Raw genomic sequence first — 57671 nt, 5'->3', positions numbered from 1 at the left:
TCGCGCGGGTCGATGCTGTTCAGCGACAGGGGCGGCACCGAGAGCGTCTGCTCGCCGGCGATCCCCAGGACATGCCGGCTCGTGGCGAGGATCCGCAGATGCGAGGCCGAGCGCAGCAACCTCTCGGCCAGCACCGCGCACTCGTCGTGGAGGTGCTCGCAGTTGTCCAGGACGACCAGCATGTGCTTGTCGCGCAGGTGCTCGACCAGCACGTCCGCCGAGGGGCGATGGGAGTGGTCCCGGATCTCCAACGCCTCCATGACCGTCGCGGCCAGCAGCTCCGGCTTCTCCACCTCGGCGAGTTCGACCACCCACACGCCGTCCGGGAACGCCCGCCGCACGACCGTCGCCAGCCGCGTGGCCAGCCGCGTCTTGCCGACCCCTCCGACGCCCGTCAGGGTCACCATCCGCGAATCCGACAGCATGCGCCTGAGCTCGGCCAGTTCGTTCCGCCGCCCCACGAAGCTCGTCGTGTCCGCGGGCAGCCGCGACAGCCGATGCTCGCTCGCCGCGCTCGATACCGCTGAACCCATCACCGCCCCGCACAGTGCGTCCGCACCGTGTCACACCCGATCGGCTCCCACCCTAATCATCCGATTCGCCGACATTCGGCAATGAATAGGTCAAAACACAGCGACCTCCTGGGACACCAGAACAAACAGCTCAAACAGGCATCATCCGTTCCCCGCCCTCCGGCGGCGAAGGCAAGGGCCGGGACGAGCGGGTGCGTACGGCCCCGCCTCCGTCGACACCGCGCGGTAGAACCGCCGAGAAGCCGCGTTCAGGCTGGTTTCCGTGAATGTCGTAGATCTGCCGACGGCGCCGGAGCCGGTCGGTAAGGTCCGATGATCATGAAGCTGCGAGGGCGCACGGTCGTGCTGTACGGGGAGTTCTGGGAGATCGAGAGGGAGGCCGCGATACGGCGGCTCCGGGCGCTCGGCGCCCGCGTGGCGCAGGACGCGAGCGAGGAGACCGACCTCATCTTCCTCGGTCCCGGTGAATCAGGGCCCATCCCCCGCACCGACGCGATGCTCCGCACGCCGTACTTCGACGAGGACGCCCTGATCGGCATGCTGGAGCGGGAGGAAGGCGGGGCCGCGCCGGTCGAGGCCCCGCCCCGGCCGTTCGTGTCGGCCGCCGAGCTGGCGGAGGCGCAGGGGTCCAACGATCTGTACGCGCTCCTGGACGGGGCCGACTGGTCGGCGTTCGCACCAGCGCGCGACGTCCCGCCGCTGCGTGCCCGGCTGGCCGAACTGGAACGCGCCGAGGGCGTGACCGACGCCCACCGGCTGGCCACCCGGCGGTTGATCGACGCCGGCGCGGCGCGGCTCCGGCACCCGTACGGCCACGACACGGAGATCGTCGCCCATGCGATGAGCCCGGACGGCCGCTACCTGGCCACCGGCAGCTGGGTCGGCGACGACTACGACGCGGGCGGCGTCCTGCAGATCTGGGAGGTCGCGGCCGGACGGTGCGTCAACACCGTGCGCCGCATCGACGGCGGCATCGGGTGGCCCGGCTACGCGCGCACGATCCAGTGGTCCGCCGACTCCTCCCGCGTCGCCCTGGCCCACTCCACGAACATGGTGGGCGTCTGGTCGTTCGACGGCGAGCGGCTCGCCACGATCAGCGTGTCGGACGGCAACTCGCGCCCCTCGCAGTTCGCCCTCTCCCCCGACGGGCGCAGCGTCTACTACCACTGCGGCACCAACGGCGACGGCGGACTCCAGGGGTGCGTCGTCCCGCTGGAGCACGGCCACCTGAGCTGGCTGCCCAACCATGTGGAGACCGACCACCCGTACCTGATGGCGCGCCGGCTGCCCGAGTCCGTGCGGGCCCGCTTCGCCGAGCTCGAAAGGTACGAGGACGACTGGAAGGTCGGGCAGTGGATCGAGGACCCGGAGTGGTCGCCCGACGGCACCCGGCTGTTCGGGGGCAACGCCATCGGCGTGGACGCCGCGACGCGCGAGGTCGTCTGGTACGCGCACGGCAAGTTCGCCCGGCTCAGCCCGGACGGCCGTACCGTCGCCGCCGTCACCCGCCGCGGCCTGTTCCTGCGCGACGCGGCCACCGGGCGGATCCGCTGCGGCCCCTTCGCGCTCGGCGGGCCCGTCTCGCTGCACTGGGCGCCCGGCCGCGCCGCCGACCGGCTGGCCGTCCTGACGCCGCCCACGGGCACCGCCGAGACGGGCGGCGTCCACATCCTCGACGGCGAGCGCCTGGTCTTCAGCGCCAGGGTCCCGCATGCGGGGTGGGGGGACCGCGAGGGCGACCGCAACGCCTGGGCCTGGGCCCCCGGCGGTGAACGGGCCGCCTTCCTGACCATCGAGGGAACCGCCGAGGTCTGGTCGTTCGCCGACCCCGCGGACCCCCGGCCGATCCGGAGCGTGCCCGCCGGGGGCGCCGACGCCGTGTACTGGGGCGCGGACGACACGCTCGTGCTGATCGACGACGTGGTCATGCAGTTCGTCAAGGTCGAGACGGGCGAGGTCGTCGGCGACTTCTACTCGCTGTACGTCCCGCCGGGCCCGCGTCCGGTGGAGGACGACCTCGCCGAGGAGTTCGAGGGGCGGATCTTCGCCCTCGGCGAGGACGACTGGGCGATGACCCTCCAGCCGGACGCCGTCATAGCTCCGGAGGGCCGCGAAGAGGAACTCGACGCCCTCCTCGCCTGGGGGATCGGGCGGCGCCATGCCTGGCCGGTGCGCTGGGGCGAGCTCCGCGTCCTGCCCGACGCCCTCGCCGCCGCCGACGTCCTGGACTCCGAGGACGGCGAGATCCTGCGCGAGTACCGGGAGGAACTGGAGGAGGCGGACGGCGGCGCGCCCGCCGAGTGGCCGCCGCCGAACACCGCGACCGTGGACGACCTGTTCGAGGCGGCACGTGATTCGCTCGCCGGGCTCGACCGCTACAGCTGGGGCTCCCACATCGCCGACCACCTGCGGGCCGCCGCGCGGCTCCGGGCCCGGCACGGCGAACCCGACGCCGCGATGGCTCTGGTCGGCGACATCCCCGAACCTGCGGACCGGCTCGCCGCGGCGTCCGACGTCGCCGTGGTCCTCGCCCGGGCCGGGGACGTCCCCTCCGCCCGCAACGCCTTCTCCCTCGCCCGGTCGCTGATGCCCTCGGTGGACCAGAAGATGTTCGACGCCGACAGGTCCGCCTCGTTCGGCGCGGCCTGCCAGGCGATGGGGGACACGGGCGCCGCCGAGCAGTGGTTCCGGCACGCCCGCGCGGCCATCACCATCGAGCCCAACCCGTGGCAGGACCACATCGCCGTCATGCACTCGATGCTGGAGTGCGGGCGCGACGACCTCGTCCGGGCCCTCCTGGACGACCTCTCCGGGCATCCGCACGGGAGCTTCTTCTGGGACGCGGAGTGGCTCGTCCACCTGCTGCGCGCCGGTCGCTTCGACCTGGCCCGCGAGTTCCAGGGCCTGCCCGGCTGGGACGTCCCGTACGAGGTCCTGACGGTCCTCGCGGAGCTGGGATTCGCCGATCTCCTGGAGACCTGGGGAGACCATAACTGGGCGGTCGGCGACGAACTCATCGAGCTGGCCCGCCGGGGCACGCCGCCGGTACGGCCGCCGGCGCCGACCGACCGGGACGTCAGGGAACTGGCCGAGCGCTACGCCCGCATCCAGGGGGTTCCGCACTCGCAGCGCCGGCGCCCGATCGAGGAGCTGATCAAGGCCGCCGCGGAGCGGGGGCACATCTCAGCCGTCCTCGACCTCCTGGAACGGCTGCCGGAGCGCGGTGACTTCAACGACCGCCCCTCGGCGGCGTTCGGTGCGATCTGGCTCCTCTTCACCGGCTTCGACCGGCCCCCGTTCTAGCCGCGGGCGTCGTCCGGCGCCCCTGCCCGCACCCGCTGGTGCGCAGGGGCGCGGAGCGGCGGTGTCAGCTCCCGGTGACGCGGATCGGAGCCCAGCGGAACGCGATCACCTTGACGGTCCCCCGGCCCTTCGGCGGGACGTAGGTGAGCAGCTCGATGCGCTCGACCGTGGTGACGGCCCGCTTCATGCTGGAGCGGCCGGTGAACGGGCGGAGCAGGTCGCCCCAGTCCCGGTGCTTCCAGGTGATCCCGGCGCCCTTGCCCGCATGGCGGAACGACTCGGTCAGCTCGATCGCCGACCAGACGAGCGCGCCGCCGGACGTGGTGCGCACGGCGTACACCGGCGTCTTGGCCCCCGAGTAGGCCGCCGTGCCCGCCCAGCGCTGGGCGCGGAAGGTCTTGCGGTCCTGGAGCAGGCTGGCGCGCTTCTGCTTCGCCCAGGCCGGCACCGTGAACGAGCGGAGGTACCCGCTCTGCGAGCCCCGGTTGACGGCGTCCGCCAGCGCGGGCGCCACCTGGTTCGGCGCGAGGACGAGCGAGGCGTCGGCCTCCGGGACGACGTCCGGGTAGTCGGCGACGTCCACGCCCGGCGCGATCGGGCCCTTCACCGGCTTGGCGGCGAGCGGCGCGTAGGCGGCGCGCCAGGGGCCGCCCTCCCGGTCCTGGACGAACACGATGTGGTCCCGCACCGGCGGGTTCGCGCCGCGGTCGGTCATGACCGCGAAGAACCACTTGGGGTGGCCGGTGAACTTGGGGCTCGCCCCGAGGACCTGCCCGTACCTGGCCGGCTTGAACCGCAGCTTGTTCGCCTTGAAGATCCGGTACTTCGCGGCCTCCAGTTGCAGGGACGAACCGGTGTAGACGGTGGCGGCGCCCTTGGCGTTCAGCAGCTTGTGGACGGCGTTGGACTGCGCGACATAGCGCGCCAGGACCGGTCGCACCTGCTGCTCCGTCAGCGCCGGGGCCGGCGGGGGCGGCGGGGCGCTCTTGCCGGTGGCGCCGGCCTCCTCCTTGGCCTTCCCGACGATCCCGCAGCCGCCGGCCGCCAGCGAGACGGCCAGGGCGAGCGCCACGGCGGGACGAGCATGCGGCAACAAGATGATCTCCAATCGGGCCGGGCCCTCCGGCCCGCTCACCTGGCTCAGCGCCAGAAAGATCAGCGCTGTCACATCTGTCGCAAATGTCGCGATCAGTCCGCAGGAGCTCCCCCCGGTCACGGGAACTCGGCCCCCAGGACAGGTTGGCGACATCGTGTTGGTATCTTGACGACATGATGTCGATAAAAGCGCGGGTGGGCTGATGTTCCTCGCACTTCGTGAGCTGCGGTTCGCCAAGGTCCGGTTCGGGCTGATGGGCGCCGTCGTCGGGCTGATCGCGGTTCTCATGGTGATGCTGTCCGGGTTGTCGGTGGGGCTGGTCCGGGACGGGGTGTCCGGGCTGCAGAACCTGCCCGTCACCTCCTTCGCGTTCGAACGCGGCGTCCAGCACGACTCCGCCTTCTCCCGGAGCGTGGTGGACATGTCCGCCGTGGACGCCTGGCGGAGCCGGCCGGGCGTCGCGGAGGCCGCCCCCTACGGGAACACGCTCGTCAACACCAAGAGCGACCGCGGCGTGGACATCGACCTCGCGCTGTTCGGCGTGGCGCCGGACTCGTTCCTCTCCCCCGAGGTGAGCGAGGGCGCGCGCCTGAGCGGCGCGGACGGCATCGTCGTCAGCGACACGGCCCTGGACGCCGGCCTGCGCATCGGCGACACGGTCACGGTCGCCCGCCTCGGGACGAAGCTGCGCGTCGTCGGCGCCACCCCGCGGCAGAACACCTTCGGACACGTCGACGTGGCCTACGTGCCCCTGCGCACCTGGCAGCTGATCAAAGCCGGTGCGGCCCCGGGCGACCCGGTGCCCGCGCACGCCACGCAGGAGATCACCGCCGTGGCGGTGCGCGCGGAGTCCGGGGCCTCGGTCGACCTGGCCGCGGGCGACGCCGCCGCCAGGACCGAGAGCCTCACTCTGGAGGAGTCCTACGGCGCCTCGCCCGGCTACACGGCCGAGACGTCCACGCTCCAGCTCATCCAGGTGTTCCTGTACGCCATCTCCGCACTCGTCGTCGGGGCGTTCTTCGCCGTCTGGGCCATCCAGCGCAAGCACGAGGTCGCCGTGCTGCGCGCCATGGGCGCGTCGAGAGGCTGGCTGCTCCGCGACGCGCTCACCCAGGCGTTCCTCCTCCTCATCGCCTCCGTCGCTATCGGCGCCGGGATCGGCGTCGGGCTCGGCTCGCTCATCACCGGCGGCGGGATGCCGTTCGCCCTCAGCGCCCCGAGCGTCACGGCCGCCGCCGCGGGCCTCGTCCTGCTCGGGCTCGTCGGCGCCGGGGCCGCCGTCGCCCGGATCGCGTCCATCGACCCGGCCACCGCCCTTGGAGGAAACCGATGACCGGCCAGACCACGCCGACCGCCGGGCCGCAGAAGGCCGGCGCGACCGACCGCCCCGGGCTCGTCATGGAGGGCGTCGGCCTGCGGCACGGCGACGGCGCCGAGACCGTCCAGGCCCTCGACGACGTCGACCTGGTGGTGCGCCCCGGAGAGCTGGCCGCGATCGTCGGCCCGTCCGGCGCCGGCAAGTCGAGCCTGCTCGCGGTCGCGGGCGGACTCGCCCGCCCGGACCAGGGCACGGTCACGCTGGCCGGGGTCGACCTCACGGCCGCCGGCGGACGGGCCAGGGCGAAGCTGCGGCGCGAGCACGTCGGGTTCGTCTTCCAGTCGGGCAACCTGATCCCCGCGCTCTCCGCCGTCGACCAGCTCCGGCTGCCGATGCGCTTCCGGCCGCGCCGCGCGCGCTCCGGCCGCGACCCCCTCGCGCTGCTGGAGGACGTGGGCATGGCCGACAAGGCCGACCGGCGTCCCCACAAGCTGTCCGGCGGGGAGCGGCAGCGGGTCGGGATCGCCCGCGCCCTGGTGACCGAGCCGAGCGTGCTGCTCGTGGACGAGCCCACCGCCGCGCTGGACCGGGCGCGCAGCCACGAGATCGTCCGGCTGCTCGCCCGCGAGGCGGGGCAGTACGGCGTGGCGGCCATCATGGTGACCCACGACCACGACGTCCTCGAACACTGTGACACGGTGTACGAGATGATCGACGGGCGCCTGACCGCACTCGCCTGACGCCCCGGCCGGGCCGCCCGGCGGGCGCGACGACGGGACAGGGGAAAGGGGGCCGCGTGCCGAAGATCCAGGCGCCGACCGTGGCGGAGCACCGCGCCGCGCAGCGCGCCGCCCTGCTCGACGCCGCCCGCGGCCTGCTGTCCGAGGAGGCCGAGCGGGCCCCCAGCCTGGCGGACGTCGCCCGCCGGGCCGGGCTCGCCCGCTCCAGCGTGTACGCCTACTTCAAGTCCCGCGACGATCTGCTCGACGCCCTCATCGTCGACACCTTCCCGCGCTGGTCCGCCTACGTCGAGGCGCAGATGGCCAAGGCCGGGACGCCCGGCGACCGGATCCTGGCCTACGTCTACGCCAACCTCCGCCTCGTCGCCCGGGGAGACCACGCGCTGGCCCGCGCCCTCGCGGCCACCGGCCGCACCGACACGCTGGCCAACTCCAGCCGGCTGCTGCACGACGAGCTCCAGACGCCGCTCCGCGCGGCCCTGGCGGAGCACGGCGCGTCCGACCCCGACCGGACGGCCGAACTCATCCAGTCGGTCGTCTACGCCCTGACACGGATGATCGAGGAGGGCCTCGCGGAGCGCGCGGCCCGCCGGCTCGCCCACGAACTGCTCACGCCGTACCTGCGCTCCGCGACGGAGTAAGCGGGACCGTCCCGCCACCGCGGCCGCCGCCTTCGCGCGGCACGCTCGCCGTCAGCCGCGGGCGCGCAGGGCGGGGGCCAGCCAGCGGTTCAGGACGGCGCGGAGCTCGGCCTCGTCCTTCCGCGGCTCGCTCGGGTGCTGGAGCAGCGAGGTCAGCAGGCGCATGACGATCTCGGCGAGCCCGTCGAGGTCGTCCTCGCCGATGCCGGCGGCGGCCCAGTCGACGGGGAAGCGCTGCAGCATCTTCGCGCCATAGGCGATCGCGTCCGCGGTGGTGGCCCCGCGCCCGAAGGCGGCGGAGTCCTCCAGCTGCAGCAGCAGGCTCAGCTGCGGCTCGCTCGGGATGGTCCGCACGCAGAAGATCATGCCCTCGACCACGGCCTCGGCCGGGTCGCCGATGCCCTCGAGGTGGGCGATCAGCCGGTCCACGAACGCCTCGGCGCCCTGGGCCGCGACCTCGCCGATGATGTCGCTGATGCGGCCGAAGTGGCGGTAGACGGTCTGGCGGGTGACACCGAGTTCGGCCGCGACGTCGGACAGGGTCGTCTTCACGACGCCGTGCCTGTCGATGCAGCGGACCGTCGCGTCGACGATGCGCTGCCGGGCCTCGGCCTCCGACGCGGGAGGCCGGCCGCCCCAGCCGTGGTGCCCCATGGCCTTAGGATCGCACAGGCTCCGCCGTCGTCCGGGGCGCCGTCGCGCGCACCGCGGCCGCGGTGAACACGGTGGCGGCGACGGCGCACAGCGCGGCGTACCAAAGGCTCCCGACCGGCGTGCCCTGCTCGGTGACGCCGTCGCTCGACGCCAGGTACGCGGGCAGCGCGACCAGCCAGAAGACGACGTGGACGCCGAGGTACAGCGCCGGATACGTCCGCGCGAACAGCGGCGACGCCGCCGGGGCGGCCTCGCCGGCGCGGCTCGCGCGCCAGGCGTCGGCGAGCAGGTAGAGCCCGGCGATCCAGACCGCGGCGAGCTCGACACCGAGGACGGCCCGCTGGGCCCCGAGGTGGTCCCGGAAGGCGCCGCTGGGCGCGCTCACGATGATCATCGCCAGCGGTGTCGCGGCACCGGCGACGACGGTGCGCCAGCTGATCTGCGGCCCGGTCAGCGCTGGGCCGTCCCCGCGACCGACCAGGCGGACCACGAGGTAGGCCATCGCGCCGAAGGACACCGAGGCGAACAGGAGCATGCTGTTCATCGGCACCGAGGCGAGCGCGGGCTGGTTGATCTTCTCGTTGGCGGCGTTCCACGCCCACCACCGCAGCTGCGGGCCGAGCTGGTCGAAGACCTCGTAGAAGACCTGGCACGCGAACGCGACGGCCAGCGACCCGGCCAGCGGTCCGCGCCGCGCGAAGACGCCCAGGACCCGGACCAGCTCGTAGGCGAGCTGCGAGATCGCGGGGTAGAAGGCCACGATGTAGAGCGGCAGCCGGTCGTACATGAACTGCACCGTGAACACGTTGTGGGAGAAGATGAACCCGACGTGCTCCTGCAGCCCGAACCAGCGCGGGAAGTACAGCGGCGGTTCGATCACGGCCAGGTAGACGACCGAGGCGAACCACAGCGAGATGTTGACCGGGTCGCCGTCGCGCCGCCACCGCCGCCACGCATGGACCAGGGCGAACACCGCGCCGCCGATGACGAGCAGCTCCAGCGCCGGCATGGTGCCGTCGGCGAGGCCGAACGGATCGCGGACGCTGATCACGGGATCGGCGCCGTGGCAGGAGAAGCCGAGTCGCTCGGCGACGCGCTCGGCCGCCGAGTCGCAGGTGTACCCCATCACTCGCTCCCTCGGGGGTCAGGCGCCGACGAGGTCGTCGCCGCGGGCGCCGCCGGACGGGGAGGCGCCGCGCGGGCCGGTGTATCCGGTGAAGTCGGTGCCGGGCGGGTCCCGCTGGTCGTCGAACCCGCCGGGCACGATGGTGCGGCCGAGCCGCTGCCGCAGCTTGTAGCGCACGACGCCGAACCAGAACCGCGGGTCCGCGGCCATCTGCCTCAGCGACCTGTCGAGGTTGAACACCTGGGCGAACGTCCGCTCGACGTAGGCGTCCTCGCGGCCGGCGGCGGTGATGGCGTTGAAGATCGGCCAGCTCAGGCGCGCGGTGATCCTGCGGCGCCAGGCAGGGGCGGTCTCGGTTCCCGTCGCGAAGTCGTAGGCCTGGTCACGGGCCATCGCCAGCATCCATGGCACCTGGAGGGACGCCTTCTGCCGGCGGAGGAACTCGCGGGTGAAGGCGAGGTCGACGGCGCCGCGGACGCGCAGCGTTTCGCCGAGGATGAGCGCGGAGCGGGCGGCGGAGCTCATCCCCTGGGCGTAGAAGGGGTTGAAGGCGCAGATCGAGTCGCCGATGCTCACGAGCCCGACCGGGGGCGCCTTGAGCAGGTCGAATCGGCGCCACTTGTTGCCGGTCGAACGGGTCAGGTGCACCTCGGAGGTCGGGGTGCAGGCGCGGGCGGCCCGGCCGAAGACCGGTGTCCGCACACGGTCCGCCGCGGCCTCGAACGCCTCGGCCTTGCGCGGCATCTCGATGCCCCACGACCCCATGCACACGATGGCGCGGTCCCCCTCGATCGGGAAGAAGTTGCTGAGGAAGTCGTGCTCGGCGGGGTGGTCGCCGCCGTCCTGGGTCGGGGTGATGACCAGGTGCTTCCACCACCACGACTCCGGGCGCCGGTCGGCGGGCGGCAGGTCGTACCACCGCGAGGTGTAGGTGACCTTGGCGTCGAGGGTCTGCTGCGGCGGCACGTCCCAGCCCGCCGCGCCCAGCCAGTCGACGACCGACGAGCCGCGGCCCAGCGCGTCCACGACCAGACCGGCGGCCAGGTAGCCGTCCTCGTCCTCGGCGGTGCCGTACTCGACTCCCTCGACGCGGCCGCTCGGGGTGCCGGCCCCGGCCGACCGCAGCCCGGTGACGGTGACGCCCTCGCGGATCTCGATGGACGGCACCTCGCGGACCTTGTCCCGCAGGACGCGCTCGATCAGCACCCGGGAGCTGTAGACCATCGTCATCGAACCCGACTTGCGCGGGGCCCAGCCGTCGTTCTCGCAGTAGGCGGCGTCCATCGACGGCATCAGGTGCATCCCGCCCGCGGCGATCAGCGCCTCCTCGAACCCGGGGAAGATCTCGCCGATCGCGCGCCGGCCGGAGTTGAGGAGGAAGTGCGGGTGCTTGCTCTGGGGGACGCCCCGGCGGTGCTCGGCGTCCGCCGGAAGCCGGTCCCGCTCCAGGACGACCACCCGGTCGAAGCTCCGCGCGAGCACTCCGGCGGCGCACAGCCCCGCCACGCTGCCGCCGAGCACCACGGCCGTCTCGTTCCGCATACCGCCACCGCCAGACAGTCATTCATACATATTGTGAGTGAATGTATGACGCCGGTCGGACGCGGTCAAGAGGCCTCCCGGGCGGCCGGACACGCCGGATCCACCCGCTCTCCGTCGCCCGGGACGTCCGGTGCGCCCCTCCTTGGGGTAGAGATGTCCTCATGAGCAAGGTCAAGCGCCTGCCCCGGAACGTGTACGAGCCGGAGCTGGCCCGCCTCCAGGCGGAGTTGGTGAAGCTGCAGGAGTGGGTGCGCAGCGAGGGCGCCCGCGTCGTCGTGGTCTTCGAGGGACGGGACGCGGCCGGCAAGGGCAGCACGATCAAGCGCGTCACCGAGTACCTCAACCCCCGCGTCGCCCGGATCGCCGCGCTGCCCGTACCGACCGACCGCGAGCGCACGCAGTGGTACTTCCAGCGCTACACCGAGCATCTGCCCGCCGCCGGGGAGATCGTCCTGTTCGACCGCTCCTGGTACAACCGGGCGGGCGTCGAGCGCGTCATGGGCTTCTGCTCCAAGCAGGAGTACACGCGCTTCCTCCACCAGTGCCCCATCTTCGAGCGCCTGCTGGTCGAGGACGGGATCCTGCTGCGCAAGTACTGGTTCTCGGTCAGCGACGACGAGCAGGAGCGCCGCTTCCGCAGCCGGATGGAGGACCCGATGCGGCGGTGGAAGCTGTCGCCGATGGACCTGGAGTCCATCACCCGCTGGGAGGACTACTCCCGCGCCAAGGACGAGATGTTCGTCCACACCGACATCCCCGAGGCGCCCTGGTACGTCGTGGAGAGCGACGACAAGCGGCGCGCCCGGATCAACATGATCGCCCACCTGCTGTCGACGATCCCCTACCACGCCGTCGAGCCGCCCCACCTGCCGCTCCCCGAGCGCCCGCCCCCGAAGGGCTACGAGCGCCCGCCGCGCGAGATGCAGACCTACGTCCCCGACCACTCCGCGTCCCTGCTCGAATAGCGCCGCCCCGCGTACGGTCAGACGCCGGATTCGCCCCGCCGCGCGCCGGGGCGCCGCCGCAGCGGCATGACCATGATCGCGATCGCGCAGAGCACCCCGGGACCGCAGTGCACCAGGAGCACTCCGGCCAGGCTCGGCCCGCCCCAGTCCTCCCGGTAGGTCGCGGGGTCGGTCATGTCGATCACGAACGGCTCGGCGACCGCGCGCGCGACGAAGAACAGGCCGACGACGAGCCCGAGAACCGTGGCGGTCTTTCGCACCTTGCGCTCCTTCCCTCGTCCGGACCACGACTTCACTCGCCGTCCATGCTCGCCCGCCGTCCGAGACCGCACATCACCCCGCGAAGCCATCTCTTGCATCACCCTGGAGTACTCAGAGGTCACTCTCAGCACCGGAGACGGCGTCCGCGCGCCGGACGATTCCCTGCCGCCGGGTGGAACCGGCGCAGTCGCCGGGCGGCCGGGGCGGTTAGCATCGCCGGATGCCGCTGACCGACGCCGGGCGCTTCGCCGTGTACGGCCCCTCGCACTGGGCGGCGCTCGGGCTGTTCGCGGTCGGCTGCGTCGGCCTGGTGCTCGTCGGCCGCTCCCAGCGCGCGGGGACGGAGCCGGGCGCGGCCTTCGGTGAGCAGGCGCGGGGATTCGGCAGGGCGTACGCGCTGGCGATCGCGTACGTGATGGTCGGAACCCAGGTCCACACCCTGCTCCCCGGGCAGTGGCGGATCGGCGGGTCGCTGCCCCTCCAGCTGTGCGACGTGGCCTGGCTGACGGCGGTCGGCGCGCTGTGGACGTTCGGCCGGCGCTGGTTCGCGTTGACCTACTACTGGGGGCTCACCCTCTCGGTGCAGGGCCTGCTCACGCCCGCACTCAACGGCGGCGACTACCCCGGCATCGACTATCTCGGCTTCTTCGGGATGCACCTGATGATCGTGTGGTCCGCGGTGTACCTGACCTGGGGGCTCGGCATGCGGCCGGACTGGAGCGACTACGGGTTCGCGGTCGCCGCCACCGTGGCATGGGCGGTAGCCACCTTCGTCTTCAACCTGAGCGCGGGGACGAACTACGGATACCTCAACGACAAGCCCGGCTCCGGTTCGGTCCTGGACCTGATGGGCCCCTGGCCCTGGTACGTGCTCGCCGAGACCCTGATCATCCTGCTCGGCTGGGCCCTCATCACCTGGCCCTGGACCCGCGCGAACCGCCCGCCCGAAGCAGCGCGTCAGCGCCCGTAGTCCAAAACGCGCCGCTACTCCTTCACGGGGCGGCGGCTTCGGCGCCGAGGGCGGGCGCCGCGCGCTGGACGCCAGCGTGAACGCACAGGAAAAGCCAGGTTTCTATTAGCCTCGAAATACACATTGAATATCTAGCGCTATTCACCTTCTGGAGGGCAGTTCTGGCCTCAACTACCCTCCCCTAACTGTGAACACCGCGAGGATGTCAAGGTGCCGCAGTGCGCGCTGGCACTCGCGGGCACGGTTCATTTCGACGGCGGTTATTTTTCTCGCGAACACGCTCCGGCGCAAGGCCGTGGAGGAATGTCAGCGCGAGCGGGGCCCGCCCGCGGCGGCCGGAACCGCTTCTTCACCGGACTCCATACAGCCCCGCGGAAATACCCCCGATTGGAGAACCGTCATGCGCAGACTGATGCATGCGGCACTGGTCGCGTGCGCGCTCGCGCTCGCGATGTGCGGCATGACGTCCGCGAACGCCGCCGAACCGCCCGGTGCGGGCGGGGTGCCGATCATCGGCGGCCACAACGCCACCGAGACGTACTCCTGGATGGTGTCGCTGAGCAACGGCTGCGGCGGCAGCCTGGTCGCGCCCCAGTGGATCGTCACCGCGAACCACTGCGGCCCGGCGTCGCAGGCCCGGATCGGCTCGACCTACAAGAACTCCGGCGGCGAGGTCCGCTACATCGACCGGCGCACCACCCGGCCCGGAACCGACCTCACGCTGATGCACCTGTCCACCCCCGCCCAGTCGGCTCCGGTCAGGATGGCGCAGGCCAACCCCGCCGCGGGAACCCCCGTGCGGCTGCTCGGCTTCGGCTGCATGAGCTGGCCGAGCTGCCGGACCGCCACCGTCCTCCAGGAGATCGACCTGACCGTCCTGCCCAGCAGCCGGTGCGCGGCCGGCGGCGGCACCGCGAACGACGTCTGCGTGTCGGGCGACCGGACGCACTCGGCGTGCCACGGCGACTCCGGCGGTCCCGCCGTCGTCGGCGGCCGCGGCGCCTGGACGCTCGTCGGCGAGACCCACGGCCCGGGCGACAACATGGGCGAGTGCGCGACCACCACTCTCTACACAGGCATCGCGCCGTACCTGTCATGGATCGACCAGCAGATCGGCGGCTGACCCCCGCTCCCCCCCACCTGTAGGAGTTCTCCATGGTGATTCGCAAGATCGTGACGGCGCTGGCCGTCACGCTCGGGCTGTCCTTCCTCGTGCCCGCGCTGGTCGTCGACTCCGCGTCGGCCGCGGCGCCGGTCGCGGTCCGCACGATCTACTACGACGCCGGCGCGGCGCAGGAGTTCAGGACGGCCGTCGACCAGGGCGCCGCCGCCTGGAACGCCGCCGTGCCGGCGATCCAGCTCAGGCCCGCGACCGGCGCGCAGGCCACCGTCAAGGTCTACGCCGACGACGGCTGGCCGCGCACCTACATGGGCGGCTTCGGCCGGGCCACCATCTACATGGGACGCCAGGCCGTCGACGACGGCTTCTATCCGCCGAGGATCGCCGCGCACGAGCTCGGGCACGCCCTCGGCCTGCCCGACAACCGCAACGGACGCTGCGACTACCTGATGTCCGGGCACAGCTCGCCGACGTCCTGCCAGAGCACCACCCCGCACCCGACCGAGGCGGCCCAGGTCACCCGCAACGCGGGCGGCTTCGCCTCCGCCGCGCTCAGCGGCCGCGAGACCCGGTTCGCGGACTGCTTCGTCTTCTGACCGCGCAGCACCACTGACCGCACCGCACCGCGGGCACGCCGGCTCCACCGTGCCCGCGGTGCCGCGCGTCCGGCTCCATGGCCCCGACGGTCCCCGAGGCCGGCGGGCCGCCGCGGAGTCGTCCCGCACGGGTGGCTCGCGGGCCTCACCGGGTAGGGGTGAAGCAAAAGGGGGGTTTGGTCCTGGCCGCATAGCGGGACGGGCCCCGGTCGTCGCGGCGGCGAAGCGATGCGAGGTGGGTGGCGATGTGCAGGTGGATGGTCTACTCCGGGGAGCCCGCCCTGGCGGAGGCCCTGCTCTTCCGGCCTGCCCACTCCCTGATCAACCAGAGCCTGCGCGCCCGGCTGGGAGAGGAGACCACGAACGGGGACGGCTTCGGCATGGGCTGGTTCGGGGAGCGGCGGGTCCCCGCCCTGTACAAGAGCATCAACCCGGCCTGGAGCGATCCGAACCTGCTCGAGATCAGCCGGGAGATCCGCACCCCGCTGCTGTTCGCGCACGTCAGGGCCTCGACGGGCGCCGCGGTGCAGCGCAGCAACTGCCACCCGTTCCGGCACGGGCGGTGGCTGTGGATGCACAACGGGTCCATCGCCGACTTCACCAGGATGAAGCGGGACATCATGCTCGCGGTCGACCCGTCGCTCTACGCCGAGATCGAGGGGACGACCGACTCGGAGGCCCTGTTCTACCTGTCGCTCACCTTCGGCCTGACGGAGGACCCGCCGGGCGCGGTCGCCCGCGCGATCGGTCTCGTCGAGGACCTCGGCCGGCGCTACGGCGTGCCCGATCCCCTGCAGATGACCGTGGCCACCACCCAGGGCGAGTCGATCTGGGTGTTCCGCTACTCCAGCCTGGGACGCACGAGGTCCCTCTTCTGCTCCACCGACATCGCCCAACTGCGCAGGCTCTACCCCGAGCTGGACGTCCTCCAGGAACTCGGGACGGAAGCGCGTTTCGTCGTGTCCGAGCCGATCCACCATCTTGAGGGCGCGTGGAAGGAGGTGCCGGAGAGCTCCTACGCGATCGTGCGTCCCGGCATGAGCGAACTCCACCCGCTCGCCCCGCTCACCGTGCACCAGGAGACCACCGCCTGACCTCTCGGGGGTGGCCCTCCGTCAGGCCGGGGCGATCAGCCGCCACGCGGACGGGTGCAGCGTCCAGGTGCGGCTCGTGTAGGGACCGGAGACCTCGCCGTCGCTGTTGACGCGGAACTCCTGCCCGCTGATCGTCACTTCGCAGGCCTTGGTGTGCAGGACGTCGTCCCGGTGGCGGTGGCTGCCGTCGCGCAGGCGCAGGGCGTACGCGACGCGCGCGAAGGGGCCGGTGGCGGCGGAGACGACCAGCTCCAGTCTCCCGTCCCCCGGGTGCGCGTCCGCCGCCAGCTGGGCGGAGCCGCCCGCGATGCCGGAGGCGTTGGTGATCGCGGCCATGAGGAACTTGCCCTCGGCGACGTGTTCGCCGTCGGCCTCGACCCGCAGCCGCCACCCGGAGTGGCGCACGCCCGCCAGGACCGCGCCCAGCGGGAACGCCGCGGCCTTGAGCGTGCTCTTGAACCGGGTCGCGCTCTCCGCTGCCGCGGCGCCGATGCCCACGTGCACGGCGTTGAGCGTCGCGCGGCCGTCCTCGTCGACGATCATGTCCAGCTCGCGACGCCCGCCGTCCAGCAGCAGGCGGGCGGCCTCCTCGGGGTCGAGCGGGATGCCGAGGTTGCGGGCGAGGTCGTTCCCGGTGCCCATCGGCAGCAGGCCGACCGTCCGGTCCAGCTCGCCGCGCCGGTGCAGGGTGCCGACCAGGCGGTTGATGGATCCGTCGCCGCCGGCGGCCACGACGACCGCCTTCCGATCCTTGTCCAGGGCCTCGTCGAGGTCTCCGGGCGCGACGCACGGGCAGACGGTCACCTCCCGCCCCGCGTCCCGGAGCAGCGCGGCGACCCGGTCGAGGGTCTCGGCGTCATGCGTACCGGCCTGGGCGTTGGTGAAGAGAAGCATGGTCCTCAGATCGGCCGTGCGGAGCCTCCGGGGGCGTTGCTCGGTGACGGAGGCCTGGGGGTTCCCACACCGGGTCTGCCTTCCCTTCTGCGCTCCGATGATGCGGACCGCAGGTGTCGGACGCATCACGGCGTCCCATGCGGGTGGACGGCGTCAGGGCTCTCGACCTGCCGAAGACCCCTCGGCGCGGAGCGGACCGAACTCCCAGGTGCGCGAAGCCGCGGGAACGTGGGCACGGGCGCACGCCGCCTCTCGCCCGCCGCGTCAGCGGGTCACGCGGATCTTGGACTGTCCGTGCGGGAGCTCCTCCCAGTCGTCCATGAAGCGGGCGGTGAAGCCGTGCCTCTCGGCCAGCGCGGTCAGGGTCTCGGTGCGGTAGTAGAAGTCCTCGCGGAGGACGTGGTGCTCGGCCCCCTCCGTGCGGTCGAAGGTGAAGTCGAAGAACCCGCCGGGGGCCAGGACGCGTCCCACGTGCGCGAGGCACTCGTCGATGACCTCCAGGGGCGAGTGGCTGAAGACGCTGTGCGCGTGGACGACCGTGAAGTGCTCCGTGGGGAGGAACTCCAGTTTCAGGTCGCCGACGAGGGTGAGATGGGGCATCTTCTCGCGGAGGCCGTGGCGGACGAGCGTCTGCTGCGCGGCGAGCAGGATGTCCGGTGAGATGTCGATGCCGTAGTAGTTGCCGGGGTCGAGGTAGTCGATGAACCGCCAGCCCGCGCGCAGGTTGCCGCAGCCGATCTCCAGGATGCGGTCGTCCGGCTTGAGGCCGTGCCTGAGCAGGTAGTCGAACTGCATCTGGCCGAGGGCGAGCCAGCGCTCGTGGGTGCGGCTGCCGACGGCGGCCTCCGGGTTCCTGGCCGCGTCCGACTTCATGACGGCCCGGTAGTAGGCCACATGGCCGCGGCTGGAGACGCGGAATTTCAGGTCCCGCGCCATCCGGGACAGATATGTACCGATCTTGTCTGGATTCTGGGCGGCGTAGCGCAGCCGGTAGGTCAGGCTCGCGCGGTTCCTGCTGGTCGGCGGCAGCGCTTTCGTCATCGGGCTCGTCCCCCAAGGAGCACCTCGGCAATTGCCGGGTGCCCTACCCGGCCGCCGCGCCGCGTAACGGAACGAACACGATCAACCGGGAACCCGCGGAAGGCCGAAGTACTCAAAAAGCGAAGGATCCATAAAACTCGCTATATGCGCGATTCCTGAATCGGTGGGGGAGAGCACCATGACGGAATGCGCGTTCAGGGCGCCGTCCTCACCGCGCAGGTACGCGGCGAAGGCGGGCTGGCCGTTCGCGCGGACCGGCACGAGCAGGCCCCGGCCGCAACCGGAGGGGAGGCGCGCCGCCAGCAGCCGCCCGATCGCCTCCCGGCCGGTGAACCACTGCGGGACGGGCGGCATCTCCCAGGCCGCCTGCTCGGTGAGCAGCCGGGTGAGCGCGGGGATGTCCACGGTCTCGAAGGCCCTGGCGAACCGGTCGAGCAGCTCGCGCTGCTCCGGTTCGTCCGGTTCGGTGATCTCCTCACCGGCCGGGGCGAGCCGTTCCAGCCGGGACCGGGCGCGCAGCAGCGTGCTGTTGACCCCCGCGCCGGTCATCCCGAGCATTCCGGCGACGTCGGCGGCGGGCCACGCCAGCACGTCCCGCAGGATCAGCACGGCGCGCTGCCTGGGCGGCAGGTACTGCAGCGCGGCGATCAGCGCCAGCCGCAGGCCGGCCCGCGCGGCCACGACCGCGGCCGGGTCCTCCGGCGCGGCGCCGGAGAGCCTGTCGGGCAGGGGCTCCAGCCAGGTCACCTCGGGGACGCGCGACCCGCGCGGCGGCACGTCGGCGGACGGCCCGGCGAGTCCGGACGGCAGCACCCGCCGGCTGCTGTGCTCCAGGGCGTTCAGGCAGGCGTTCGTCGCGATCCGGTACAGCCACGTGCGCAGCGACGCCCGCCCGTCGAAGGACGCGTACGACCGCCACGCCCGCAGATACACCTCCTGGACCAGGTCTTCGGCGTCGTGCACGGAGCCGAGCATGCGGTAGCAGTAGGCCAGCAACTCCCGCCGGAACGGGTCCGTCAAGCGCCCGAACTCCTCGGGCCCGGCATCTCTCTCTTCGGTCTTCATAGGACGCACCTCCCCATGTACTGACCGGAGGCCGGGGCTGGAATCGTCGGCCTCCGCCCGCTGAATCCCGCCCGCTCGGCCGGTTTGTACAGGCGATGAAGAACGTCGCCTGTACAACCTTGGAGGGAACGCGCATGGCGCGCAGAACAAGCGGCCGGCTGCTCGGCCTGACCGCGACGGCGTCGCTGATGGTGGCGCTGGACGCGACGGTGGTGACGACCGCGCTGGCCAGGATCCGGCTGGACCTGTCCGCCACCATGGAACAGCTCGAATGGACCGTGAACGCCTACGGCCTCAGTTTCGCCGTCCTGCTGATGACCGGCGCCGCGCTGGGCGACCGCTTCGGGCGCAGGCGGATGTTCGTGGGCGGGCTCGGCCTGTTCACGGCGGCGTCGGCGGCCTGCGCGGCGGCCCCCGGCATCGGCTGGCTGATCGCCGCGCGCGCCGTCCAGGGGTGCGGGTCCGCGCTGGTGATGCCGCTCGCGATGGCGCTGCTGAGCAACGGGTTCCCGCCCGAGCGGCGCGCCCGGGCCCTCGGCGTCTTCGCCGGGGTGACCGGTCTCGCGGTGGTGGCCGGGCCGGTCGTCGGCGGAGTGGTCACCGAGGGACTGGCGTGGCAGTGGATCTTCTGGCTCAACGTGCCGATCGGGCTGGCGGTCATCCCGCTGGTGCTCCGGTACGTCCCGGAGAGCCGCGGCGGCGGGGCCTCCTTCGACCTCGGCGGCGTCCTGCTGGCGACCGGGGGCGCGCTCGGGCTGGTGTGGGGCCTGATCCGCGCCGACGGCTCCGGCTGGGGCTCCTTCGAGGTGGCCGGCGCGCTGGCGGCCGGGGCCCTGCTGCTGGCGGCCTTCGTCGCCTGGGAGTTGCGCGTCCGGGAGCCGATGGTGCCGATGCGCCTGCTGCGCTCGCGCGGCTTCGCCGCGGGCAACGCCGCCGGGCTCCTCCTGTACGCGGCCCTGTACGGCTCGCTGTTCTTCATGGCCCAGTTCCTCCAGACCTCCCTCGGGGCCGGGCCGATGACCGCCGGGCTCCAGCTCATGCCGTGGACGGGGACCGTGACCGTGGTGGCCCCGGTCGCGGGCGCACTGGTGAACCGGGTCGGGTCCCGTCCCCTCACCGCCGCCGGGCTGGCCCTGCAGGGGATCGGGCTCGGCTGGATCGGCCTCACCGCCGGGACCGCGACGGCCTATCCGGAACTGATCGCCCCCATGGTCGTCGCGGGCGCCGGGGTCAGCATGGCGATGCCGGCAGCGCAGACCGCGATCATCAACTCCGTGGCGCCGCGGGAGATCGGCAAGGCGTCCGGCGTGTTCAACACCCTGCGGCAGTTCGCCGCGGTGCTCGGCGTGGCGCTCGCGGCCGCGGTGTTCGGCGCCGAGGGCGGCTACGGCACGGCGCGGACCTTCGCCGACGGCTTCGGGCCCGCCCTCGCGCTCACCGGCGCCCTGTCGCTGGCCGGGGCGCTCGCCGCCCTGTTCATGCCCGGACCGGACCGGGCGGCCCGGACGTCACCGGTCCCGCCCGCTCCGCGGCGCGCACCCGAGCCGACCCGCTGAGGCGCGACCCGCCGGCCTGGTCAGCGGTGCGTTGACCTGCGGCATGTCAGATGCCGCAGGTCGACGCGACCGCACCGGGACAGGGGTCCTGGCGCGGTGAGCACGCTCGGACACGGCGGCGGGCACCCGCACGTGCGGTCGGGCGGAGGCGCGGCTCAGCGGAGGGCCGCGGTGTAGTCGGCGAAGCGCTCGTCGACCTGCTCGGCGGTGAGGCCGAAGTCTTCGAGCGAGTACCGGTGCGCGGGCTTCGCGGCGCCGGTGGAGCTCTCGGCGTGGAGGCTCGTCATGGCGGCGCGGGCCTCGTCCGTGAACGGCAGCCCGAACCGGGCGTAGACGGACTCGACCGTGCCGATCGGGTCGCGGACGAAGTCGTCGTAGTGGACGTCCACGAACCGCGCGGGGTCGTGCCGCGCCCGCTCGGCGCGGAACCGGTCGAGGCCCCGGCTCCACAGGTCGAGCTGGTCGCGGCCGATCGTGGCGCCGGTGAACACCTCCGACCATCCGGCGGTGGCGTGCGCGGCGAGGCTGCACATCGACGCCATCGCGGTCCGCGGCGTGCGGTGCGTCTGGACGACCAGCGCGTCGGGGTAGACCTCCAGCAGCGCGTCCAGGGCGAAGAGGTGGCTGGGGTTCTTCAGCACCCAGCGGCGGCCGGGGTCGTTCAGGCCGATGAGCTGGAGGTTGCGCCGGTGCCTGCGGTAGGCGTCCGTCCAGTCCTGCCCGGCGAGCCAGGACGAGTACGTCGGCAGGTGCGCCAGGCACTCGAAGGAGATCGACAGCATGCTCTGCCGGAGCAGCTGCCAGCACTCCTCGACGGAGTCCGCCGAGATGTAGTGCACGCCCATGAACTCGGGGTTCTCGACGTGGTGCCGGCGGTATCCCGCGTCGATCGCCTGGAAGACGGGGTCGTCGGCCCAGGTCTCGCGCGGCGGGCGGGGCTGCGGCACCTCGGCCAGCCACAGGTCGAGGCCCTGGTGCGCGGGGTCGGCGGTGAGCAGCCGGTGCAGGGCCGTGGTCCCGGTGCGGGGCAGGCCCGTCACGAAGACGGGCCGCTCGACGGGGACGTCCGCGTACTCGGGATGGCGCCGCCAGGCCGTCTCGGAGAACTGCCGGGCGACCAGGGCGCCGCGCAGCATCGCGCGCTGCGCCTTGTTGCCGAACGGGGTGAGCCCCGCGTCCGCGGCCAGCGACTCCAGGAGCACCTTCAGCCCGTCGAGGTACTCGTCGCCGCCGAAGTCGTCCGATCCGGTGATCTTGCTGGCCGAGGCGTGGAGGTCCTCGACGGTCCCCACGCTGTCGCGACCGTTCGTCATCGGGTACGCCCTTCCTAGTGGTGCCACTCGCCGGAGTTGACGTCCAGGCACTGCCCGGTCACGGCGCGGGCCAGCGGCGACAGCATGAACACGGCGGCGTCGGCGACCTCGTCGGGCTCGGGCAGCTTGCGCAGGTCCGTCGTCGCGGCGTTCTCGTCGTAGACCTGCTGCGCCGTCACCCCGCGCTTCTCCGCGAGGTGCTGGAAGTACCACTTGAGGTTGGGCGCCCAGATGTAGCCGGGCGCGATCGTGTTGACGCGGATCCCGCGCGGACCGAGCTCGGTGGCGAGGTTCTGCGCCATCGCGAGCAGCGCCGCCTTGGCCATCTTGTAGGCCCCGAACGTCCGCCGCGAATGCCGCAGCACCGCCGAGTTGATCATGACGACGGAGCCGCGGGACTCCTCCAGTGCCGGGACGAACAGCCTGGTCAGGTGGAGCGCGGCGAGCACGTTGGTCTCGAAGCCCGCCCGCACCGCGTCGAGATCGACCTTCGTCAGATCGGTCAGCGGCGGCGTGGCGAAGGCGTTGTTGACCAGGCCGTCCACCCGCCCGAACGCCTCCCCGGCGGCCTCGGCCAGCCGCTCGCAGGCGGCCGCGTCCCGGATGTCGGTCGGGACGGTCGCGGCGCGCCGCCCGAGCTCCTCGACCTCCTTGGCGACCTCGGCGAGCCGCTCCTCGTTGCGCGCGGCCAGGACGAGGTCGGCCCCGGCCTCGGCGCACTGGAGGGCGAGCCCCCGGCCGAGCCCCGGGCCGACACCGGAGACGACGACGACCTTGCCGTCCAGCAGTCCGGCGCCCATCAGCCGAGCATCCTCTTCGCCACGGCGGTCTGGCGGGCGGCGATCCGCTCCGCCCACTCCGCTTCCCCGACGCGCTGGCTCTCGTAGTAGGGCAGGACGCGCGGCAGGTCGTCGAACGGCACGACCTCGGCGGTCGGCCCGTCCTCAGGGGTGAGGTCGCGGGCGAGCCGCTGCCAGCGGAACTGCAGGTAGCCGCGGCGGTGCCCGGTGCGCTCGATCCAGTTGGCGAGCCCGGGATCGCGCTCGCTGACGACGTAGCGGATCATGCCGTCCTCGTCCACGCGGGCCTGGTCGGCGGTGAGGCTCGTCTGGTGGTTGATGTAGTCGAGCGAGACGTACCACATGCTGCCGAGCTGGAAGCCCTGGTAGGGGGCCACCTTCCGGTCGGCGGCCGGGGCGGTGACGACCATGACCTCGTCGTCGTCCAGGTCGTAGTGGCCGACGGACGAGAACTGCGTAGCCAGCCCGCCGGGCGTGGGACGCGGCTCGGTCAGCGTGTTGACCGGGAGCTGCAGGTAGTGCCATTCGGGGAAGGCCAGGAAGGTGCGGATCCTGGACACCAGCATCTTGCCCGCTATCTCGTAGCGCCTGGCCATCCGGTCGGACGGCACCGGCAGCGGGGACGTCCCGAGCGTGTCGGCGCGGTGGATGCGGATCTCCCCCGGCCTCTCGTTCGCCCAGTCGCTGAAGACCTCGCGCACGATGAGCATCGCCGAGCCGGGGGCGAGGGCCACGTATCCGGGCCCCGCGTCCCGCTTCGGCGGGCCGAACCGCAGCTGGAACGTACCGTCCTCGGCGATGTCCAGCTCGCGGTCGTCGAACGCGGTGAGGCTGTCGGGCGACTTCGCCGGCGAGTAGTCGCCGTTCATGACCTGGAAGCTGAGGTCGGCGGTGGTGCCCCGGCGCCCGGTCACCACGTACTCGGCGTCGTCCCGGATGTAGGCGTGGAAGTACAGCGTGTCGGGGTTGTCGAGCCCGAGCTTGGTGTACGGCCCCGTGGACGATGCGAAGAACGGGTAGTCCCGCTGGTAGGCGCCCACCATGTGCAGCGACGCCTTGATGCTTCCGGCCAGGTAGTCGAGGCCCTCGGCCAGGTCCTGGTCGTTCTTGACGTGCGGCGCGGCACGGATGATCCGCTCCGCCTCCACGACCGCTTCGGCGAACGAGCGCGTCGCGGCGTCCTGGCTGTCGGTGCCGCCCTGGCTATGGGTGCTGCCTTCGGCTGAGTCGGTGGCCACCGGGCTCTCCTCGGATCGCGGGCGCGAGGCCGTGCTCTGGGGGACGCAGACTAGAACGTGTTCTATGCGAGGGGCAATGCCCGGGTCCCGCTCAATGGGAGGTGGTGAACTTCAGGCTCGGCGCGTCGTCCAGCGAGACCATGTACTCGTAGGTGCGCTTGTGCCCGGTCTTCTCGACCCGCCAGCCGTCGCCGTCCCGCCGGTACACGTCGTGGTAGAAGGCCGCGCCCCGGATGAGCAGCCGGTCGTTCGGCAGGATGATCGTGTCGTCCAGCGACCAGGTCCCGGTGGCGCGGTCCCCGTCCAGGTCGATCTCCGGGCAGCCCGCCGTGTGCGCGCTGATCTTGTCCGGGCCGAGGTTGGACCGCATGTACGCCACGATCGCGTCCCGGCCCTCCAGCCGGAGCGTCTCGCCGAGCACGGGCGTGTCGTACTCCGCGACGGCGTCCTCGGTGAACACCTCGGCGAACTCGTCCCACAGCTTGAGGTCGACGCACCGCAGGTACCGGTACTTCAACCGCCGAATCTCTTCCAGTGCGACCAGATCCATGCGCCCCAGCCTCCCGGCTCCACCCGAAAAATACAAGAACACGTTCTACCCACCTGTCCGATCATCGCGGCCGGGAGGGGAGGGGTCCGCCGCGCCCGTCAACATCGAGCAAAAGGTCGGCACTGGACGATCGACGGCCGAGGGGGCGAACGCCAACGAACGGGGCAAGATCCACCAAGTTCCCCGTCCCGCGATCCCGCTGCCGGTAAGGGAAGCGGCACCCGGACGGTGAGGGCGGGACGCCGGAGTTCCGCCGCCCGCCGACGCCGAGGCCGGGTGCTCGCGCCCCCGGAGGGTCCTCTGGCGGCGATTACGCTGGTAGAGGTGACGGCACCGGTCATTCTCGTGGTCGACCACGATGCGGGTTCGCGACGCGTACTGCTCGCCGACCTGGAGCGGCGGCTGGGCGACGCGTTCACGGTGAAGAGCGCGGGCTCGCCCGGAGAGGCGTGCGGCGCGCTGAAGGAGATGGCGGAGTCCGACGAGCCGGTCGCGCTGCTGATGGTGGACGACGCCTGCTCCGACGTCCTGGTGCGGGCGCACGAGCTCTACCCCGGTGCCAAGCGCGTGCTGATGGTGGACCGCGACTACTCCTCGACCAGCCCGGCCGTCCAGGCGATCGCACTCGGCCTCGCCGACTACCACCTCGTGCGGCCCTGGACGAACGACGAGTCGATGCACCGAGCGGTGAGCGAGTTCCTGTCCTCGTGGACGGAGGAGCAGGAGCCGGCGTTCGAGCTCTTCCGCGTCGTCGCCGACATGGACGACCCCCGCATGCTCCGGCTGCGCGACGTGATGGCGCGCTTCAACCTGCCGTTCGTGGTCCACCCGCCCGGCGAGGAGGCCGGGCGGCAACTGCTGCGGGAGGCCGGGCTCGACGCGTCGCGGCTGCCCGTGGTCATCCGCTACGACGGCAGGGCGTTCGTGGACCCGCAGGTGCCCGACCTCGCGTGCGCGATGGGGGTCCAGGTCACGAACGACCTGGAGACCTGCGACGTCGCCATCGTCGGCGCCGGGTCGGCCGGCCTGACGGCGGCCGTCTACGCGGCGTCCGAGGGGCTCGACACCGTGCTGCTGGAACAGGCCTTCTCCGGCGGGCAGGCCGGGACCAGCCCCATGATCAGGAACTATCCGGGGTTCCCCCACGGCGTCTCCGGCGGCTACCTGATGGAGCGGACCTGCGAGCAGGCATGGCTGATGGGCGCGCACATCGCCTTCGCCCAGCGGGTGGTGGACCTCGAAGCCCGCGGCGACCGGCGGGTGGTCCGCATGGCGGACGGCTCCGAGGTCAGCGCCCGCGCGGTGCTGATCGCCACGGGCGTCGACTGGCGGCGGCTGGGCGTCCCCGGCCTGGAGGCCCTCGTCGGTTCGGGCGTGTTCTACGGCATGGCCGTGGGCGAGAGCCGCGCCATGCGGGGCCAGGACGTCTTCATCGTGGGCGCCGGGAACTCGGCGGGCCAGGGAGCGCTGCACCTGGCCAAGCACGCCCGCACGGTCACGCTGGTCGTCCGTGGCGGCAACCTGGCGAAGTCGGCGTCGACCTACCTGATACGCGCCATCGAGTCGACCCCGAACATCGTCGTCCGCACGCGGACCGAGGTGGTCGGCTGCGGCGGCGCCGAACGGCTGGAGTCCCTGACGCTCGCCGACCGGGAGGCGGGCACCACCGAGCGGGTCCCGGCCGCCGCCCTCTTCATCATGATCGGGGGCGAGCCGCACACGCGGTGGCTCCCGGACGGGATCGCCGGCGACGAGCAGGGCTACCTCCTGACGGGCCGCGAGATCTACGACAGGGCCCCGGCGCGCTGGCCGCTCGGCCGGGACCCCATGCCGCTGGAGACGAGCATGCCCGGCGTGTTCGCGGCGGGCGACGTGCGGAAGGGCTCGATCAAGCGGGTCGCCTCCGCGGTGGGCGAGGGCGCCACGGCCGTCCGCTCGGTCCACGAATTCCTGGCGCTCTGAACCGCGTCCGCGGCGGGCGGGCATCGCGAAGGTGGGCGTAGCTCTACCGCGGTGTGGGAGGCACGCCCACGGACAGGTCACGGAATTCCCGGAAAAGTGTTTACGCAGATGCCGATTCGCGCTCGCAACCGAGAAAGGCAGTCTCGTGGACACAGTTCTCGCCCGGCGCTTCACCGGATGGTCGTGCCTGGCCGCCGCCGTCCTCCTCACCGTCGAGGTTCCGCTGTACTTCGTCTACTCGGGGCCGCCACCGGACTCCAATGTCCTCAGCCGGCTCCTGCTGGGAATCCTGGCCCTCGGATTCATGCTCGTGTTCATGGCGAGCTTCCGCGAGTTCGTCAAGAGCGTCGACGCGCGGTACGAATGGGTCGGGAATTTCACTTTCGCGGCCGGGCTCGCGTACGTTCTCGTCACCCTGGTATCCAGCGGGCTGGAGGCCGGGGCCGTCATCGCCGCGGACCGTCCGATCGACCCGACCATCGACGTCAGCGGGACGTACATCCTGTACGGGTCCATCGGGCGCATGCTGCTGGCGTTCTTCCTGACCGCCCTTGGATTCGCCATCAGGAGGACCGGCGCGCTGCCGCGCTGGACCGGCACGTCCGCCTACGTACTGGCCGGCGTCAACTTCGTCTTCATCCCGTCGCTCTTCTTCGGGAACAAGCCGGCCTTCTTCTACGCCGCCAACGGCTGGGGCACGACCGCCTCGATGGGCGCCATCCTCAGCTACTGGCTCCTCATGATGGGCATCGTCACGCTCAGGAGCAGGCAAGGTGCCACCGGCCGCCTGGCGCAGGGAGCTCACCCGGTCAACAGCTGACTTCCGAGAAGCGGGTCTGATGGCCGCCGAAGGCGTTTCGCTTCGGCGGCCATCAGGCAGTTCGCGGCCTCGAATCCGCCGTTCCCGCCATAGCCGGAGGGCACCGCGCCTTCTTAGGGTGGCGGTCGAGGAGGTGGGCCGGTGCTGACACCCGAGGAGGTCCGGGGTCTTTCGAGGGACGAGCGGACCGCGCTGCTGCGGGCCCTCATCTCGGTCGAGGACGCGGATCCGCTTGAGGAGCCCCGCTACCGGCGGCGGCGCTGGGCCGTGCTGGCGGGGCTGGTGGCCTGCTGCGTCTGGCTCGTCCCCTGGACCGTCGTGCTGGGGTTCACGCTGCCGCAGCACTTCACCGCGGGGCAGTGGGCCGTCGCCTGGATAGGTTTCGACGTCGGGTTGACCGTCGCGATCGGTGCCACCGCCTTCGCCATCTGGAAACGGCTCCAGATCGCCATCTTCGGGCAGCTCGTCAGCGGGACGCTGCTGCTGTGCGACGCCTGGTTCGACGTCTGGCTCTCGTGGGGGTCGGGAGAGTTCGTCGTCAGCGTGCTGACCGCCCTGCTCGGCGAGTTGCCGTTGGCCGTGCTGTTCTTCGTCGGGGCCCGGCAGCTCGTGCTGATGACCGTCCACGCCCTGTGGGTGCGGGAGGGACGGGTCGGGCCGGAGCCGCGGCTGCGGCAGGTGCGGCTCTTCGCGGTCGGCGACCGCGGCGGGAGCCGATGATCGCGGAGGGCGAGGGGGCCGGCGGATTCATCCGCCGGTATGGGGCGGCCGCCTCACGTTCATCTGGCGGCCGTTTCTCCTCGCTAGTCATGGTGCGTGCGCGCCATTCTCGTGCTTCTCGCTCTCGCGCTCGCGCTCGTCGGATGTGCGACCGCCAAAGCCTCGATCCACCGTCAGGACGTCATCGTGGTCGGGGTCAAGGCCGACCAGCCCGGGCTCGGGCTGAGGAAAGACGGGGTGTTCCAAGGGTTCGAGGTCGATGTGGGCCGCTACATCGCCCGCCGCCTCGGGGCGTCCAGCGTGACGTTCCGCGAGGTCAGGTCCGACGATCGGGAGCGGCTTCTTAACCAGCACGCCGTCGACCTGGTGCTCGCCTCCTACTCGATCACACCGGACCGGTCCAGGCTGGTCGACTTCGGCGGGCCCTACTACGTCGCTCATCAGGACGTCATGGTGCGGCGGAGCGAAACCCGCGTCCGGAGCGTGCGCGATCTGGCCGGGCGAAGGATGTGCCAGGCCAGCGGGTCGGTCTCGACCGAGCGGGTGGTGGTCGGTCTGAGCATCGCCGCGAGGCTCGTCCCGGGATCGTCCTACAGCGACTGCGTGGCGAAGCTGAGGTCCGGGGCCGTGGACGCCATCTCCACGGGCGACCTGGTCCTCGCCGGGTTCGGGGCCCCGGACCTGAGAATCGTCAACGCGCCCTTCACCGACGAGCGCTACGGGGTCGGGATGCGCAAGGGCGACACGGACGGATGCGAGGCGGTGAACCGGGCCATCACGACGATGTACCAGGACGGAACGGCCGGCCGCCTGCTCGACAAGTGGTTCGGGAAGAGCGGGCTCACGCTCGTCCGCGAGGTCCCCGAGTTCGAGGGCTGCTCGTAATGTCGGCGGCTCTGGCTATGGTCGGAGCGTGGCTGAGGACAGGGATGCTTGGGACGAGCTCCTGGCAGCGGGCTTCCTGCACGCCCTGCGGGAGGCCCACCGGGAGGCGACGCTCGCCGTCTTCGGCGGGCTGAGCCGGGCGGCGGGGTTCACGGAGCGGACGTACGGGGTCGGCGCCTTCGACGTGCTCGCCTCGCAGATCGACCGGGTCTTCGAGAGCGAGCCGCAGGTCGTCCGCGACGATCTGAACGGTTCGCCCGGCTGGCGGTACGGGGCGTACCGCGTCCTGCTCAAGCGGCACGAGTTCGGGAACGTCAGGGGCATCCGGTGGGACCGCGACAGCCCCACCAAGCAGGCCGTGGCGCGGCAGTCCTTCATCGAGGACCCGCAGCTCGCCCTCCCGCTCGGCATCGAGGCGCGCGACACGCCCGGCGTCGTGACGCTGGTGCTCGCGCACAGCGCCACCGAGGCGCCGCTGGAGATGGAGCTCTTCCTGGGCCGCCCCAGGTGGAACGCGGACGGCGGCACCGCCTGGCACTGGGTCAAACCCCTGGACGACACCATCGGGCCCGATCCACGTCGTAAGCTCGTCGAGCGGACGATGCCGCTGTGGGACGACCGCGAGGACGACGTCCCCATGCGGCTCCGCGGGGAGACGAAGACGGCCTAGCAGAAGGTGGCGCGGGGTGCTGTTCGACTGCGAGCGGCTGACGCTCGCCCGGCGGCTCAGAGGCCTGCGCAAGAACCAGCTCGCGCAGGCCGTGGGGACGACGCCGAAGGCGATCGGGCAGTACGAGGCGGGCGTGCAGCGGCCCGAGGAGCCGACGGTGCGGCGGCTGGCGATCGCGCTGGGCGTGCCCGTCGAGTTCTTCCAGAGCGGCCGCAGCCCGGTCTCCATGGACGGGGCCCATTTCCGCTCGCTCCGGTCGACGACGCAGATCGAGCGCGACCAGGCGCTCGCCTACGGGCGGATCGCCACCGACGTCGTCGCCGTCCTCGAAAGGCTCGTCGACCTCCCCGAGGTCGACCTTCCCGAGTACCCGGTCTCCCCGGAGGAGATCGCCGGCCCCGGTCCCGCCGAGGCGGCCAGGCTCACCAGGAAGGCGCTGGTCGAACGGGCCGGGCCGGTACCGCACGTCGTCCGGCTGCTGGAGTCCCGCGGCGTGCTCGTCCTGGTGCTGCCGCGGGCGGCCGAGCGGGTGGACGCGTTCAGCGTCGGCGTCCATCCGAGGCCGATGGTGTTCTTCAACCCGGCCAAGGGCGACTACTGGCGCAACCGCTTCGACGCGGCCCACGAGCTGGGGCACCTGGTGATGCACGCCGACGCCGAACCCGGGGAGAAGATCGTCGAGGACCAGGCGCACCGGTTCGCGGCGGAGTTCCTCATGCCGGAGGCCGACATCGCCGGCGAGCTGCCCGCGGGCCCCGACTGGGAGCGGCTGGCCGAGCTCAAGGCGTCCTGGGGCGTCAGCATGGCGGCTCTGCTCTACCGGGCCCGCACCCTCGGGATCATGACGGAGACCGTGTACCGGAACGCGATGAGCACGCTGAGCTCGCGCGGCTGGCGGCGGCAGGAGCCGGGCCCGGCGAGGCCCCTGGAGCAGCCGACGATGCTCACCCGCGCGCTGGAGGTCGTGGAGGAGGCCGGCACCGACCGCGACCGGGTCGCCGGCGAGGCGCGGGTCACGCGCGCCGACCTCGACCTGCTCGTTCCGCGGCGGTGACCCGTTCTGGAACGCTCCCGCCCGCGCATTCAACGCAATGGCGGGATTTGTAAAGCGGCTGCGACAGATATGTATCCCTGTCCCGGGGTTCCCTGCGCGTCCACCATTGCCTGTGAGACCCTCCGAGAGTAATTGCCGGACCACCGTATGGAACGCTGGAGACCTGGGTGATCGACAATCGGCTGGCGAGTCCGACCGCGTTGCGGATGCAGCTCGGAGCGCGGTTACGGCGGATGCGCGAGGAGAACGGGCTCAGCCGGGTCGAGGCCGGTGAGGTGATCCGCGGGTCGGCGTCCAAGATAAGCCGGCTGGAACTCGGCCGGCACGGCTTCAAGATCCGGGACGTCCTCGACCTGCTCACCCTCTACGGCGTCGAGGACGAGGACGAGCGGAACGGCTTCGTCCAACTCGTCCGGGAGGCGAAGAGACCGGGCTGGTGGCAGGGCTACGGCGACATCGTGCCGAGCTGGTTCGAGCAGTACCTCGGCCTGGAGCAGTCGGCGGCGACGATTCGCGCCTACGAGGTGCAATACATCCCGGGCCTTCTGCAAACGCGCGACTACGCGCGGGCCGTCATCGGCCTCGAACACCATGACGCGGGTTACGACGGCCTCGAACGGCGCCTCGACCTCCGGATGCGGCGGCAGCAGATCCTGCACCGGAGGAACGGCGCGACCACGCTGTGGGCCGTGATCGACGAGGCGGCGCTGCGCCGGCCGATCGGGGGGCCGAAGACGATGCGCGGCCAGGTCGAGCACCTCATCGAGATGTCGGAGGAGATGCCCAACGTGAAGGTGCAGGTCCTGCCGTTCTCGGCGGGCGGGCACCTGGCGCTGGGCGGCCCGATCACGATCGTCCGGTTCGCCGAGCACGACCTCGACGACATGGTCTACCTGGAGCACCTGACCGGCGCCCGCTACCCCGAGGGCCAGGAGGCGGTCCGCTACCAGGAGATCATGGACCTGCTGGGCATCCGCGCGGCCCGTCCCGCCCGCACCACGACCTTCCTCATGGACCTGCTCGGCGAGCTCTGATCCCCCGCCGGGAGGAGCGCATCCCCCGCCGGCGGGAATCGCGCCCGCACCCGCGCTCACTAGCGTCCACCGTGGCATAGCGGACGATCACGCGGGCGGCGGGAATGAACGGTTCGGCGACGGTCGTCGCCTTCCTCATCGGGACGGCGATCAACACCTGGGTCATGGCGTACGGGGCGAGGAGCCTGCTGAACGCCCGGTTCCCCCTGTTCCGGACGCTCGTGGCGGGCGCGACCGGGCAGGCGGTCGCGAGCCCGATCATCAGCGCGCTGATCGGCGACCTGCGCGGGGACCGGCACCCGGGGCCGCTGCTGTGGCTCATCTGCCTCGGCTTCGCGTGCGCGCTCCTCGTCTCGATGACGATCCTGGTGCTGTGGGAGGCGTTCGTCCCGACCGGGACGGTGCCGTCGCCGCTGCACTGGCTCGGCGGCGCGCGGTCGCGGATCGCGCGCACCCGCCGGTACCGCCGGATCTCGTTCATCTTCCTGCGCCACGGCCTCGGCCCCTACCTGCGCGGGCGCTCCCGCCCGAGCAGCTCGGCGGCGCGCTCGTTCACCCGCGCCCTCGAGGAGGGCGGCGTCGTGTTCGTCAAGCTCGGCCAGGTGCTGTCGACGCGGCGGGACGTGCTCCCGCCCGAGTTCGTCGAGGAGCTGGGCCGCTTGCAGGACAGCGCCTCTCCCGTCCCGTGGCCGGAGATCGAGCGCGTGGTCCGCGAGGAGCTCGGCGACCCGCGGGACGTCTTCGCCTCCTTCGACCGGGCCCCGCTCGCCGCCGCGTCCATCGCGCAGGTGCACCGGGCCACGCTCCGGTCCGGCGAGGAGGTGGTCGTCAAGATCCAGCGGCCCGGCGTCCGCGCGGTGGTCGAGCGCGACCTCGACATCACCCTCCGCCTCGCCCGGACGCTCCACGAGCGCGCCGGGTGGGCCAGGTCGTTCGGCGTCGTGGACCTCGCCGCCGGGTTCGCGACCGCGCTGCGCGAGGAGCTCGACTTCCGCGTCGAGGCGCGCAACATGGCCTCGGTGGCGGCGACCGCCCGCGGCGGCGACGTCGTCATCCCCCGCCCCCACGACGACCTGTGCACGAGCCGCGTCCTCGTCATGGAGCGCCTGGACGGCGTCGCGCTCAGCAAGGCAGGCCCGCGCATCGACTCGCGCGGCCTGGACCGGACCGGACTCGCGCGCACCCTCCTCGACACGGTGCTGCGCCAGATCGTCCTGGACGGGGTGTTCCACGCCGACCCGCACCCCGGCAACATCCTGCTGCTCGACGACGGCCGCCTCGGCCTGATCGACTTCGGGTCCGTCGGGCGGCTGGACACCGAGCTGCGCGGCTGCCTCCAGCGCATGCTCCTCGCCATGAACCGCGGCGACTCGGTGGCGGTGACCGACGCGTTCCTGGAGGTCGTCGCCCGCCCGGACGAGCTGGACGAGCAGGGCCTCGCCCGCGCGCTCGGCGCCTTCATGGCCCGCCATCTCGGCCCCGGGACGACCCCCGACATGGCCATGTTCACCGACCTGTTCCGGCTCGTCGCGCGGTTCGACCTCGCCGTCCCGGCGGAGATCGCCGCCGTGTTCCGCGCGCTGGCGACGCTGGAGGGCGGGCTGACCGGGCTCGCGCCGGGCTTCGGGATCGTCACCGAGGCGCACGCGTTCGGCGAGTCCTACCTGCGGGAACGCCTCCGGCCCGGCTCCCTGCGCGAGGCCGCGAACGACGAGCTGCTCAGCCTGCTGCCGATGCTGCGCCGCCTCCCCCGCCGCCTGGACCGCATCGCCGCCGCCGCGGAGGCGGGCCGCCTGAGCGTGAACGTCCGCCTGTTCGCCGACGAGTCGGACCGCCGCACGGTCGCGGGCCTGCTCCAGCAGGTCCTGCTCACCATCCTCGCGTCGACGGCCGGTGTGATGGCGGTGATGCTGCTCGGCCTGAAGGACGGCCCCGCGATGACCCGGGACGTGACCCTCTTCCAGTTCTTCGGCTACTGCGGCCTGGTGATCTGCTCGGTCCTCTCCCTCCGCGTCCTGACGGTCGTCTTCCGCCGCTGACCTCTGCGAGGATGAGCGAAATGCCACCTGACCGTCTTCAGCGCGCTCGGCTCTCGCCGACTACGAGCGGGCCATCTGGACCACCGCGACGGCCGGCGGTGACATCGACACCACCTGCGCCATCGTCGGAGGCATCACCGCCGCCGGACTCGACCTCCACGACCTGCCGGACGCGTGGCGGCGGGTCACCGAGCCCCTACCGGAGTGGATCAACCCTTCCTGACCGGCCGCGCGACGACGCCCCGGTGATCGAACACATGTTTGACCGGACGGGTAGAGTAGGGGCATGTTCCAAGCGTCGTTGCTGGACGGTACGGACGAGAGCGGTCCGCGGCCTCTGAGCGCGGTGCGGCGTACCGAGCTGGAGCGCGGCGCCTGGGTGGACGTCCTGCCGGGGTGGATTCCCAACGCTGACGCGCTGTTCGAGCGGCTGCTCACGTCCGTCCCATGGCGGGCCGAACGCCGGCGCATGTACGACAGGGTCGTGGACGTCCCTCGCCTCCTGGCGTTCTACGACGAGGACGCCGAGCTGCCCGATCCCGTACTGGACGAGGCGAAGGCGGCGCTCGACGAGCACTACGCCGAAGAGCTCGGGGAGCCGTTCCGCACGGCCGGGCTCTGCCTCTACAGGGACGGCCGCGACAGCGTGGCCTGGCACGGCGACACCATCGGGCGCGGCGCCACGCACGACACGATGGTGGCGATCCTGTCGGTCGGTACCCCGCGGAGCCTGCTGCTCCGCCCGCGCGGGGGCGGAGCGGCGATCCGCCGCGACCTCGGCCACGGCGACCTCATCGTCATGGGCGGGAGCTGCCAGCGGACGTGGGAGCACGCGATCCCGAAGAGCGCCCGCGTGAAGGGCCCCCGGATCAGCGTCCAGTTCAGGCCTCGCGGAGTCCGCTGACCCGGGCGTGCGCCGGGCGCCTCATGGCACCATAAGCGGTGATTCGTGAGGAGGCCCGTTGCTGCGTCTGGTCGTGTCACAGACCTCCCCGCGGGCGTACCCGACGGTGCTCGACGCGCTCCAGGCGCCGATGCCGTTCGGGGCCGCCGGGCGGCACATCCTGGTCGAGCCGGGGTTGTATCCGAACACCGGGTTCCGCAGCTCGGGCGACTTCGTCCTCACGGCCGTGGGCGGGCCGGGGTCGGTCACGCTGGACGGCGCCATGGACGCGACCGTCGAGCTCACCGGGCAGGTGACGCTGCAGGGCCTCATCGTCCGCAACTGGAGCGCCGAGGGCCTCGCGCTGGAGGTCGCGGAGGGCAACGTCCTGGCGGAGCAGTGCGAGTTCGTGAGCCGCTCCGACCTCGCCGTGCGCGCGGCCCACGGGGCCCGGCTCGCGCTCAGGGACTGCCAGGTGCAGGACGGAGCGGTCGTGTACAGCGCCGCGACCGGGCTCATGGAGGGGACCGGCGTCACCGGGACGGACGGCAACGCGGTCGCGATCCGCAGCGGCAGCTCGGTGACCATCCGGTCGTGCCGGATCGGCGACGCGGGCGGCCACGGCATCTGGGTGACCGAGGGGTCGCGGCCGCTGATCGAGCAGTGCACGATCAGCTCCCCGGCGAGCGCCGGGATCCGGGTGGACGACCGCGCGGACGCGGCGATCCGCAACTGCGCGTTCCACGGCTCCGGCCAGTCGTCCCTGATCGCCGTGGAGAAGGGCAAGGCGGTCGCGGACGACTGCCTGATCACGGACGCCGGCGCGGACGCGCTGTGGGTGGCGACGGGCGGCTCGCTGACCGCGCGGCGCATCAGGATGGAGGCGCCGCACCGGACGGGCGTGGTCGTCGAGAAGGGCGTCGCGCTGCTGGAGGACTGCGAGGTCCTCGGAGCGGGGGCCCACGGCCTGTCCTTCACCGAGCACGCGAACGTCACGGTCGTCCGGGGCCGCATCGCCGACGCGGGCAAGCTCGGCGCGCGGCTCGCCCCCGGGGCGCGCGCCCTGCTGGACGGGACGACCGTCAGCGGCAGCGGGTTCGCCGGGGTGAGCGTCGAACCGGGCGGCGAGCTCGCCCTGCGCGGCTGCACGGTGGTCGACAACCACGGCCCGGGCGTCACCGCGAGCCGCGGCGCGAGCGTGGACGCGAGCGGCCTCACGAGCGAGCGCAACCGGGGGGCGGACAGGCTCGACGACGAGCCGGACGGCGGCGTGACCGCACAGGTCACCGAGCCGGCGGCGGAGGAGGAGGCCAGGCCGGCGCCGCCGGCCGAGGCGAGGCCCGCCGGGGCGTCGGCCGACGCGCTGCTGGCCGAACTGGACGCGATGGTCGGCCTGGCCGCGGTCAAGCGCGAGATCCGCAAGCTGACGAACCTGCAGAAGGTCGCCGAGCAGCGGCGCCTCGCGGGCCTGCCGCCCGGCCCGGCGATCGGCCGGCACATGGTCTTCGCGGGCCCGCCGGGCACCGGCAAGACGACCGTCGCGCGGCTGTACGGCGGCATCCTCGCGGCGCTCGGCGTGGTCGAGAAGGGCCAGGTCGTCGAGGTCAGCCGGGCCGACCTCGTGTCGGAGAACGTCGGCGGGACCGCGCTGCGCACGTCCGAGGCGTTCGCGCGCGCCCTCGGCGGCGTGCTGTTCATCGACGAGGCGTACACGCTGGCCCGCAAGACCACGGGCACCGACTTCGGGCAGGAGGCCATCGACACGCTCGTCAAGCTGATGGAGGACCACCGCGACGAGGTCGTCGTCATCGCGGCCGGGTACTCGGCGGAGATGCGCGAGTTCCTCGCCGCCAACCCGGGACTGAAATCGCGGATCTCCCGGACGGTCGAGTTCGAGAACTACAGCCCGGCCGAGCTCCTCCAGATCACCGAGGCGCACGCGGCCAAGGACGGCTACCGCCTGGCCGACGACGCGCGCACGGCGATCCTGGAGCACTTCACCTCGCAGCGGCGGGACGCGGCCTTCGGCAACGGCCGGGCGGCGCGCCGGGTGTTCGAGGCCGCGGTGGAGCGGCAGGCGCAGCGCCTCGCCGAGCTGGAGGAACTGCCGTCCGGCGAGGAGCTGAGCCAGCTGCTCGCCGAGGACCTCGACGTCGAGACGGGCCTCGCCGCGCGGTTCGGGGAGGCCCGGGACGCCGGCCAGGTGCGCACCGTCCTCGCCCGGCTGTCGGCGATGACCGGGCTGGAGGAGGTCAAGCGGGAGATCGGCGACCTGCTGGACCTGCTCGCCTCGGCCCGGCGGCGGCGCGCCGCCGGGCTGGAGGCCGAGCCGTTCACCGGGCATCTGGTCTTCGCGGGCCCGCCGGGCACCGGCAAGACGACCGTGGCGCGGCTGTACGGGGAGCTGCTCGCGGCGCTCGGCGTCCTCGCGCAGGGCCAGGTCGTCGAGGCGGCGCGGGTCGACCTGGTCGGTCAGTACGTCGGGCAGACCGCGCAGAAGACGGCCGAGGTGTTCGACCGCGCGCGCGGCGGCGTCCTGTTCATCGACGAGGCGTACACGCTGTCGCGCCGCGCCGGCACGGGCCACGACTTCGGGCAGGAGGCCATCGACACGCTGGTCAAGCTGATGGAGGACCACCGCGACGAGGTCATCGTGATCGCCGCCGGGTACACCGCCGAGATGGCGGGCTTCCTGTCCGCGAACCCGGGCCTGGCCTCCCGTTTCGCCCGCACGCTGGCCTTCCGCCCCTACGAGGTGGACGGCCTCGTCTCGATCTTCCTGGGCAAGGCGGAGGCGGCGGACTACCTCGTCCCCGACCCGACCCGGGCGGCTCTCGCGGCCTGTCTGAAGGCGGACCGCGACCGCTTCCGGGAGGGCAACGGCCGCGAGGTCGACAAGCTCTTCCGCTCCGCCGTCACCGCCCACGCCCGCCGCACCGAACAACTGGCGAACACCGGCGCCGACCTGACCACCGCCCAACTCACCACCCTCCTTCCCGAGGACATCGCCCCGTGATCTCGCTCGCCGAGATCACCGCCGCGACGCACGCCCTGCTGGCCACCGCCGAGCGGCTGGACGACCGCGAGGTCCGCGAGCCGTCCCTCCTTCCGGGCTGGACGCGCGGTCACGTCCTGACCCATGTCGCCCGCAACGCCGACGGCGGCACCCGCCTGCTGACCTGGGCGCGTACCGGTGTCGAGACCCGCGAGTACCCCAGCCCGGAGGCCCGTGCCGCAGAGATCGAGGAGGGCGCGCACCGTCCGGCGCGCGTGCTGCTGGAGGACGTCCGGCAGAGCGCCCAGCGGTTCGCAGCCGCCTTCACGCTCATGCCGGACGAGGCGTGGGGAAGGGTCGTCCAGTGGACCGCGGGCGCACGCCACCCCGCGTCCCGCGCCGCCGACGCCCGCCTCACCGAGGTGCTCGTCCACCACGTCGACCTCGACGCCGGCTTCGGGCCTGCCGATTGGCCGGCCTCCTTCACCACCCGGATGCTCGCCGCCGTCACCGCGTCATACTCCCGCCGCGACGGTGCGCCGGACCTGCGGATCCGTGCCACCGACACGGGTGAGGAGCACGGTCGCGGCGACGTACTCGTCACCGGCCCCGCGGCCGCGCTCCTCGCCTGGCTGATGGGCCGCTCCCCCGGCACCGGCCTCACCGGCGCCGGGGGAGTCACGCTCCCCTTCCTCTACTGACGCCTACTGCTGCTGCGCCGGGCAGGTCGTGCCGCGCGGGGGGAGGGTGAGGGAGATCAGGTAGGCGTCGATCGTGTTCTGCATGCAGGGGCCGCGGTTGTAGCTGCCGTGGCCCGCGCCTTCGTAGGTGAGCAGGCGTCCTGTCGGGCCGAGCTGCCGCTCGACGGTCTTCGCCCAGGCGTAGGGCGTGGCGGGGTCGTGGACGGCGTTGGCCAGCAGGATCGGCGCGCTCCCCTCGACCTGCAGGCGGTGCTGCGGGTTGCGGACGGGCTGCGGCCAGCCGAGGCACGCGGAGATCGCCATGACGGGACGCGCGAACGTCATGTCCGGGGCGACCTTCTCCGTGCGGCGCATGATCTTCGCGTACTCGCCGTAGTCGCGGACGGGCAGGCTCCAGTCGGAGCAGAACTGCGCGGTGAAGGGGTCGGTCGTGGTCTCCCCCGCCTTCGGGGCCGCCGCCGTGCGCGTGCCCGGCTTGAGCGGCGGGGCCGCGTCCAGCTCGGCCAGTGTGGACGCGAGCTGCGCCCAGTCGGGGCCGTAGAAGCGCTTGTAGGCCATCAGGACGAGGCCGAACTCCGGCAGCGCGGCCCCCGGCGTCGACGGGTCGGGCAGTTCTCCTCGGGCGGCGCGGGCGCGCAGGTCGCGCCATACGCCGTGGACGTCCTTGCCGTGCAGGGCGCACTCCTGCGTGCGCCCGCACCACGCGGCGAACTGGTCGAACGAGTCCTGGGCGGCGGCCAGTTCGGAGGTCAGGAACCGCCGGGCGTCGGGGATGCTGTGGTCGTCGACGCTCTCCAGCACCATCGCCCGGACGCGCCCCGGGAACGTCTCGGCGTACATCTCGCCCAGCAGCGTTCCGTACGAGCTGCCGTGGAAGGTCAGCTTCGACTCGCCCAGGGCGGCGCGGATCGCGTCGACGTCCCGGACGGTGCTGAGCGTGTCGGCGTGGTCGTAGAGGGGGCCGGTGCGGGCACGGCAGTCGGCCCGCAGGCGCGCGTTGTGGGCGAGGGTCGCCTTGAACTGCGCCGCACTTTTGATCATCGGCGAGGGGGCGGCACGGACGAGGTCGGCCGAGCACGTCACCGGATGGCTGGCGCCGATGCCGCGCGGGTCGAAGCTGACGATGTCGAAGCGCCGGCGCAGCTCGTCGCTGAACCGGTCGATGCCGCTCTCGATCCTGGTGACGCGCTGGACTCCGGAGTCGCCGGGGCCGCCGGGACCGAACACGAGGGTGCCGACGCGGGCATCGGGGTCGAGGGCCTTGCGGCGCGCGATCGCGAGGCCGAACGCGGGGCCGTCCGGGCGGGACCAGTCGATCGGCAGCCGCAGGGTCGCGCACTCCGCCTTGCCGTCGTCGCCGCACGCGCGCCAGTCGATGGCGGACGCCGAGCGCGGTGCGGCCTGGACGGACGGCGAGCGCGGCGCGGGCGACGCGGTGGCGGGGAGCGCGACGCCTGCCAGCGCCACGGCCCCGGCCCCGACCCCGGCCAGGGCGGCGAGCCTGTTTCTGCGCAGCATGGAGGACCTTCCGGTGGGGGACGTCAGAAGCCCGCCCCTTCAGAGGCGGGCGACGGTCCCCGGCCCGGCCGTGGCCGGGGACCGCTGACGATCAAGGTAGGCGCGGTCCCCGCACCGGAACAGGGTGATCAGGGGCGGTTCAGGGTTCGCTCAGGGTTCGCTCAGGGATGCGCTGGAACCGTCCGTCCCTCCGGATCCCTATCAAGAGTCGCCAATCAATACGTCACAACGTCGTGGTATTCGGCTATTCCTGAGATAGGCGGGAAAAATGAGTCCAGTGACTCAGCGACCGTCGAGGTCTCCGTTGCGAATCGCGGTCAGGAGAGCCTGCCAGTGGGCGGGAGCCAGAGCCAGGTGGCCGGCGGAGGGATTGCGCGAGTCGCGGACCAGAACCGACGGCCCGGAGGCCGCCACTTCCACACAGGCGCTCTCGTCGGCGCTCGCACTGCTCTTACGCCAGTTCAGCACCACCCTCGGGGCCGAGCGGTACACCATCCAACCTCCATCCGTTGCCGACGCGCCCTGCCTCGTCGCTATAGCGGACGAGGCAGGGCACGCCGGGCGGGCGGCCAAGTAGGGCATAACAAACCACGACCTTGTGGAAAATTTCCCGATCACGAGTGTAAACGGTTCTAGTTATCCCGCCTACAAGGGAACACAAGATCACCGAGTGTGTTATGACGGCCACTCGCCTTGTGGATGCCGGATGCGGCGGTCACCTCCCGGTCGAGTCGAGTCGGTGCGGGTCAGCTCATGAGCGCCTCGGCGGCCTGCCGCATCATCGCGACCGACTCGTCCGCCGACAGCGCCTGCTCCAGCAGCAGCTCGAAGGTGTCGCGGTACTCGGCGATCCGGTCGTCCTCGCCAGTGACCATCACGCTGGCTCCCGACCGCCCCTCCAGGTAGAGGACGTCGTCGAGGTCGCCGTCGAACTCCAGGAGGCTGAACGGACCCTCCAGCCCGAGGTGGGCGCCCGCGCTGAACGGGATCACCCTGACGGTCAGCAGGTCGTCCCGTTCACAGGCGTCCGCGATGTGGTTCAGCTGGGCGGGCATGATCGCCGGATCGGTCTTGATGCCGACATGCCGGCGGATGACGGCCTCGTCGATGATGTAGTGCTGGCGCGGCGGGTTCTGCCGCTTGGCGAACTCCTGCTGCCGCTGGATGCGGAGCTTCGCCGCGAGCACCCGCGCCTGCTCGGAGACCTTGCCGGTCGACAGGACCTCGGCGTACTCGGGGGTCTGGATCAGCCCGGGAACGACCGTCCCGTGAAACTGCCGGATGTAGGCCGCCCCAGCGGAATAGCCGACATAGGTGAGGAAGGTCGAATCCAGGTCGCCGCGGTAGGCGTTCCACCAGGCGGGTTCGCGCGCGCCGCGGGCGAGGGCCTGCAACCGCTCCTGCCGTCCCTCCGACGTGACGTCATAAACGGCGAGCAGCGCCTGGAGGTCGGTGCGGGTGATGGCGTTCTTGCCGCCCTCCACCCGGATGAGCTTGGACGGGGACCACTCCAACTGCCGCGCCACCTGCTCCTGCGTCAGCTTCTTCTCTTTGCGCAGGCGGACGAGCTCGGTGCGAAGCAACGCACTCTGGACTATCGGGCCCTGGTCACTGGCCATGGGTTCGCTCACTCTGAGTAGTGCATGCCACCAAACTGGATGCTACATGGCAGTCGGGGACCTGGCATCCCACTTCCACACACGGCGCTACATGTCTTGGACATCTGATCTTCGCTCCGCCCACCAGACCCCGCCATATCGCCCAAAACTCGCGTGGGTAGCTTCCAGAGTGCTGCATACCGTCGGACTCTGTTGTAATGTGCTACATAGCAGATTAGCAGACGACGCGATGCAACAAGACGCGATGCCACATCCGGGAGCGGATGAGGTTGAACACAGGGTGAAGACCCGGCCGGGCCCAAGGCGCATCCCGGCCGGGGCCGACCGCAGGCGGATGACGGGCCGGCCGCAGGCGGGAACGACAAAGGGCCGGGGAACGAGAGGGGCGCACGCGCCACACGGGGAGGTCGCAAGGGGAGACCAGCATCCGGGAACGCCGCGAGAGGCGACGCCGGACGAAAGACGCACGAAGCAGCGAAGCCAGCGAAGGCAACAGAGCCAGCGAAGGCGACAGAGTCGCCCGCCGCTTCCCACCGATCACCGGTTTGGCAGCCATGACGACCGGTGGGAGAGCGGAGAGCGACTCCCTGGGCCGCACGAGACAGCCGGGCCGCTCCGCGCGCATCCTCTGCGAAGACGCAGAAAGATCCGGGCTGACCTGCCAAAATGTCTCTGCGGACTCATCTAGTCTAACCGCGATCACGCGGTGCGGACCATAGGTGATGTGACTCCGGTCACCGCCCCCACCGGACCTGACCGGTGCCCGGCGGACCCGTGAGTCGCGATTCGAGGCATGGGGTCCCTGACATGTCCAGACAGCACGTACCGTCCCCCACCTTCGCCGCCCACCCCGCGCGTCCGGCGGGAGAGTCGCCTCCCGCCAGGCCTGACGTCGGGCGGGGGGCCCGATGAACGAGCACGCCCGCCACCACGACCCGGACAAGATGGTCCCCGCCGAGATCGTCCCGCGGCAGCGGCCCGTCCGGCCGGCCGAGAACGCCCGGCGGCCCGGATTCTGGAACGGGCTCACCACCATCGAGCGCGCCGCCTTCCTCGTCCTGGCGCAGGAGGTCGTCCACCCGGCCGGCACCGTGCTGTGGACCGAGGGCCAGGAGGCCGACCACACCTTCGTGATCAAGTCGGGCACGGTACGGGTCTCCGTGGAACGGGACGGGCGCGAGCGGTTCGTCGCCTTCCGCGGGCCCGGCGACATCATCGGCGAGCGCGCCGCCCTGCAGCTGCGCCGCCGCTCGGCGACCGTCGTCGCCATGGACACCCTCCACGTCCTGTGCCTGACGACGCACGAGTTCGTCGCCTACCTGAGCGATCACCCGCACGTGGTCGCCGTCCTCGAGCGAGAGATGTACAACCGGATGACCGAGCAGGGTCCGGGCCGGCCGCCGCAGCGCGTCCACTACCCCGCCGGCGCGGGCAACCCGTACGGCACCGCCGCGCAGCACGGCTCACCGCAGCCGTACGCCACGACGCAGATCCCGGTGGTCCCGAACTACCCGTACGCGATGGCGGGGCCGTTCGCGGTGGCCGCTCCGAGCGCCGCGCACGAGCCCTGGGGCGGCGGTGAGGCCCGCGTGGTGGAGCCCACGGCCGTGGTCACCGGGGCGTCCGCGACCCCGCCGGTGCCCCCGACCGTGCCCCCGACCGTGCCCCCGACCGTGCCGGCCCGCACCGTGCCCGCCCGTTCCCGGCGGCGGGTCCGGTCCCTGGAGGCGGCCGTCGAGACGTCCTGGGACCGGCCGACGCAGCCCATGGTCCTCCCGGACGACGACGGCCCGTCCTGGGCCGGCCAGAACTGCACCATCGTCTACACCGACGTGGCCGGGTTCAGCTCGCCCGCCCGCAACGACGTCGACCGGATCGACGTGCGCCGCGCCATGTACCGCGCACTGCGCGAGGCGTTCGAGGAGTCCGGCGTCCCCTGGCACGCCTGCCACGTCGAGGACCGGGGCGACGGCGCGCTCATCGTCATCCCGCCGCAGGTGCCGACGGCGACCGTGGTCGACCCCATGATGGTGTCGCTCGGCCGGCGGCTGCGCGGCCACAACCACCGGGCGAGCGGGGCCGTCCGCGTCCAGCTCAGGGTCGCGGTGAACGTCGGCCCCGTGATGCCCGATCCGCCCGGCGTGTCCGGCTCGTCCATCATCACGGCGGCCCGGCTCCTCGACGCCGGCCCGCTGAAGGAGCGGCTCGCCGCGACCGGAGCCGACCTCGGCGTCATCGCGTCCCGGTTCGTCTTCGACTCCGTGATCGTCCCGAGCCCCGGCCAGGTGACCGCCGCCGAGTACGAGCGGATCACCTGCCGGGTGAAGGAGTCGGACCTCGAAGGCTGGATCCACCTGCGCGGCCTGCCCGCCCTTCCCGCCTTCTGACCGTCCGACCGGCCGCCGGCCCGCTCGGCCCGCCCCCCGCGCGGGCCGCACCAGGCCGTCCCGCCTCCCCGGCCGTCCAGGCCGCCACGACCCCGCGCGCACCGTCGCCGCGGGGTTCTCCGCTTTCACCCCCGCCGCGGCTGCGGCTGGTCGACCGGCCGGCCGTCGTGGTGCCGCGGTATCCGCATGACGAACCGGGCGCCCCGCTCGCTGTCCTCGATGGTGAGGGTGCCGCCGTGCAGCCGCGCGATCTCCCGGGCGATCGGCAGGCCGAGGCCGGAGCCCGCCGGGTCGCGGGACTTGCTGGCCTCCAGGCGGGCGAAGCGCTGGAACACGAGGTCCCGGTCCTTCTCCGCGATGCCCGCGCCGTCGTCCATGACCTCCAGCACGGCGATGTCGTCCTCCCGCGAGACCGTGACGTCGACGCGCGACTCGGCGTGCCGCTCCGCGTTGTCCAGCAGGTTCGTCAGGAGCCGGATGAGCCGCAGCCGGTCGCCGCACACCGTCACGCCCTCCTGGAGATGCGGGACGATCCGCTTCGTCCGCTCCGAGCGCGCCAGCTCGATGGTGACCAGCGCGCCGAGGTCGACCGTCTCGACCTCCTGCCAGGCGGCGGCGTCCAGCCGGGCGAGCTGCAGCAGGTCCGTCACGATCGCCTGGAGCCGCTCCAGGGTCTGCAGGACGCCCCGCGCGGTCTGCGGCCAGTCGACGTCGTCGGGGTAGAGCAGGGCCTCCTCGATCTGGGCGCGCGCTGCCGCGATGGGGCTGCGCAGGTCGTGGGACGCGTCGGAGGTGAAGGTGCGCTGCCGTTCGAGGGCGCTGTCCAGCCGGTCCAGGGTCGCGTTCGCGGCCTCCGCGAGCCGCCTGATCTCGTCCCGCGACTCCGGCACCGTCACCCGGCGGCCCGACTGCTGCGCGGTGATCTCCGCCAGCTCGGCCCGGATCGCCTCCACGGGGGCGAGGGAATGGTCCACCGTCGCCCAGGCCCGCAGGCACCCCAGCAGGATCACCAGCAGCGAGACGCTGGCCAGGAACATGATCAGACCGGGATGCACGTACCAGGGGACGATCGGGACCGCCGCGTAGATCAGCCAGTCGCCCCCCGGCTTGAAGACGCGGAAGCCGATCACCCAGAGGCACCGGTCGCGCCGCACCGGCGCGCACACCCTCCGGGTGGAGTACACGCGCGTCGCGGACGGGACGAAGTCGGCGAGCGGCCGGCCCGCCGGTACCCGCCCCGGCGTCCCCGCGATCACCGACCGGTTCTCGTCCAGGACCTGGAGGATCACGCCCTCCCCCGCGTCGAGCCGGGCGGGCGCCGACTCGCGCCGCAGCACGTACGACAGCCGGAACGCGGCCGCGGTCGCCTCGCCGCGGGACGAGTCGCTCTCCGATCCCCGCGCCGCCACGAGGATCAGCGTCGTCGCGATTGCGCAGATGATCGCGGTGACCGTCCCGGCAATAACGGTCATCCGCACCCGTATGGACCATGTGCGCCGTCCGTTCACCCGACCTCCCGCAGGTGAGGTAATCACCGCACACGCCGAAATCAGTCCTCTGAACAGCAGTGACGCATACAAGACAGGCCAAAGAAATGGTTGCCGAACCGACCGGTCAAGAAGAAGCCAAAGCGCTGATGGGCGCACGGACTAGAATGCTCGGTTATGGAGCTGCGCCAACTTGAGTACTTCGTGGCGGTTACGGAGGAGGCCGGCTTCACCAAGGCCGCGGCCCGGCTGCACGTCGCCCAGCCGGGCGTGAGCGCCCAGATCCGGCAACTGGAGCGGGAGCTCGGCCAGCCGCTGCTCGACCGCTCCGGGCGGACCGTCCGGCTGACCGAGGTCGGCGCGGCCGTCCTGCCCTACGCGCGGGCGGCGCTCGCGGCGGTGGAGGGCGCCCGCCTGTCGGTGGACGAGCTGACGGGCCTGCTCCGCGGGCACGTCACGATCGGCACGATCGACTGGATCCGGTCGCTCGACCTCCCCGGCATGCTGGCCGGCTTCCACCGCGACCATCCGAACGTCGAGATCACGGTCGTCCAGGAGGACACCGCCAGGCTGACCGAAGGGCTTCGCACCGGACGGATCGACCTGGCCTTCCTCAGCATCGGCGCCGAACCGCCCGAGGGCATCGCGACGCAGGTCGTCATCGAGCAGGACCTCTTCGCCGCCGTCGGCCGCGGCCACCCGCTCTCCCGCAGGTCGACGGTCACCCTGCGGGCCCTCGCCGAGGAGAACCTGGTGTGCCTGCCGAAGGGCACCGGGCTGCGGGCCGTCCTGGACGAGGCGTTCGCGGACGCCGGCCTGCGCCCGCGCATCGCGTTCGAGGCGGGCGAGCCTCCCGTGCTGGCGGAGATCGCCGCGCACGGCCTCGGCGTCGCCGTGCTCCCCGAGTCGGCGGCGCGCGGCCGCCCGGACGACCTGCACGCGCTGCCGGTCGTCCGCCCGCGGCTCACCGGCCGGATCGCCCTGGCCTGGCGCGCCGAGGGGCCGCGCGGCCCGGCGGCGCGGGCGCTGATCGCCCGCGCGCGCCGGACGCCCGCCTGATCAGGCCGCCCGCTCGTCGGAGTCGTCCAGGACGGCGCGCAGGACGTCCGGCCTGTCGGTGATGATCCCGTCCACGCCGAGGTCGACGGCCCGCTCCATGTCGCGGGCGTCGTCGATCGTCCAGGTGAGGACGTCCATCCCCGCGTCCTGCACCTCGTCGACGTAGGACTCGGTCAGGCCGCCGAAGGGCGGGTTGACCTGGTCCGCGTACTCCGCGAGGTCCGGCAGGTCGTCGACCTCCGGGGTACCGAGCAGGCCGGTCGGCACCCTCGGCAGCACGGCGTGGAACCGCCGCACCGACTCCCAGTCGAACGACTGGACGACGAGGTGCCGCTCGTGCGGGTCGTAGCGGAGCCATGACGGGTACCGCCTCAGCTCCGCCGCGACTCGCCGCTCGATGCCCGGGTAGAGCGCGGGGCTCTTGATCTCCAGGAGCAGCCCGAGGCCGCTGCCGCGCATCGCGGCCAGCACCCGGCCGAGCGTCGGGACGCGTTCGCCCGCGTACCGCTTCGCGAACCAGCCGCCGGCGTCCAGCCTCCCGATCTCGGCGAGGGTGAAGTCGGCGACCCGCCAGGGCCTGCGCTCCGGGTAGACGTCCTCCGCGTTCGTCGTCCGGGCGAGCGTGGTGTCGTGCATGATCACGAGCTGGTGGTCCCTGGTCTCCTGGACGTCCAGCTCGAACATGTCGGCGCCCTTGGCCTTGGCGAGCCTGAACGCCGAGAGCGTGTTCTCCGGCGCGTACGCGGACGCGCCGCGGTGCGCGACGTCCACGACGTCGGCGTCCGGATCCGGGGCTCGGGCCGGGGCGGTGCGCGGGCGCGGTTCCGGGGCGCCCGGCGGGGCCAGGAACGGGTCGGGGCCTGGCCGGGCGGCGGCGGGCGCCGCCGGGACGGCGACGGCCGCGGTGGCCAGGACGGCGATGAGCGCGAGACGATTCCGCCGGTGCATCAGTCACCTCTCGGGAGCCGGGGCTGTCCGCCCCAACCCTCGGACCGTCCGGTGACACCGGGGTGACGGATTGGTAGCAGACTGTGTACCGATGGTGACGATACGCATCCGGTCCCGTCAGGACGAGTCAGACACGGCCGATCCGCCCGAACGGCCCCCGGACTCGTCTGTGCCGTCCCTTTCGTCCGCCTCCGCGGCACGCGCGCTCCTGGCCGCCTTCGCCAGGACCAGCGCGCCGAACAGCAGCCTCCTGCTGCGCCTGAGCGGGCGCGGGAACCTCGTCCGCTCCGCCCTCGGCGCCCGCCGCGGCGCGGGCACCGCGGGAGGAGCCGGGTGGCGGGGCATGCCCAGCCGGGTGGGACGGCTCCGGCCGCGCAGCGTCACCGACCGTCCGACGTCCCACTCGTCCGACTCGGCGAGGTGCGCCAGGTCGAGGACGGTCGCCGAGGCGAGGACCCGCCCCTCCTCGTCCTTCGCGAGGTCGCTGAGCCGGGCCGCCTCGTTCACCGGATCGCCGATCACCGTGTACTCGAACCGCTCCTCGGCGCCGATGTACCCGGCGACGACCGGGCCGGCGGACACGCCGATCCCCGCGTCCAGCATCGGCACCTCGGCGCGCAGCCGCACCGCCAGCTCCCGGGCCGCGCCGAGCGCGCCGCCGGCCGAGTCCTCCAGCTGCGTCGGCGCCCCGAAGATCGCCAGCGCCGCGTCCCCCTCGAACTTGTTGATCCAGCCGCCGTGCTTCGCCACCACCGACACCACGACGCCGAAGAACTTGTTGAGCAGCCCGACCACCTCGTCCGGGCCGCGCGTGTCGGCCAGCCTCGTGGACCCCGTCAGGTCGACGAACAGCACGGCCACCTCGCGCGTCTCGCCGCCGAGCGTGACGACGCCGCGCTCCAGCGCCAGGTCGGCGACCTCCTCGCCGACGTGCCGCCCGAACAGGTCGCGCAGCCACTCGATCTCGCGGAGCCCGGCGACCATGTGGTTGAACCCGGCCTGCAGCTGCCCGACCTCGCTCGCGTCGTACACGGCCACCTCGGCGCCGAGATCGCCCCGCTCGACCTGCGCCATCCCGCTGCGCACCGCCTTGATCGGATCGGCGATCGCCCGCGTCGCCATGTAGATCACGCAGACCCCGGCGAGCAGCGCGGCGCCGCCGAGCCCGAGGATCGTGATCGCGAGCTGGGTGACGTTGATGTCGGGCGAGGCCAGCGCCGCGATCGCGACGCAGATCAGCCCGAACACCGGGATCGCCGTCCCGAGCGCCCAGGCGAGCATCACCCGCGTCGTCACCCCGGGCAGCCGGAGCCGCTTCGGCCGCTCCGCGCCCAGCACCAGCGCCGCCGCCGGCCGCAGCAGCCGCTCCGACAGCAGGTAGACGATCGTGCAGGTCGTGCCCGCGCCGAGCAGGCACGTCAGGCCCGTCTTCACCGCGAGCCGCCCGGTGAACAGGATCAGGTCGAGCGCCGCCCAGCCGAGCGCGCCGACCGCCCACAGCGCCCCGACGAGCAGCGTCAGCCGCAGCGGCCCGAGCAGCACGGCCCGGCGCTGCCGCCGGTCGGGCTCGCCCCCGTCCCGGACGAACGTGACCACCGGGCGCCACAGCCACAACCCGCACAGCAGCGCCGCCGGAGCCGCGATGACCGGGTAGCTGAAGAACGCGACCGCGTTGACCAGGTGCACGTAGTCGCGGTCGTCCAGCGGCGGATCGGGGACGACGAACGTCGCGAACAGCAGCACCACCAGCGCGCCGACGGCGTTCGCGACGCCCACGACGAACAGCAGGACCCACCGCACCCGGATCTCGAGCCTGCTGGTCACGCGCGCCTCCGGAGGGAAGGAACCGCCGGGGGGATCATCCCACGGCGGCGGGCGTCCCGGCGGGTCGACTGCCGGGACGCCCCTCCCTCAGACGCTCTCCTCGGCCACGGCCACCGGAACCCGCGCCTCCTGGGAGCTGCGCCGGACGAACGGCCAGCCGACCACGACCAGCGCCGCCCACGCGCCCATCACGTACAGCGCGATCCGCGTGTCGGCCTCCCACGCGATCGTCACCGTGACGAACGCGAAGAACGCCAGCACGGCCCAGTTCGTGTACGGCGCCCACGGCATCCGGTACGGCGCCTTCGGCAGCTCACCGGCCGCCGCCCGCCGCCTGTAGGCCATGTGCGCGAGCAGGATGACCGTCCACACCAGCAGGGCCCCACCGGTGGAGACGGACGTGATGTACTCGAACGCCTTGTCCGGCACGACCGCGTTGACGACCACGCCGATGCCCATGACCAGCGCGGAGATGACGACGGTCAGCACGGGCACACCGCGCCCGTTGAGCCGTCCGAGCACCTTCGGGCCGTCCCCGTTGACGCCGGCCGTCCGCAGCATCCGGGACGTCGAGTAGAGCCCGCCCGCGTTGCAGGACGACAGCGCCGCCGTCAGCACCACGAAGTTGACGATGTCCCCGCCGCCCGGAATGCCGATCCGGTCGAACGCCAGCACGAACGGGCTGGCCCCGCCCTTGAACGCCGTCCAGGGCACCACCGCGAGGATCACCAGCAGCGACCCCAGGTAGAACAGCGCGAACCGCAGCGGCAGCGCGTTGATCGCCCGCGGGATGTTCTTCTCCGGGTCCTTGGCCTCGCTCGCCGTGACGCCCACCAGCTCGACGCCCAGGTAGGCGAACATCACCATCTGCAGCGTCATGATCGTGGCCCCGGCCCCTTCGGGGAACACGCCCCCGTGGTCCCACAGGTTCCCGACCCGCGCGGTGTCCCCGGCGTCGCTGAACCCGAAGACCAGCACCCCGAGCCCCACCAGGATCATCATTACGATCGCCGCGACCTTGATCATCGCGAACCAGAACTCCAGCTCGCCGAAGAGCTTCACCGAGATCAGGTTCACCACGAACAGCACGACCAGCGCGACCAGCGCCGTCTGCCACTGCTCGACGCCCGGCCACCACTTCTGGATGTACTTGCCGGCCGCGGTCAGCTCCGCCATCCCGGTCGTCACCCAGATGATCCAGTACGTCCAGGTCGTGGCGTAGCCCCAGAACGGCCCGAGGAACTCCCGGGCATACCCGGCGAACCCGCCCTCCGTCCGCCGGTACGTCAGCAGCTCGCCGAGCGCCCGCATGACGAAGAACAGGGCCAGCCCCGCCACGGCGTACGTCAGGATCAGGCTCGGCCCGGCCTTGGCGATGTTCTCTCCGGCGCCCAGGAACAGCCCGGTGCCGATCGTCCCGCCGATGGCCAGCATCTGGATCTGGCGGGTGCCAAGCCCGCGTTGGTAGTCCTCCGCGCTCTGGTCGTTTGGGAGCTTCGCGACCACGCGGCCTCCTCTCTACAGCCGCCCCCACAGGGGAAGCGGCGCCACCCTCCGATCACGCACGGTTGCGTAACCCGGACAGAGTAGGAGCCCCAAGCACAAACACGAAACACACCTGCCCGCCCGGTATCCCCCTGCCCCGTTCGTCCCCTCCCCCGCCCGGGGTAATCGAGTTGGCGACGCACTCGGCCATCGCGTATGCTCTCGGACGTCGCCAAGCGCCGGGAAAACCGGCCAAGACACCCCTCCAGAGCCGCTAGGCTCGGAGCAGCAAGGTCCTGTGGAGCAGTTAGGAGTGCTCGCCACCCTGTCAAGGTGGAGGCCGCGGGTTCAAATCCCGTCAGGACCGCCAGACGCGCCGACGCGCGTCCTGGGCAGGTAGCTCAGTCGGTACGAGCGTCCGCCTGAAAAGCGGAAGGTCGGCGGTTCGACCCCGCCCCTGCCCACCTGATCAAGCTCCACAAAGAAGCGCCCGACCTGCAAGAACAGGTCCGGGCGCTTCTCTCGTCTGTCCGGCTGTGTCCGACCGTCACCGGCCCTCGGCGAGCCCCGTGCCGAATACGTGCCGAAGATCGCACCGCAACCAACGCCACGCGACGCTGGCCGGTCCAGCAACCGCAGCAGCAGTTCAAGGCGGTGATGGCCGGTATCCCGTGGCCCAGGCAGGGGCGCGGTCGCCCCCAACCCTGCCTGGGCCGGGTTCGGGGCGACCCGGCCCCTACGGGTCCTGGACGATCCGCGCCCACCTGCGCCGACGCGGTATCGCAGCCACGTTCCCAGTGCTGGCCGACCAGGCCTGCCGCCGGCAACGCAAGGGCAGCCACGGCGGTCTTCCGCCCACCTGCGACCCGATCGACCAAGAATGCTTTGAGGGTCTCAATTATCGACCTGCCGTAAACCCCCATGCGGTTGTGCACAGCGTCTGCGGATGCAGGGCGGAACGTGCCCGATCCGCTGCGCCCAGAAGCGACTATTGAGCGGCCATTGCAATCGTGTTGGCTTCGATGGCGAGATACGAGTCCAAGGTTGCACTCTCCAACTGATTAGCCTGTGGTTCGATGTCGAGCTGCGGCTCAATGTCAAGAAGATCCTGCCAAGAGCTTTCTCTTCCGCGCTCATACGCCTGACGCGTCGTTCCGAGCAGGCGCTCGCGTTCACCGGCTTCTCGTTCAGCGAACCATGCCCGGCGTTCTCTGATACGTTCTTCGGCCATATCTTCCCTAATCTCGGGAGGAATCTCCCAAAGATCCGGCAAGTCGCCTCGGACATCGGGCAGCAACCGGGCCTGCTCAGCAGCGAGGCTCTGGCATGCGGCGAACAATCGGCGTGACATCCCCAAGGTAAGATCAGTTCCGGGCACCTTGCCGGTCAGCATATCCCATCTCTCCGAAGGCGGACGACGAGCATATGCGGACCTATCGCGCGCGACCATGCGTTCTCTGCGGGTACTGTCGTCCCATTCAAGCGGAACTACGAGATCGGTTACTTGCCTCCGAGATGCTCCAAGGTCCGCTACTGCGGGTCCTACTGGACGCACCGACAGCAGTTCTCGGGGGAGGGCTTCTAGTGCGTAGTAGGTCAGCATCCGAGAGCGCGCGAGCGCGACCAACTCCGTGTCGTCCTCATCTGGACGCCGGGGGCCATTGGGCGGAACACTGCATTCTCGTTTTCTGCCTGAAGCTTCGATATCGACCGTGATGAAAACCCTGTGCTCGATGCTCGTGCCGCACAGGACACGTAGATGCGGACCCGTCATCAGACCGCTCGCAGAGAGTTGACTCGCCCCCCTCGTCAATTCTGGCTTGCCTATACGGCGAGCCCCCTTGGCTTCGATAAGCCAAGTACGCGGTTCTTTCCGATGGAACCCGACAAGGTCGGGCTGACCATTCTTCTGAGACCAGAGCGGTCCGCGTCCAGGGAGCAAGGGCAAAGCCTCGGCGTGAATCGTCGGACCTAGGCCCATCAGGCCCCGGCAGACCCACTCGGCCATCGTCATGCCGATGCGATAGGCGAACATAGCGCGTGCCGTCTTCTCTGTTCCCTCCTGGTAGACCACGTTCGGCTCGAGACGGCAACCGGTTGATCCCGGAAGATGGATACCGTTGCCAGTGCGGCACAGGTATGCGCTCAATGGGAAACGTCGAGCAATGATCTCTGCTGCGGCGAGCCCAGGAACGGCGGCCAGCCAAGCGTAAGGATCGCGCCCATATGTCATGGCCGCATCGATTACCTCGCGCCACGTCGTTGGTACCAGGTAGTCACCCGGCGGCACCACGTCCCGGAGGTTCGGCCAAGGCGACCGGGCTTTATCTATGCGGCTTCTCGATGGTCGACGTTCAGGCTGGAGCGGCGAACTACTTCGCATAATCACCGGCACGTCAAACGCGTCGGCCAAGTTGACCGGTTGACCCGAAGCATTGGCGGGCGGCATCATGCCGCAACAGCCTGCCACAGTCCGAATGTTAGCGCGATCGCCTGCACCGAGCCTCAGTCTTCTCGGCTGGAGGACGCGTTGCTATGCCGCGTTGCCCGAACGGCTGCGCTCCCAGTCGAGCACAGGGCGACCGGCCTGCCGCCGACACAGCGGAACTGAGCACGCGGGCATGGATCTGGACGGGCACGCGCTATTCAAGGACCGCTTATGCCTCGACCAGCTTCACAAGAGCTTCCCGCTTCCCTGAAGGAGCGTCACGTAGCACCTGCCGAGCACGCAGAAGCGCATCCACGTCAGCAGTGGCAGCGGCGACCTCCGCGGCGACCGAGTCGATCTTCCCTAGCCCCGCATCAGCAAGCCAGCGAGACACCTGAGCCCAGGAGTACAGCTTGACGCGACTACCGCGATGAATGACCGGAGCGGGGAAACCTCCAGGTCCGCGCTCACCGGTCGTCCAGTGTCCGACCGCTGGGGCCGACCTGCCGGTCTTCTCAGCGATGTCGTCGATGGTCACCAGATCCTCCATGACGCCGGTCACCGCCAGCCCAGAGCGCTCGCTGTCGTCGATGGCCGACAGGATCGCCCCGATCGCGTTGGGCGCCTCGCGCGAGAACAGGATCGTGCCACCCTGATCGTCGCCGGAAAGTTGACCGTCACCGCAACGCGAGTACAGCCGCTCTGCGGCCTCCTCAAGGTCGCTGACCGGGCCGACCTCAAGCTCGAACCAGTAGGTGCTCATCAATCCTTCCCTTCATGCCGTGCAGCCACCTTGGCGTCGTGCTGTCGCATCCGCCTCCGGATCTTCTGTGCCTCGTGTTCGTCAACGTCGGGAGTTCCGTTGATCGAGAAGGGAGGGGCGCAGCAGCCGGGGCCGCCAGGGCAAGAGGCCCTCGCGTAGGCGTGAGCCCGTCCGCTGGTGTAGGTGATCTTCCACCCGGCTTCCTCTAACTCCTTGATGGCCGCTCGCGTATGCTTGCCTGGCATGTAGCGATAGTACTACGTATGTAGGACTAGGCTAACACTTCGCCTCGATGGCATCCAACGCAGTTACTCCCGCCAGGCTGCACGGGCCAGGCGATCGCAGCCATGCGAACCGACCGAAGCCGATCCAGGACCGCCGGGAGGCACCGTGCGCATGAGCACTCGGACATCGAACAGGACGCCTTGGTTCACCCACCGGCCGCGGTCGGCGCACAACTCCTGCTCGGCCAGTTCAATGGCGGCTGTGCCGACTCGGTCTTGCCCGCGGTTCTGGCGCCGTCCTGGTCCTCATCCGCAGCGTAGGAAGCCGGGAACTCATCGACCGGGAGCGACTCGCCCTTTTTGATGACGTGCAACCGCACGACGACCCCCCGGAAACGCTTCGCCAGCACGCTGAGTGGCGCCCTACACCGATCCATCTCCTGGCCGGTTGGTTGTCACGCCAGGTCAGGTCACGTCGGATCGTTGGTCTACTACGTAGAGAGCCCAGCCGCGCGTGGGTCGAGTCGGCAGATGTAGCCGGAGTAGCCGTGGCGCTTGGAGTACTCGCCACCGTTCCGGCAGGAGGTCTTGTCGGGGTACCAGTCGATGAAGTGCGTGCCGTCGGCGGATGCCGGGGAAGCGGTGGCCGACGGGGTGATGGGAGCGGCCGAGGCGGCACCGGTCCGCCAGCGGCTGCCAGGAGCGGCGGCGGAGTTGGGCTTCCCGCGCCGCCGGCCGAAGGAGCGGCCACGATGTGCAGCGCGCAGAGTCGTTCGTCGCAGTGGTCGGAGGATGGTGCGCTGGGCGACCGTCAGCCTCTGGTGGGCTTTGCACATATCCGAGTAAGGGCGCATGGTGACGAGTTGATAACTCTGCGTGACGGGTACGCGCGGTTGGTGACGATCGGGCCGAACGCGGTCCGTCCGGAGGTTGCGGCGGTGAGTCCCCGGGGGGGTGAAGTCATCGCTGCGGGACATGGGGGCTGGGATGGGACGGGAGCCTGGACGGGTTTCTCGGCGCGAGGCGCTCAAGTTGGCGGGGGTGGCGCTTGGGGCGACGACGGCCGCGCGGTTCCCCGGCGGCGAAGATCAAGGGGCCGTGGCTCAGCCGGAGCCTCCTACCGTCTTTCTCCCGCCGACCCGGAAGCTCTCGGGCACGTTGAAAATTCTCCAGCGGCGGCATTACGTGCCCCGCTACGACAGGTGGTTCGACGCCTTCGCCAAGGAGTGGGGCAGGCGCGTGGGAGTGGACGTGACGGTCGAGCACGTCGCCCCCGAGAGCCTGGTCTCGCGCACGCAGGCGTTGATCGAGGCGGGGACCGGCCATGACCTCATCGAGTGGATCAGCCCTCCCGCGCAGCTCGAGCCGTACCTCGTCGACATGGGCGACCTCCAGGCGGAGGCGGTCAGACGCTTCGGCCTCGAACAGCCCCTCTGCAAGAAGGCCGCCTACAACCCCTCCACGCGGAAGTACTACGGCTACACCCACGCCTGGGCCCCCTGCCAGGGCAACTACCGCAAGAGCCTGTGGCGGCAGGTGGGAATGGGCGACGGACCGTCGACCTGGGACGAACTGCGTGAGGGCGGCAGGGCGATCAAACGGAAGCTCAACGTCCCCGTGGGCATCGGCATGTCCAACGAGCTGGATTCCAACATCTCGGTCCGGGCGCTCATGTGGTCGTACGGCGCGTCGGTGCAGAACGAGGTCGAGCAGGTGGTGATCAACTCACCCGGGACGGTCTCCGCCGTCACCGCCATGGTGCGGCTCTACCGGGAGGCGATGACCCCGGAGGTGTTCTCGTGGAACCAGCTCTCCAACAACCAAGGGCTCATAGCCGGACGACTGTCCTACATCGCCAACCCCGTCTCGGCGTTCCGCACCGCGCAGGCCGAGGCCCCCAGGATCGCCGACGACATCTTCTTCAAGCGACCGCTCTGGGGCCCGACGGGTCTGGGCCTCAGCGGCCCGCAGCCGGTCTTCGTCTACTTCGTCCCCAAGTTCTCCAGGAACGTCGACGCCGCCAAGGAGTTCCTTCTCAACCTGTCGGCCAACGACGCGAGCAGCACCTACCAGTCCGAGCTGTACAACCTGCCGGCGTTTCCGGCCGTGGTGCCGCAACTGGACCACTGGCTGTCCAACGACCCGTTCGGGGCACGGCCGTCCGACAAGCTCAAGCTGCTGCAGGACGCGGCGACATGGACCGCGAACATCGGCTACCCGGGACCGTCCAACCCCGCCATCGGCGAGGTGTTCACCCGATCGATCCTGCCGCGGATGATGGCGCGCGCCGCCCAGGGAAGGCAGACGCCCAGGGAGTCGGTGGCCCTGGCCGAAGCGGAGATCAAGCCGATCTTCGAAAAATGGCGCTCCCGCGGCCTCCTCTGCAACTGCTGAGAGCAACAGCGAACCCGACGCCACCAGGGCGCTCGGCCACAGTGCGGAGGCGGGGCGCGCGACTGACGCGTTGATTCCGGCGCGCAGGACGTGGTCGGCCCAGCGCTCCGGCGGCGAATCCTCGGTGCTCTGGCCGCCGCTTTCTGGTTACCTTCGGGGTGTGGACGAGGCGGAGGCTAGTGGGCGGGTCTGGCGGGAGCAGGTTCGCCGGCGATGGACCGCGGAGCAGGACCGGGACGCTTTGGCCCCTCTCATCGAGCACGACGCCGACCCGGTCGAAGTCGAGTTGTACGAACTGGCCGCCGATCCGCGAACACTGCTCATCGACCGGGCCCAGCGACGTCGGGCCGGGCAGCACGAGCGGCGCGTCCGTCGGTTGAACGATCGGGGGCGGCGACGGATCGGCAGTTGGCGACAGCCCTGACGACTCTACGGTGGCCAAGCGTTCATGTCCGACAGGGCTGCCTGTTCCCTACGTCGGTTGGCGTGCGTTTGCGGGGTCGTCGGAGTTGAGGGGTAACGCGGGTGGGTGCGGGGTGGATTAGCTGTTATGGCGCGTTTTCATGGTTCGATCACAGTTTCGGCCCTGCCGCGTCAATGGTTTGAGACGTTCGTTGCCGACCTGTACGAAGTGCTCGAGACGGCTCGTGTGGTCGACGGCGCAGTTGTCACCGAAATCGGCGAGATCGAGGGGGTCCGACTCGTCAAAGGGCGGCATCTGGCGACCGGCGCGCGGTACCGGCTGGACGGGGGCGACGAAGCAGACGACGACTCGACGAGCGAGCTGGTCGTTTCGCGGTGGAGCCGCCGCGGCGAGACCAGCGTCGAATTCACCAGTTCGGACGGCGACGGCACCGCCTCCGGTGCGCTGCGCTTTGACAGCGCCACGCGGCCGAGGAATTTCACCATGACAGGGAGGTACCAGGGTTCGGGACGGCTGCGGCAGATGTCGTGGAAGGGCAGCGCCGATATCGAACGGTGGTGGGAGCAAGTGAGCGAGGCCGGCGCGAAGCGGGCCAAGCCGCCGTTGACCGCGAGACTGTCGCATTCGCTTGTCTCGGTGAAACTGGCGATCGCTGCGGAGCCGGCGGACGGCGGTCGCTGGTCGATCGATGTGGCCTTGGTGGTCCGCGGACGCTCGTGGGCCCGGCCGGTGGGCGCGCTGGCCTCTCTGTTCGGAGGCTTCGCCCTGCGGCGGCTCTTCAAGCGCGGCCTCGATGACGTCCGGCGCAAGTGGGAGGACAACGTGCCCGCCCTGGTCAGGGACGATCCGCTCTACGCGGTGGGGAAGGCCCTCATCCCACCCTGAGCCCCGAGCACGTGCTCGCTTCGCGTACACCGCGCGTGAGCGGGACC

48 protein-coding genes, 2 tRNA genes and 1 pseudogene (1 of these 51 running past the window's edge) are annotated in these 57671 nt (G+C 71.5%); 29 read left to right on the top strand and 22 right to left on the bottom strand.

Annotated features, from left to right (window positions below):
- Positions 1–533, bottom strand: partial view of a LuxR C-terminal-related transcriptional regulator gene (locus AB0C21_RS04060; RefSeq protein WP_500202576.1) — the beginning only. The gene continues 1825 nt to the left of window position 1, outside the view; only the first 533 of its 2358 coding nucleotides appear in the window; the start codon lies at positions 531–533; the stop codon falls past the left edge of the window.
- Between the two features lie 318 nt (positions 534–851).
- Here AB0C21_RS04060 and AB0C21_RS04055 point away from each other — a divergent pair, with 318 nt between their 5' ends.
- Positions 852–3836 carry a BRCT domain-containing protein gene (locus tag AB0C21_RS04055; RefSeq protein WP_500202575.1) on the top strand — a complete coding sequence of 995 codons (2985 nt, stop codon included), beginning with the start codon at positions 852–854 and terminating at the stop codon, positions 3834–3836.
- A 64-nt stretch (positions 3837–3900) separates the two neighbouring features.
- On the opposite strand, the gene AB0C21_RS04050 is transcribed toward AB0C21_RS04055, so the two are convergent.
- Entirely contained in the window at positions 3901–4932 is a 1032-nt protein-coding gene (locus tag AB0C21_RS04050) for a DUF8094 domain-containing protein (RefSeq protein WP_500202574.1), read from the bottom strand.
- Between the two features lie 202 nt (positions 4933–5134).
- Here AB0C21_RS04050 and AB0C21_RS04045 point away from each other — a divergent pair, with 202 nt between their 5' ends.
- Genes AB0C21_RS04045 through AB0C21_RS04035 form a run of 3 tightly spaced genes read left to right on the top strand, consistent with a single transcriptional unit; the run spans position 5135 to position 7631 of the window.
- On the top strand, positions 5135–6265 hold the full coding sequence (locus AB0C21_RS04045) for an ABC transporter permease (protein WP_500202573.1): 1131 nt from the start codon (positions 5135–5137) through the stop codon (positions 6263–6265).
- Entirely contained in the window at positions 6262–6990 is a 729-nt protein-coding gene (locus tag AB0C21_RS04040) for an ABC transporter ATP-binding protein (protein WP_500202572.1), read from the top strand. Before AB0C21_RS04045 ends, AB0C21_RS04040 begins: the two co-directional genes overlap by 4 nt.
- A 56-nt stretch (positions 6991–7046) precedes the next feature.
- Positions 7047–7631, top strand: coding sequence for a TetR/AcrR family transcriptional regulator (locus tag AB0C21_RS04035; protein ID WP_149261960.1), 585 nt, complete (start codon positions 7047–7049; stop codon positions 7629–7631).
- A 51-nt stretch (positions 7632–7682) separates the two neighbouring features.
- Here the strand turns inward: AB0C21_RS04035 and AB0C21_RS04030 are convergent, their stop codons facing one another.
- From AB0C21_RS04030 to AB0C21_RS04020, 3 genes are read right to left on the bottom strand one after another with little or no spacing between them, the layout of a single operon-like run.
- A complete protein-coding gene (locus AB0C21_RS04030; RefSeq protein ID WP_500202571.1) occupies positions 7683–8285 on the bottom strand; it encodes a TetR/AcrR family transcriptional regulator in 603 nt (200 codons plus the stop codon).
- A 4-nt stretch (positions 8286–8289) separates the two neighbouring features.
- Complete coding sequence (locus AB0C21_RS04025; protein ID WP_500202570.1) at positions 8290–9411, bottom strand: hypothetical protein; 1122 nt, start codon at positions 9409–9411, stop codon at positions 8290–8292.
- An 18-nt stretch (positions 9412–9429) separates the two neighbouring features.
- Positions 9430–10953: an FAD-dependent oxidoreductase gene (locus tag AB0C21_RS04020; protein ID WP_500202569.1), complete on the bottom strand. Its 1524-nt coding sequence runs from the start codon at positions 10951–10953 to the stop codon at positions 9430–9432.
- Positions 10954–11114: 161 nt separating this feature from the next.
- On the opposite strand from AB0C21_RS04020, the gene ppk2 reads away from it, so the two are divergent.
- Positions 11115–11918, top strand: a complete 804-nt coding sequence (gene ppk2, locus AB0C21_RS04015) for a polyphosphate kinase 2 (RefSeq protein ID WP_500202568.1) — start codon at positions 11115–11117, stop codon at positions 11916–11918.
- Positions 11919–11935: 17 nt separating this feature from the next.
- On the opposite strand, the gene AB0C21_RS04010 is transcribed toward ppk2, so the two are convergent.
- Positions 11936–12178 carry a hypothetical protein gene (locus AB0C21_RS04010; RefSeq protein ID WP_500202567.1) on the bottom strand — a complete coding sequence of 81 codons (243 nt, stop codon included), beginning with the start codon at positions 12176–12178 and terminating at the stop codon, positions 11936–11938.
- Positions 12179–12399: 221 nt separating this feature from the next.
- On the opposite strand from AB0C21_RS04010, the gene AB0C21_RS04005 reads away from it, so the two are divergent.
- The 4 genes from AB0C21_RS04005 to AB0C21_RS03990 all read left to right on the top strand — a co-directional run bounded on the left by AB0C21_RS04005 (position 12400) and on the right by AB0C21_RS03990 (position 15959).
- A complete protein-coding gene (locus tag AB0C21_RS04005; protein ID WP_500202566.1) occupies positions 12400–13149 on the top strand; it encodes a YwaF family protein in 750 nt (249 codons plus the stop codon).
- A 400-nt stretch (positions 13150–13549) separates the two neighbouring features.
- Positions 13550–14272, top strand: a complete 723-nt coding sequence (locus AB0C21_RS04000) for a S1 family peptidase (protein WP_500202565.1) — start codon at positions 13550–13552, stop codon at positions 14270–14272.
- A gap of 32 nt (positions 14273–14304) precedes the next feature.
- Entirely contained in the window at positions 14305–14865 is a 561-nt protein-coding gene (locus AB0C21_RS03995) for a snapalysin family zinc-dependent metalloprotease (RefSeq protein ID WP_500202564.1), read from the top strand.
- Positions 14866–15110: 245 nt separating this feature from the next.
- Complete coding sequence (locus AB0C21_RS03990; RefSeq protein ID WP_500202563.1) at positions 15111–15959, top strand: class II glutamine amidotransferase; 849 nt, start codon at positions 15111–15113, stop codon at positions 15957–15959.
- 21 nt (positions 15960–15980) lie between these two features.
- On the opposite strand, the gene AB0C21_RS03985 is transcribed toward AB0C21_RS03990, so the two are convergent.
- The 3 genes from AB0C21_RS03985 to AB0C21_RS03975 all read right to left on the bottom strand — a co-directional run bounded on the left by AB0C21_RS03985 (position 15981) and on the right by AB0C21_RS03975 (position 18959).
- Entirely contained in the window at positions 15981–16853 is an 873-nt protein-coding gene (locus AB0C21_RS03985; RefSeq protein WP_500202562.1) for a diacylglycerol/lipid kinase family protein, read from the bottom strand.
- A 264-nt stretch (positions 16854–17117) separates the two neighbouring features.
- Positions 17118–17894 (bottom strand): class I SAM-dependent methyltransferase, encoded by a 777-nt coding sequence (locus AB0C21_RS03980; RefSeq protein ID WP_500202561.1) that lies wholly within the window; start codon positions 17892–17894, stop codon positions 17118–17120.
- Between the two features lie 81 nt (positions 17895–17975).
- Complete coding sequence (locus AB0C21_RS03975; RefSeq protein ID WP_500202560.1) at positions 17976–18959, bottom strand: sigma-70 family RNA polymerase sigma factor; 984 nt, start codon at positions 18957–18959, stop codon at positions 17976–17978.
- Positions 18960–19093: 134 nt separating this feature from the next.
- Between AB0C21_RS03975 and AB0C21_RS03970 the strand changes: the two genes are divergently transcribed.
- Complete coding sequence (locus AB0C21_RS03970; RefSeq protein ID WP_500202559.1) at positions 19094–20515, top strand: DHA2 family efflux MFS transporter permease subunit; 1422 nt, start codon at positions 19094–19096, stop codon at positions 20513–20515.
- Between the two features lie 155 nt (positions 20516–20670).
- Here AB0C21_RS03970 and AB0C21_RS03965 read toward each other — a convergent pair whose 3' ends face one another.
- The 4 genes from AB0C21_RS03965 to AB0C21_RS03950 all read right to left on the bottom strand — a co-directional run bounded on the left by AB0C21_RS03965 (position 20671) and on the right by AB0C21_RS03950 (position 24416).
- Positions 20671–21828: a sulfotransferase family protein gene (locus AB0C21_RS03965; RefSeq protein WP_149261974.1), complete on the bottom strand. Its 1158-nt coding sequence runs from the start codon at positions 21826–21828 to the stop codon at positions 20671–20673.
- A gap of 14 nt (positions 21829–21842) precedes the next feature.
- The gene (locus AB0C21_RS03960) at positions 21843–22628 is read right to left on the bottom strand and encodes an SDR family oxidoreductase (protein WP_500202558.1); all 786 of its coding nucleotides are present in this window, start codon (positions 22626–22628) and stop codon (positions 21843–21845) included.
- Positions 22628–23866 carry a hypothetical protein gene (locus AB0C21_RS03955; protein ID WP_500202557.1) on the bottom strand — a complete coding sequence of 413 codons (1239 nt, stop codon included), beginning with the start codon at positions 23864–23866 and terminating at the stop codon, positions 22628–22630. The genes AB0C21_RS03960 and AB0C21_RS03955 overlap by 1 nt, the downstream gene beginning before the upstream one ends.
- 91 nt (positions 23867–23957) lie before the next feature.
- Complete coding sequence (locus AB0C21_RS03950; protein ID WP_500202556.1) at positions 23958–24416, bottom strand: nuclear transport factor 2 family protein; 459 nt, start codon at positions 24414–24416, stop codon at positions 23958–23960.
- 324 nt (positions 24417–24740) lie between these two features.
- On the opposite strand from AB0C21_RS03950, the gene AB0C21_RS03945 reads away from it, so the two are divergent.
- The 12 genes and pseudogenes from AB0C21_RS03945 to AB0C21_RS03890 all read left to right on the top strand — a co-directional run bounded on the left by AB0C21_RS03945 (position 24741) and on the right by AB0C21_RS03890 (position 38179).
- Positions 24741–26378 (top strand): NAD(P)/FAD-dependent oxidoreductase, encoded by a 1638-nt coding sequence (locus AB0C21_RS03945; protein ID WP_500202555.1) that lies wholly within the window; start codon positions 24741–24743, stop codon positions 26376–26378.
- Positions 26379–26523: 145 nt separating this feature from the next.
- The gene (locus tag AB0C21_RS03940) at positions 26524–27198 is read left to right on the top strand and encodes a hypothetical protein (RefSeq protein WP_500202554.1); all 675 of its coding nucleotides are present in this window, start codon (positions 26524–26526) and stop codon (positions 27196–27198) included.
- Between the two features lie 141 nt (positions 27199–27339).
- Positions 27340–27918 (top strand): hypothetical protein, encoded by a 579-nt coding sequence (locus tag AB0C21_RS03935; RefSeq protein ID WP_500202553.1) that lies wholly within the window; start codon positions 27340–27342, stop codon positions 27916–27918.
- A 96-nt stretch (positions 27919–28014) separates the two neighbouring features.
- Positions 28015–28803, top strand: coding sequence for a glutamate ABC transporter substrate-binding protein (locus tag AB0C21_RS03930; RefSeq protein WP_500202552.1), 789 nt, complete (start codon positions 28015–28017; stop codon positions 28801–28803).
- 28 nt (positions 28804–28831) lie between these two features.
- Positions 28832–29473 carry a hypothetical protein gene (locus AB0C21_RS03925; RefSeq protein WP_500202551.1) on the top strand — a complete coding sequence of 214 codons (642 nt, stop codon included), beginning with the start codon at positions 28832–28834 and terminating at the stop codon, positions 29471–29473.
- A gap of 16 nt (positions 29474–29489) precedes the next feature.
- Positions 29490–30527 carry an XRE family transcriptional regulator gene (locus AB0C21_RS03920; protein ID WP_500202550.1) on the top strand — a complete coding sequence of 346 codons (1038 nt, stop codon included), beginning with the start codon at positions 29490–29492 and terminating at the stop codon, positions 30525–30527.
- A gap of 167 nt (positions 30528–30694) precedes the next feature.
- Positions 30695–31561, top strand: a complete 867-nt coding sequence (locus AB0C21_RS03915; protein WP_500202549.1) for a Sco1979 family transcriptional regulator — start codon at positions 30695–30697, stop codon at positions 31559–31561.
- Between the two features lie 104 nt (positions 31562–31665).
- Positions 31666–33600, top strand: coding sequence for an ABC1 kinase family protein (locus tag AB0C21_RS03910; RefSeq protein WP_500202548.1), 1935 nt, complete (start codon positions 31666–31668; stop codon positions 33598–33600).
- Between the two features lie 55 nt (positions 33601–33655).
- Positions 33656–33823: pseudogene (locus AB0C21_RS03905) on the top strand (ADP-ribosylglycohydrolase family protein); the annotation flags it as partial.
- 63 nt (positions 33824–33886) lie between these two features.
- Positions 33887–34504 (top strand): alpha-ketoglutarate-dependent dioxygenase AlkB, encoded by a 618-nt coding sequence (locus tag AB0C21_RS03900; RefSeq protein ID WP_500202547.1) that lies wholly within the window; start codon positions 33887–33889, stop codon positions 34502–34504.
- A gap of 58 nt (positions 34505–34562) precedes the next feature.
- Complete coding sequence (locus AB0C21_RS03895) at positions 34563–37499, top strand: AAA family ATPase (protein ID WP_500202546.1); 2937 nt, start codon at positions 34563–34565, stop codon at positions 37497–37499.
- Positions 37496–38179, top strand: coding sequence for a maleylpyruvate isomerase family mycothiol-dependent enzyme (locus tag AB0C21_RS03890; protein ID WP_500202545.1), 684 nt, complete (start codon positions 37496–37498; stop codon positions 38177–38179). Before AB0C21_RS03895 ends, AB0C21_RS03890 begins: the two co-directional genes overlap by 4 nt.
- 3 nt (positions 38180–38182) lie before the next feature.
- On the opposite strand, the gene AB0C21_RS03885 is transcribed toward AB0C21_RS03890, so the two are convergent.
- The 3 genes from AB0C21_RS03885 to AB0C21_RS03875 all read right to left on the bottom strand — a co-directional run bounded on the left by AB0C21_RS03885 (position 38183) and on the right by AB0C21_RS03875 (position 41316).
- Positions 38183–39697 (bottom strand): alpha/beta hydrolase, encoded by a 1515-nt coding sequence (locus tag AB0C21_RS03885; protein ID WP_500202544.1) that lies wholly within the window; start codon positions 39695–39697, stop codon positions 38183–38185.
- Between the two features lie 282 nt (positions 39698–39979).
- Positions 39980–40192, bottom strand: coding sequence for a DUF397 domain-containing protein (locus tag AB0C21_RS03880; protein WP_500202543.1), 213 nt, complete (start codon positions 40190–40192; stop codon positions 39980–39982).
- Between the two features lie 251 nt (positions 40193–40443).
- Positions 40444–41316 (bottom strand): helix-turn-helix domain-containing protein, encoded by an 873-nt coding sequence (locus tag AB0C21_RS03875; RefSeq protein ID WP_500202542.1) that lies wholly within the window; start codon positions 41314–41316, stop codon positions 40444–40446.
- A 908-nt stretch (positions 41317–42224) separates the two neighbouring features.
- On the opposite strand from AB0C21_RS03875, the gene AB0C21_RS03870 reads away from it, so the two are divergent.
- Positions 42225–43703 (top strand): Crp/Fnr family transcriptional regulator, encoded by a 1479-nt coding sequence (locus AB0C21_RS03870; protein WP_500202541.1) that lies wholly within the window; start codon positions 42225–42227, stop codon positions 43701–43703.
- A 125-nt stretch (positions 43704–43828) separates the two neighbouring features.
- On the opposite strand, the gene AB0C21_RS03865 is transcribed toward AB0C21_RS03870, so the two are convergent.
- The gene (locus AB0C21_RS03865) at positions 43829–45175 is read right to left on the bottom strand and encodes a sensor histidine kinase (protein WP_500202540.1); all 1347 of its coding nucleotides are present in this window, start codon (positions 45173–45175) and stop codon (positions 43829–43831) included.
- A 192-nt stretch (positions 45176–45367) separates the two neighbouring features.
- Between AB0C21_RS03865 and AB0C21_RS03860 the strand changes: the two genes are divergently transcribed.
- Positions 45368–46249, top strand: a complete 882-nt coding sequence (locus AB0C21_RS03860; RefSeq protein WP_500202539.1) for a LysR family transcriptional regulator — start codon at positions 45368–45370, stop codon at positions 46247–46249.
- Here the strand turns inward: AB0C21_RS03860 and AB0C21_RS03855 are convergent, their stop codons facing one another.
- From AB0C21_RS03855 to AB0C21_RS03845, 3 genes are all read right to left on the bottom strand, one after another.
- Complete coding sequence (locus AB0C21_RS03855) at positions 46250–47197, bottom strand: glycerophosphodiester phosphodiesterase (protein ID WP_500202538.1); 948 nt, start codon at positions 47195–47197, stop codon at positions 46250–46252.
- A gap of 117 nt (positions 47198–47314) precedes the next feature.
- Complete coding sequence (locus AB0C21_RS03850) at positions 47315–49021, bottom strand: adenylate/guanylate cyclase domain-containing protein (RefSeq protein WP_500202537.1); 1707 nt, start codon at positions 49019–49021, stop codon at positions 47315–47317.
- 87 nt (positions 49022–49108) lie between these two features.
- Entirely contained in the window at positions 49109–50527 is a 1419-nt protein-coding gene (locus AB0C21_RS03845) for an amino acid permease (protein ID WP_500202536.1), read from the bottom strand.
- 271 nt (positions 50528–50798) lie between these two features.
- Between AB0C21_RS03845 and AB0C21_RS03840 the strand changes: the two genes are divergently transcribed.
- Positions 50799–50876, top strand: a tRNA-Asp gene (locus AB0C21_RS03840).
- A 20-nt stretch (positions 50877–50896) separates the two neighbouring features.
- Positions 50897–50970, top strand: a tRNA-Phe gene (locus AB0C21_RS03835).
- A gap of 524 nt (positions 50971–51494) precedes the next feature.
- Here the strand turns inward: AB0C21_RS03835 and AB0C21_RS03830 are convergent.
- Together AB0C21_RS03830 and AB0C21_RS03825 are read right to left on the bottom strand one after the other, a co-directional pair.
- A complete protein-coding gene (locus AB0C21_RS03830; RefSeq protein WP_500202535.1) occupies positions 51495–51899 on the bottom strand; it encodes a hypothetical protein in 405 nt (134 codons plus the stop codon).
- Positions 51900–53163: 1264 nt separating this feature from the next.
- Complete coding sequence (locus tag AB0C21_RS03825; protein ID WP_500202534.1) at positions 53164–53697, bottom strand: hypothetical protein; 534 nt, start codon at positions 53695–53697, stop codon at positions 53164–53166.
- Positions 53698–55079: 1382 nt separating this feature from the next.
- Between AB0C21_RS03825 and AB0C21_RS03820 the strand changes: the two genes are divergently transcribed.
- From AB0C21_RS03820 to AB0C21_RS03810, 3 genes are all read left to right on the top strand, one after another.
- Positions 55080–56315, top strand: a complete 1236-nt coding sequence (locus AB0C21_RS03820) for an ABC transporter substrate-binding protein (RefSeq protein WP_500202533.1) — start codon at positions 55080–55082, stop codon at positions 56313–56315.
- Positions 56316–56475: 160 nt separating this feature from the next.
- Complete coding sequence (locus AB0C21_RS03815; RefSeq protein WP_500202532.1) at positions 56476–56739, top strand: hypothetical protein; 264 nt, start codon at positions 56476–56478, stop codon at positions 56737–56739.
- Positions 56740–56865: 126 nt separating this feature from the next.
- On the top strand, positions 56866–57624 hold the full coding sequence (locus AB0C21_RS03810; protein WP_500202531.1) for a hypothetical protein: 759 nt from the start codon (positions 56866–56868) through the stop codon (positions 57622–57624).
- Positions 57625–57671 lie beyond the last annotated feature (47 nt).

This window comes from Spirillospora sp. NPDC049024 (genome assembly GCF_040649235.1).
In the GTDB taxonomy this organism is placed as follows: Bacteria; Actinomycetota; Actinomycetes; order Streptosporangiales; family Streptosporangiaceae; genus Spirillospora.
This window is presented reverse-complemented; position numbering and strand designations above follow the sequence as displayed.

Excerpts from the sequence above, each read along its gene's own strand:
- AB0C21_RS03810 (WP_500202531.1), top strand. The coding sequence starts at position 56,866 with ATGGCGCGTTTTCATGGTTCGATCACAGTTTCGGCCCTGCCGCGTCAA.
- AB0C21_RS03860 (WP_500202539.1), top strand. The coding sequence starts at position 45,368 with ATGGAGCTGCGCCAACTTGAGTACTTCGTGGCGGTTACGGAGGAGGCC.
- AB0C21_RS04005 (WP_500202566.1), top strand. The coding sequence starts at position 12,400 with ATGCCGCTGACCGACGCCGGGCGCTTCGCCGTGTACGGCCCCTCGCAC.
- AB0C21_RS04055 (WP_500202575.1), top strand. The coding sequence starts at position 852 with ATGAAGCTGCGAGGGCGCACGGTCGTGCTGTACGGGGAGTTCTGGGAG.
- AB0C21_RS03970 (WP_500202559.1), top strand. The coding sequence starts at position 19,094 with ATGGCGCGCAGAACAAGCGGCCGGCTGCTCGGCCTGACCGCGACGGCG.
- AB0C21_RS03975 (WP_500202560.1), bottom strand. The coding sequence starts at position 18,959 with ATGAAGACCGAAGAGAGAGATGCCGGGCCCGAGGAGTTCGGGCGCTTG.
- AB0C21_RS03995 (WP_500202564.1), top strand. The coding sequence starts at position 14,305 with ATGGTGATTCGCAAGATCGTGACGGCGCTGGCCGTCACGCTCGGGCTG.
- AB0C21_RS03870 (WP_500202541.1), top strand. The coding sequence starts at position 42,225 with ATGAACGAGCACGCCCGCCACCACGACCCGGACAAGATGGTCCCCGCC.
- AB0C21_RS03880 (WP_500202543.1), bottom strand. The coding sequence starts at position 40,192 with ATGGTGTACCGCTCGGCCCCGAGGGTGGTGCTGAACTGGCGTAAGAGC.
- AB0C21_RS03825 (WP_500202534.1), bottom strand. The coding sequence starts at position 53,697 with ATGAGCACCTACTGGTTCGAGCTTGAGGTCGGCCCGGTCAGCGACCTT.
- ppk2 (WP_500202568.1), top strand. The coding sequence starts at position 11,115 with ATGAGCAAGGTCAAGCGCCTGCCCCGGAACGTGTACGAGCCGGAGCTG.
- AB0C21_RS03910 (WP_500202548.1), top strand. The coding sequence starts at position 31,666 with ATGAACGGTTCGGCGACGGTCGTCGCCTTCCTCATCGGGACGGCGATC.
- AB0C21_RS03950 (WP_500202556.1), bottom strand. The coding sequence starts at position 24,416 with ATGGATCTGGTCGCACTGGAAGAGATTCGGCGGTTGAAGTACCGGTAC.
- AB0C21_RS03885 (WP_500202544.1), bottom strand. The coding sequence starts at position 39,697 with ATGCTGCGCAGAAACAGGCTCGCCGCCCTGGCCGGGGTCGGGGCCGGG.
- AB0C21_RS03965 (WP_149261974.1), bottom strand. The coding sequence starts at position 21,828 with ATGACGAACGGTCGCGACAGCGTGGGGACCGTCGAGGACCTCCACGCC.
- AB0C21_RS03990 (WP_500202563.1), top strand. The coding sequence starts at position 15,111 with ATGTGCAGGTGGATGGTCTACTCCGGGGAGCCCGCCCTGGCGGAGGCC.
- AB0C21_RS04000 (WP_500202565.1), top strand. The coding sequence starts at position 13,550 with ATGCGCAGACTGATGCATGCGGCACTGGTCGCGTGCGCGCTCGCGCTC.
- AB0C21_RS03900 (WP_500202547.1), top strand. The coding sequence starts at position 33,887 with ATGTTCCAAGCGTCGTTGCTGGACGGTACGGACGAGAGCGGTCCGCGG.
- AB0C21_RS03960 (WP_500202558.1), bottom strand. The coding sequence starts at position 22,628 with ATGGGCGCCGGACTGCTGGACGGCAAGGTCGTCGTCGTCTCCGGTGTC.
- AB0C21_RS03865 (WP_500202540.1), bottom strand. The coding sequence starts at position 45,175 with ATGACCGTTATTGCCGGGACGGTCACCGCGATCATCTGCGCAATCGCG.
- AB0C21_RS04025 (WP_500202570.1), bottom strand. The coding sequence starts at position 9,411 with ATGGGGTACACCTGCGACTCGGCGGCCGAGCGCGTCGCCGAGCGACTC.
- AB0C21_RS03830 (WP_500202535.1), bottom strand. The coding sequence starts at position 51,899 with ATGCTGACCGGCAAGGTGCCCGGAACTGATCTTACCTTGGGGATGTCA.
- AB0C21_RS04040 (WP_500202572.1), top strand. The coding sequence starts at position 6,262 with ATGACCGGCCAGACCACGCCGACCGCCGGGCCGCAGAAGGCCGGCGCG.
- AB0C21_RS03985 (WP_500202562.1), bottom strand. The coding sequence starts at position 16,853 with ATGCTTCTCTTCACCAACGCCCAGGCCGGTACGCATGACGCCGAGACC.
- AB0C21_RS03855 (WP_500202538.1), bottom strand. The coding sequence starts at position 47,197 with ATGCACCGGCGGAATCGTCTCGCGCTCATCGCCGTCCTGGCCACCGCG.
- AB0C21_RS04030 (WP_500202571.1), bottom strand. The coding sequence starts at position 8,285 with ATGGGGCACCACGGCTGGGGCGGCCGGCCTCCCGCGTCGGAGGCCGAG.
- AB0C21_RS03875 (WP_500202542.1), bottom strand. The coding sequence starts at position 41,316 with ATGGCCAGTGACCAGGGCCCGATAGTCCAGAGTGCGTTGCTTCGCACC.
- AB0C21_RS03980 (WP_500202561.1), bottom strand. The coding sequence starts at position 17,894 with ATGACGAAAGCGCTGCCGCCGACCAGCAGGAACCGCGCGAGCCTGACC.
- AB0C21_RS04020 (WP_500202569.1), bottom strand. The coding sequence starts at position 10,953 with ATGCGGAACGAGACGGCCGTGGTGCTCGGCGGCAGCGTGGCGGGGCTG.
- AB0C21_RS04045 (WP_500202573.1), top strand. The coding sequence starts at position 5,135 with ATGTTCCTCGCACTTCGTGAGCTGCGGTTCGCCAAGGTCCGGTTCGGG.